55 protein-coding genes (2 of these 55 running past the window's edge) are annotated in these 55558 nt (G+C 66.7%); 36 read left to right on the top strand and 19 right to left on the bottom strand.

The window, feature by feature from the left end; all coding sequences use genetic code 11:
- From nirD to ACO2Q3_RS19235, 4 genes are all read left to right on the top strand, one after another.
- Window positions 1-272: the 3' portion of a nitrite reductase small subunit NirD gene (gene nirD / locus ACO2Q3_RS19250; protein ID WP_423309517.1), read on the top strand. Its footprint begins 85 nt before the window's first position; only the last 272 of its 357 coding nucleotides appear in the window; its start codon lies beyond the left edge, outside the window; the stop codon is at window positions 270-272.
- A 217-nt stretch (window positions 273-489) separates the two neighbouring features.
- Window positions 490-3141, top strand: coding sequence for a molybdopterin-dependent oxidoreductase (locus tag ACO2Q3_RS19245; protein WP_423309515.1), 2652 nt, complete (start codon window positions 490-492; stop codon window positions 3139-3141).
- Between the two features lie 13 nt (window positions 3142-3154).
- The gene (gene cobA, locus ACO2Q3_RS19240) at window positions 3155-3931 is read left to right on the top strand and encodes a uroporphyrinogen-III C-methyltransferase (RefSeq protein WP_423309513.1); all 777 of its coding nucleotides are present in this window, start codon (window positions 3155-3157) and stop codon (window positions 3929-3931) included.
- Window positions 3928-4392 (top strand): nitrate reductase associated protein, encoded by a 465-nt coding sequence (locus ACO2Q3_RS19235; protein WP_423309511.1) that lies wholly within the window; start codon window positions 3928-3930, stop codon window positions 4390-4392. Before cobA ends, ACO2Q3_RS19235 begins: the two co-directional genes overlap by 4 nt.
- Here ACO2Q3_RS19235 and phhA read toward each other — a convergent pair.
- The gene (gene phhA / locus ACO2Q3_RS19230; protein WP_423309509.1) at window positions 4389-5276 is read right to left on the bottom strand and encodes a phenylalanine 4-monooxygenase; all 888 of its coding nucleotides are present in this window, start codon (window positions 5274-5276) and stop codon (window positions 4389-4391) included. The genes ACO2Q3_RS19235 and phhA overlap by 4 nt on opposite strands.
- A gap of 94 nt (window positions 5277-5370) precedes the next feature.
- Between phhA and ACO2Q3_RS19225 the strand changes: the two genes are divergently transcribed.
- Complete coding sequence (locus ACO2Q3_RS19225) at window positions 5371-5844, top strand: Lrp/AsnC family transcriptional regulator (RefSeq protein ID WP_423309507.1); 474 nt, start codon at window positions 5371-5373, stop codon at window positions 5842-5844.
- Between the two features lie 24 nt (window positions 5845-5868).
- On the opposite strand, the gene ACO2Q3_RS19220 is transcribed toward ACO2Q3_RS19225, so the two are convergent.
- Window positions 5869-6687 carry a transglutaminase-like domain-containing protein gene (locus ACO2Q3_RS19220; RefSeq protein ID WP_423309505.1) on the bottom strand — a complete coding sequence of 273 codons (819 nt, stop codon included), beginning with the start codon at window positions 6685-6687 and terminating at the stop codon, window positions 5869-5871.
- Window positions 6688-6724: 37 nt separating this feature from the next.
- A complete protein-coding gene (locus tag ACO2Q3_RS19215) occupies window positions 6725-7636 on the bottom strand; it encodes a transglutaminase family protein (protein WP_423309503.1) in 912 nt (303 codons plus the stop codon).
- A 35-nt stretch (window positions 7637-7671) separates the two neighbouring features.
- Between ACO2Q3_RS19215 and ACO2Q3_RS19210 the strand changes: the two genes are divergently transcribed.
- Window positions 7672-8427 (top strand): N-formylglutamate amidohydrolase, encoded by a 756-nt coding sequence (locus tag ACO2Q3_RS19210; RefSeq protein ID WP_423309501.1) that lies wholly within the window; start codon window positions 7672-7674, stop codon window positions 8425-8427.
- A gap of 147 nt (window positions 8428-8574) precedes the next feature.
- Window positions 8575-11583, top strand: a complete 3009-nt coding sequence (locus ACO2Q3_RS19205) for a TonB-dependent receptor plug domain-containing protein (protein WP_423309499.1) — start codon at window positions 8575-8577, stop codon at window positions 11581-11583.
- Between the two features lie 27 nt (window positions 11584-11610).
- Here the strand turns inward: ACO2Q3_RS19205 and ACO2Q3_RS19200 are convergent, their stop codons facing one another.
- On the bottom strand, window positions 11611-12639 hold the full coding sequence (locus tag ACO2Q3_RS19200) for an SDR family oxidoreductase (RefSeq protein ID WP_423309497.1): 1029 nt from the start codon (window positions 12637-12639) through the stop codon (window positions 11611-11613).
- Window positions 12640-12716: 77 nt separating this feature from the next.
- Between ACO2Q3_RS19200 and ACO2Q3_RS19195 the strand changes: the two genes are divergently transcribed.
- The gene (locus ACO2Q3_RS19195) at window positions 12717-13100 is read left to right on the top strand and encodes a MerR family transcriptional regulator (protein WP_423309495.1); all 384 of its coding nucleotides are present in this window, start codon (window positions 12717-12719) and stop codon (window positions 13098-13100) included.
- Between the two features lie 189 nt (window positions 13101-13289).
- On the opposite strand, the gene ACO2Q3_RS19190 is transcribed toward ACO2Q3_RS19195, so the two are convergent.
- Window positions 13290-13763, bottom strand: coding sequence for a VOC family protein (locus ACO2Q3_RS19190; protein WP_423309493.1), 474 nt, complete (start codon window positions 13761-13763; stop codon window positions 13290-13292).
- A 163-nt stretch (window positions 13764-13926) separates the two neighbouring features.
- Window positions 13927-15147: an MFS transporter gene (locus tag ACO2Q3_RS19185; protein ID WP_423309491.1), complete on the bottom strand. Its 1221-nt coding sequence runs from the start codon at window positions 15145-15147 to the stop codon at window positions 13927-13929.
- A 403-nt stretch (window positions 15148-15550) separates the two neighbouring features.
- On the opposite strand from ACO2Q3_RS19185, the gene ACO2Q3_RS19180 reads away from it, so the two are divergent.
- The 3 genes from ACO2Q3_RS19180 (at window position 15551) to ACO2Q3_RS19170 (ending at window position 17781) form a co-directional block, all read left to right on the top strand.
- On the top strand, window positions 15551-16216 hold the full coding sequence (locus ACO2Q3_RS19180; protein WP_423309490.1) for a TetR/AcrR family transcriptional regulator: 666 nt from the start codon (window positions 15551-15553) through the stop codon (window positions 16214-16216).
- 255 nt (window positions 16217-16471) lie between these two features.
- Entirely contained in the window at window positions 16472-17287 is an 816-nt protein-coding gene (locus ACO2Q3_RS19175) for an SDR family NAD(P)-dependent oxidoreductase (protein WP_423309488.1), read from the top strand.
- Between the two features lie 14 nt (window positions 17288-17301).
- Complete coding sequence (locus ACO2Q3_RS19170; protein WP_423309486.1) at window positions 17302-17781, top strand: RidA family protein; 480 nt, start codon at window positions 17302-17304, stop codon at window positions 17779-17781.
- 56 nt (window positions 17782-17837) lie between these two features.
- Here ACO2Q3_RS19170 and ACO2Q3_RS19165 read toward each other — a convergent pair whose 3' ends face one another.
- Both ACO2Q3_RS19165 and ACO2Q3_RS19160 read right to left on the bottom strand, forming a co-directional pair.
- Window positions 17838-18617, bottom strand: a complete 780-nt coding sequence (locus ACO2Q3_RS19165) for an HpcH/HpaI aldolase family protein (RefSeq protein WP_423309484.1) — start codon at window positions 18615-18617, stop codon at window positions 17838-17840.
- An 82-nt stretch (window positions 18618-18699) separates the two neighbouring features.
- Window positions 18700-20004 (bottom strand): amino acid deaminase, encoded by a 1305-nt coding sequence (locus ACO2Q3_RS19160; protein ID WP_423309483.1) that lies wholly within the window; start codon window positions 20002-20004, stop codon window positions 18700-18702.
- A gap of 251 nt (window positions 20005-20255) precedes the next feature.
- Here ACO2Q3_RS19160 and ACO2Q3_RS19155 point away from each other — a divergent pair, with 251 nt between their 5' ends.
- From ACO2Q3_RS19155 to ACO2Q3_RS19130, 6 genes are all read left to right on the top strand, one after another.
- On the top strand, window positions 20256-21029 hold the full coding sequence (locus ACO2Q3_RS19155; protein ID WP_423309481.1) for a class II aldolase/adducin family protein: 774 nt from the start codon (window positions 20256-20258) through the stop codon (window positions 21027-21029).
- Window positions 21030-21511: 482 nt separating this feature from the next.
- On the top strand, window positions 21512-23746 hold the full coding sequence (locus tag ACO2Q3_RS19150; RefSeq protein WP_423309479.1) for a TonB-dependent receptor: 2235 nt from the start codon (window positions 21512-21514) through the stop codon (window positions 23744-23746).
- A gap of 10 nt (window positions 23747-23756) precedes the next feature.
- A complete protein-coding gene (locus tag ACO2Q3_RS19145) occupies window positions 23757-24986 on the top strand; it encodes an NAD(P)/FAD-dependent oxidoreductase (protein ID WP_423309478.1) in 1230 nt (409 codons plus the stop codon).
- Between the two features lie 34 nt (window positions 24987-25020).
- Entirely contained in the window at window positions 25021-25872 is an 852-nt protein-coding gene (locus ACO2Q3_RS19140) for an SMP-30/gluconolactonase/LRE family protein (protein WP_423309476.1), read from the top strand.
- Window positions 25873-26002: 130 nt separating this feature from the next.
- The gene (locus tag ACO2Q3_RS19135; protein WP_423309474.1) at window positions 26003-27769 is read left to right on the top strand and encodes an N-acyl-D-amino-acid deacylase family protein; all 1767 of its coding nucleotides are present in this window, start codon (window positions 26003-26005) and stop codon (window positions 27767-27769) included.
- Between the two features lie 515 nt (window positions 27770-28284).
- A complete protein-coding gene (locus tag ACO2Q3_RS19130) occupies window positions 28285-28932 on the top strand; it encodes a winged helix-turn-helix domain-containing protein (RefSeq protein ID WP_423309472.1) in 648 nt (215 codons plus the stop codon).
- A 66-nt stretch (window positions 28933-28998) separates the two neighbouring features.
- On the opposite strand, the gene ACO2Q3_RS19125 is transcribed toward ACO2Q3_RS19130, so the two are convergent.
- The gene (locus tag ACO2Q3_RS19125) at window positions 28999-29865 is read right to left on the bottom strand and encodes an alpha/beta fold hydrolase (protein WP_423309470.1); all 867 of its coding nucleotides are present in this window, start codon (window positions 29863-29865) and stop codon (window positions 28999-29001) included.
- 71 nt (window positions 29866-29936) lie between these two features.
- On the opposite strand from ACO2Q3_RS19125, the gene ACO2Q3_RS19120 reads away from it, so the two are divergent.
- Complete coding sequence (locus ACO2Q3_RS19120; RefSeq protein ID WP_423309468.1) at window positions 29937-30527, top strand: TetR/AcrR family transcriptional regulator; 591 nt, start codon at window positions 29937-29939, stop codon at window positions 30525-30527.
- A gap of 162 nt (window positions 30528-30689) precedes the next feature.
- Here the strand turns inward: ACO2Q3_RS19120 and ACO2Q3_RS19115 are convergent, their stop codons facing one another.
- The 4 genes from ACO2Q3_RS19115 to ACO2Q3_RS19100 all read right to left on the bottom strand — a co-directional run bounded on the left by ACO2Q3_RS19115 (window position 30690) and on the right by ACO2Q3_RS19100 (window position 33199).
- Window positions 30690-31472, bottom strand: coding sequence for an HAD family hydrolase (locus tag ACO2Q3_RS19115; protein WP_423309736.1), 783 nt, complete (start codon window positions 31470-31472; stop codon window positions 30690-30692).
- Between the two features lie 194 nt (window positions 31473-31666).
- A complete protein-coding gene (locus ACO2Q3_RS19110; RefSeq protein ID WP_423309466.1) occupies window positions 31667-32338 on the bottom strand; it encodes an HAD family hydrolase in 672 nt (223 codons plus the stop codon).
- 144 nt (window positions 32339-32482) lie between these two features.
- Window positions 32483-32803 (bottom strand): hypothetical protein, encoded by a 321-nt coding sequence (locus ACO2Q3_RS19105; RefSeq protein ID WP_423309464.1) that lies wholly within the window; start codon window positions 32801-32803, stop codon window positions 32483-32485.
- 6 nt (window positions 32804-32809) lie between these two features.
- Entirely contained in the window at window positions 32810-33199 is a 390-nt protein-coding gene (locus ACO2Q3_RS19100; protein WP_423309462.1) for a hypothetical protein, read from the bottom strand.
- A gap of 162 nt (window positions 33200-33361) precedes the next feature.
- On the opposite strand from ACO2Q3_RS19100, the gene ACO2Q3_RS19095 reads away from it, so the two are divergent.
- Genes ACO2Q3_RS19095 through virB11 form a run of 8 tightly spaced genes read left to right on the top strand, consistent with a single transcriptional unit; the run spans window position 33362 to window position 41138 of the window.
- Window positions 33362-33679, top strand: coding sequence for a TrbC/VirB2 family protein (locus tag ACO2Q3_RS19095; protein WP_423309461.1), 318 nt, complete (start codon window positions 33362-33364; stop codon window positions 33677-33679).
- Window positions 33680-33683: 4 nt separating this feature from the next.
- On the top strand, window positions 33684-33968 hold the full coding sequence (locus tag ACO2Q3_RS19090) for a type IV secretion system protein VirB3 (protein WP_423309460.1): 285 nt from the start codon (window positions 33684-33686) through the stop codon (window positions 33966-33968).
- On the top strand, window positions 33947-36355 hold the full coding sequence (locus tag ACO2Q3_RS19085; RefSeq protein WP_423309458.1) for a VirB4 family type IV secretion/conjugal transfer ATPase: 2409 nt from the start codon (window positions 33947-33949) through the stop codon (window positions 36353-36355). Before ACO2Q3_RS19090 ends, ACO2Q3_RS19085 begins: the two co-directional genes overlap by 22 nt.
- The gene (locus ACO2Q3_RS19080) at window positions 36355-37587 is read left to right on the top strand and encodes a type IV secretion system protein (RefSeq protein ID WP_423309456.1); all 1233 of its coding nucleotides are present in this window, start codon (window positions 36355-36357) and stop codon (window positions 37585-37587) included. Before ACO2Q3_RS19085 ends, ACO2Q3_RS19080 begins: the two co-directional genes overlap by 1 nt.
- Entirely contained in the window at window positions 37584-38384 is an 801-nt protein-coding gene (locus ACO2Q3_RS19075; protein ID WP_423309454.1) for a virB8 family protein, read from the top strand. Before ACO2Q3_RS19080 ends, ACO2Q3_RS19075 begins: the two co-directional genes overlap by 4 nt.
- Window positions 38381-39076, top strand: coding sequence for a TrbG/VirB9 family P-type conjugative transfer protein (locus tag ACO2Q3_RS19070; protein ID WP_423309452.1), 696 nt, complete (start codon window positions 38381-38383; stop codon window positions 39074-39076). Before ACO2Q3_RS19075 ends, ACO2Q3_RS19070 begins: the two co-directional genes overlap by 4 nt.
- Entirely contained in the window at window positions 39073-40161 is a 1089-nt protein-coding gene (locus ACO2Q3_RS19065; RefSeq protein ID WP_423309450.1) for a TrbI/VirB10 family protein, read from the top strand. The genes ACO2Q3_RS19070 and ACO2Q3_RS19065 overlap by 4 nt, the downstream gene beginning before the upstream one ends.
- A complete protein-coding gene (gene virB11 / locus ACO2Q3_RS19060; protein WP_423309448.1) occupies window positions 40158-41138 on the top strand; it encodes a P-type DNA transfer ATPase VirB11 in 981 nt (326 codons plus the stop codon). The genes ACO2Q3_RS19065 and virB11 overlap by 4 nt, the downstream gene beginning before the upstream one ends.
- 173 nt (window positions 41139-41311) lie before the next feature.
- On the opposite strand, the gene ACO2Q3_RS19055 is transcribed toward virB11, so the two are convergent.
- Window positions 41312-41686 carry a hypothetical protein gene (locus ACO2Q3_RS19055; RefSeq protein WP_423309446.1) on the bottom strand — a complete coding sequence of 125 codons (375 nt, stop codon included), beginning with the start codon at window positions 41684-41686 and terminating at the stop codon, window positions 41312-41314.
- A gap of 245 nt (window positions 41687-41931) precedes the next feature.
- Here ACO2Q3_RS19055 and ACO2Q3_RS19050 point away from each other — a divergent pair, with 245 nt between their 5' ends.
- The 3 genes from ACO2Q3_RS19050 to ACO2Q3_RS19040 all read left to right on the top strand — a co-directional run bounded on the left by ACO2Q3_RS19050 (window position 41932) and on the right by ACO2Q3_RS19040 (window position 44927).
- Window positions 41932-42465 carry a nitroreductase family protein gene (locus ACO2Q3_RS19050; protein WP_423309444.1) on the top strand — a complete coding sequence of 178 codons (534 nt, stop codon included), beginning with the start codon at window positions 41932-41934 and terminating at the stop codon, window positions 42463-42465.
- 486 nt (window positions 42466-42951) lie between these two features.
- Window positions 42952-44262, top strand: coding sequence for a tyrosine-type recombinase/integrase (locus ACO2Q3_RS19045; protein WP_423309442.1), 1311 nt, complete (start codon window positions 42952-42954; stop codon window positions 44260-44262).
- 209 nt (window positions 44263-44471) lie between these two features.
- Window positions 44472-44927 (top strand): GNAT family acetyltransferase, encoded by a 456-nt coding sequence (locus ACO2Q3_RS19040; protein ID WP_423309440.1) that lies wholly within the window; start codon window positions 44472-44474, stop codon window positions 44925-44927.
- A gap of 108 nt (window positions 44928-45035) precedes the next feature.
- Here ACO2Q3_RS19040 and ACO2Q3_RS19035 read toward each other — a convergent pair whose 3' ends face one another.
- Complete coding sequence (locus ACO2Q3_RS19035; RefSeq protein ID WP_423309735.1) at window positions 45036-45563, bottom strand: MucR family transcriptional regulator; 528 nt, start codon at window positions 45561-45563, stop codon at window positions 45036-45038.
- Window positions 45564-45922: 359 nt separating this feature from the next.
- Between ACO2Q3_RS19035 and ACO2Q3_RS19030 the strand changes: the two genes are divergently transcribed.
- Genes ACO2Q3_RS19030 through ACO2Q3_RS19015 form a run of 4 tightly spaced genes read left to right on the top strand, consistent with a single transcriptional unit; the run spans window position 45923 to window position 50192 of the window.
- Window positions 45923-47164: an efflux RND transporter periplasmic adaptor subunit gene (locus tag ACO2Q3_RS19030; RefSeq protein WP_423309438.1), complete on the top strand. Its 1242-nt coding sequence runs from the start codon at window positions 45923-45925 to the stop codon at window positions 47162-47164.
- An 11-nt stretch (window positions 47165-47175) separates the two neighbouring features.
- On the top strand, window positions 47176-47868 hold the full coding sequence (locus ACO2Q3_RS19025) for an ABC transporter ATP-binding protein (protein ID WP_423309436.1): 693 nt from the start codon (window positions 47176-47178) through the stop codon (window positions 47866-47868).
- Window positions 47865-49013, top strand: a complete 1149-nt coding sequence (locus ACO2Q3_RS19020; protein ID WP_423309434.1) for an ABC transporter permease — start codon at window positions 47865-47867, stop codon at window positions 49011-49013. The genes ACO2Q3_RS19025 and ACO2Q3_RS19020 overlap by 4 nt, the downstream gene beginning before the upstream one ends.
- 9 nt (window positions 49014-49022) lie before the next feature.
- Window positions 49023-50192 (top strand): ABC transporter permease, encoded by a 1170-nt coding sequence (locus ACO2Q3_RS19015; protein WP_423309432.1) that lies wholly within the window; start codon window positions 49023-49025, stop codon window positions 50190-50192.
- Between the two features lie 86 nt (window positions 50193-50278).
- Here ACO2Q3_RS19015 and ACO2Q3_RS19010 read toward each other — a convergent pair whose 3' ends face one another.
- Window positions 50279-50536 (bottom strand): phosphopantetheine-binding protein, encoded by a 258-nt coding sequence (locus ACO2Q3_RS19010; RefSeq protein ID WP_423309430.1) that lies wholly within the window; start codon window positions 50534-50536, stop codon window positions 50279-50281.
- Between the two features lie 124 nt (window positions 50537-50660).
- Between ACO2Q3_RS19010 and ACO2Q3_RS19005 the strand changes: the two genes are divergently transcribed.
- Window positions 50661-52346, top strand: coding sequence for a fatty acyl-AMP ligase (locus ACO2Q3_RS19005; RefSeq protein WP_423309428.1), 1686 nt, complete (start codon window positions 50661-50663; stop codon window positions 52344-52346).
- 68 nt (window positions 52347-52414) lie between these two features.
- Entirely contained in the window at window positions 52415-53530 is a 1116-nt protein-coding gene (locus ACO2Q3_RS19000) for a cytochrome P450 (RefSeq protein WP_423309426.1), read from the top strand.
- Here the strand turns inward: ACO2Q3_RS19000 and ACO2Q3_RS18995 are convergent.
- Window positions 53516-53899, bottom strand: a complete 384-nt coding sequence (locus ACO2Q3_RS18995) for a hypothetical protein (RefSeq protein WP_423309733.1) — start codon at window positions 53897-53899, stop codon at window positions 53516-53518. The genes ACO2Q3_RS19000 and ACO2Q3_RS18995 overlap by 15 nt on opposite strands.
- Window positions 53900-54003: 104 nt before the next feature.
- Window positions 54004-54495, bottom strand: coding sequence for a PaaI family thioesterase (locus ACO2Q3_RS18990; RefSeq protein ID WP_423309731.1), 492 nt, complete (start codon window positions 54493-54495; stop codon window positions 54004-54006).
- Window positions 54496-54562: 67 nt separating this feature from the next.
- On the opposite strand from ACO2Q3_RS18990, the gene ACO2Q3_RS18985 reads away from it, so the two are divergent.
- Window positions 54563-55480, top strand: a complete 918-nt coding sequence (locus ACO2Q3_RS18985) for a hypothetical protein (protein ID WP_423309424.1) — start codon at window positions 54563-54565, stop codon at window positions 55478-55480.
- On the opposite strand, the gene ACO2Q3_RS18980 is transcribed toward ACO2Q3_RS18985, so the two are convergent.
- Window positions 55481-55558, bottom strand: partial view of an aminotransferase class I/II-fold pyridoxal phosphate-dependent enzyme gene (locus ACO2Q3_RS18980; RefSeq protein ID WP_423309422.1) — the 3' portion only. 945 nt of this gene lie beyond the right edge of the window; only the last 78 of its 1023 coding nucleotides appear in the window; the start codon falls outside the window, past its right edge; its stop codon occupies window positions 55481-55483.

Genomic DNA, 55558 nt, shown 5'->3' with positions numbered 1-55558 from the left:
GGGTGGCGACGCCGTTCGGCGACATCGCCGTGTTCCGCACCGGCGACGGGGCGATCTACGCCCTGCGCGACCGCTGCCCGCACAAGCACGGGCCGCTCAGCCAGGGTATCGTGCACGGCCGTGCGGTCACCTGCCCGCTGCACGCCTGGACCATCGACCTGGCCACCGGCCAGCCCACCCGCGCCGACGCCGGCAAGGGCTGCGCCGCCCCCTATGCCGTGCAGGTGGATGGCGGCCGCGTGCTGATCGCCACCCCGGCTGCGGAGGGGTAGGCCATGATACTCGGTTCGGCGACACCCCGGGTCTGCCTTCTCCCCTTGCGGGAGAAGGTGGCTTGCGGAGCAAGCCGGATGAGGGGTCGGAATCCGCTTCCGGTTGGCGCCGCGCCGGCGTCGGCAGACGCGCCCGGTGCATCCCGTCGACCCCTCATCCGACCGCCTGCGGCGGCCACCTTCTTCCGCAAGGGGAGAAGGACGAGAGACTGCCTCGATGGCTGAAGTCGCCACCACCTGCCCGTATTGCGGGGTCGGCTGCGGGATCAGCGCCACCGTCGCCGGCGGGCGCGACATCGCCGTGGCCGGCGCCGCCGACCACCCGGCCAACTTCGGGCGACTGTGCTCCAAGGGGACGGCGCTGGCGGACACGGTCGGGCTGGAGGGGCGACTGCTGCACCCGACCATCGGTGGCCGGCGGGCCAGCTGGGATCGGGCCGCCGGGCTGGTGGCCGGGACCTTCCAGCGCACCATCGCCCGGCATGGTCCCGACAGCGTCGCCTTCTACGTCTCCGGCCAGCTGCTGACCGAGGACTACTACGCCGCCAACAAGCTGATGAAGGGCTTCATCGGCTCGGCCAACATCGACACCAATTCGCGGCTGTGCATGGCCTCGGCCGTGGTGGCCCACAAGCAGGCCTTCGGCGCCGACCTGGTCCCCGGCTGCTACGAGGACCTGGAGCTGGCCGACCTGGTGGTGTTCTGTGGCCACAACGCCGCCTGGACCCATCCGGTGCTGGTGCGCCGCATGGAGGCCGCCCGGGCGCGCGGCCAGCGCTGGGTGTGCATCGATCCGCGCCGCACCGACACCGCCGAGATGAGCGACCTGCACCTGCCGATCGCGCCGCAGACCGACGTGCGGCTGTGGAACGGCCTGATGGCGCATCTGGCCGCGGTGGGCGCCGTCGATCGGGCCTATCTCGCCGCGCACGTGACCGGCTTCGAGGCGGTGCAGGCGGCCCTGGCGAAGGACGACCAGGCGATCGGCGCGGTCGCCGCCGACTGCGGGGTCGAGCCCGAGGCGCTGGCGGCCTTCTACCAGCTGTTCGCCCGCACGCCGCGCACGGTCAGCCTGTTCTCCATGGGCGCCAACCAGTCGGCCCAGGGCGTGGCCAAGGGCTCGGCGATCCTCAATGCCCACCTGGCCACCGGCCGGATCGGCAAGCCGGGCGCCTGCCCGTTCTCGATCACCGGCCAGCCCAACGCCATGGGCGGTCGCGAGAGTGGCGGCATGGCCACGACCCTCGCCGCGCACATGGACTTCGCCGACGCCGACCGGGCGCGCGTGCAGCGCTTCTGGTCCTCGCCCACCATCGCCCCGAGGCCGGGCCTGAAGGCGGTGGACATGTTCGAGGCCGTGCATTCCGGCCAGGTCAAGGCGATCTGGATCATGGCCACCAATCCGGCGGTCTCGATGCCCGACGCCGGCCGGGTGCGCGAGGCGCTGCGGGACTGCCCGTTCGTGGCGGTCTCCGAGGCCATGGCCGACACCGACACCCTGGCCTTCGCCGACGTCGCCCTGCCGGCGCTGACCTGGGGCGAGCGCGACGGCACGGTGACCAATTCCGAACGACGGATCTCGCGCCAGCGGCCGATGTTCGCCGCCCCGGGCGAGGCCCGCGCCGACTGGCGGATCGTCGCCGACGTCGCCGCCCGCATGGGGCATGGCGACGCCTTCAACTGGCGCACCTCCGGCGACGTGTTCCGCGAGTACGCCCGCCTGACGGCGTTCGAGAACGACGGCGCCCGCCTGCTGAACATCGGGCCGCTGGCCGGCGCCGACTACAACGCCCTGGCCCCGGTGCAATGGCCGGTGACCGCCGAAGGCGGCAGGCCGGAGGGTGCGGCGCGCCTGTTCGAGGATGGCCGCTTCCAGACCCCGGACGGCCGTGCGCGGATGGTCCCGGTCCGCCCCGGTCCGCCGGCCGAGCAGACCAGCGGCGGCTTTCCCCTGTCGCTCAATACCGGCCGGGTGCGCGACCAGTGGCACACCATGACCCGCTCGGCCCTGGCGCCGGCGCTGAACCAGCACGCGCCCGAGCCCTATGTGGAGATGCACCCCGACGACGCGGCCGAGGCGGGGCTGAAGGACGGCATGCTGGCGCGCGTGCGCACGCCGCGTGGCGAGGCGGTGGCCGTGGCCAAGGTCTCCGATCGCCAGCGACGCGGCGGCCTGTTCATGCCCATGCACTGGACCGCCGCCTATGCGCCGCAGGGCCGCTCCAACCATCTGATCGCGCCGCACCGCGATCCCGGCTCCGGCCAGCCGGAGTTCAAGCACACCCCCGCGCGGCTCTCGGCCTGGCGCGACACCTGGCGCGGCTTTCTGATGCGCCGCGGCCGCGCCGAGCCGCCGCCTGGCGCGGCCCTGGTCTGGCGGCGCACCCGTCGCGCCGGCTGCCAGGTGCACGAGTTCGCCGGCCGCGGCGACGAGGCCGAGCGCGGGGTGGTGGCCAAAGCCTTCAGCACCGGCGCTGTCGGCGAGCTGCTGAGCCTCGACGACACCGCCATCGGCGCCTTCCGCCGCGCCTGGATCGAGGACGGCCGGCTGCAGCAGGTGCTGTTCATCACTCAAGGGGGCCTGCCGCCGCGCGACTGGCTGGCGGGCCTGTTCGAGGCGCCCGAGCTCTCGCCGACCGACCGTATGGCCCTGCTGGCCGGGCGGCCGCTGGGCCCCGTGGAGGACCCCGGGCCGATCGTCTGCGCCTGCCTGAAGGTCGGGACCAGGGCCATCGGCAAGGCGATCGCCGCCGGCGCCGCCAGCGTCGAGGCGGTGGGCGCCGCCACCGGCGCCGGAACCAACTGCGGCTCCTGCCGCGTCGAGATAGCCCGCCTGCTGTCGCCGAAGGCGCTCGCCGATGCCGCGTGAAGTCATATCATCCGTGTACGGCAAAGTGTTGCTGGTGGGCGCAGGGCCGGGCCCGGCGGACCTGCTGACCCTGCGCGCGGCGCGGGCGATCGGCGCGGCCGACGCCGTGCTCTACGACGCCCTGGTCAGCGCCGAGGCGCTGGCCCTGGCCCCCGAGCGCTGTCTGCGCATCCAGACCGGCAAACGCGCCGGCAAGGCGTCCATGCCGCAGGCGACGATCAACCGGCTGATGCTGCGCCTGGCCCGCCGGGGGCTGGCGGTCGTGCGGCTGAAGGGCGGCGACCCGGCGGTGTTCGGCCGGGTGGGCGAGGAGAAGGCCTTCCTGCAGGCGCATGGCGTCGCCGTGGAGATCGTGCCGGGCGTCACGGCCGCCAGCGCGGCCGCCGCCCAGTTCGGCTTTCCCCTGACCCATCGCGGCGAGGCGCGGCGGCTGCTGATCTCCACGGCCACGGTCACGGATGGGGCGGCCCTGGACCAGGGTTGGGCGGCTGCCGCCGACCCCGAGACCACGCTCGCCCTCTACATGGGGCGCGACCAGATCGCCGGCGTCGCCGATCGTCTGATCGCCCTCGGACGCGCCCCGTCCACCCCGGCCATCGCCATCGAGAACGCCGGCGCGCCACACGCCCGGGCCATCGCCGCGCCCCTCGCCGATCTGCCCGCCGCGCTCGCCGGCGCCGCGCCGACCGGGCCGGTGGTGATCCTGGTCGGCGAGGTTACGACCCAGGCGGAGCTCGTCGCCGCCACCGCAATCCCCACGCCCCGACCGCTCCAGGAAGCCCGCGCATGAACCACGCCCAGCTGTTCGCCTTCGAAGACGACTTCGTCGCGAGCCTGCGCTGCATCCCGATGGCGGTGCGCTTCAAGCTCGATCGCTGCGGGGTGAAGCTGTCGCTGCGTCAGTGGAGCCGATTCACCCGCGACGATCGCCAGTGGCTGCTGGAGGCGCCCTGCGCCACGGACAGGGAGGCGCAGGCCTATCGCCTGGCGCTGGTCGGCCTGGTCGCGCGGCGCGCCGGCGAGGCCGCCAAGCCGCTTGCCGAGCTGCCATCGGCGCTCTGGGCGCCCGCGGACGCGACGCCGGCCGTGATCGCCGAGCACGCCCGCGACAAGGGTCTGCGCCCGCCCAGCGACCGCGAGTGGGCCAGCCTCTCGACCCTGCAGCGCTTCGTGCTGATCAAGCTGACCCGCGACAACCACGACAACGTCAATTTCGTCCCGGCCCTGCGCGAGTTCGGGCTGGCGGCCTAGCCCCCGTTCGGCGCGCCGCGGGCGCGCGACTGCGCCCAGGCCTGCGTGCCGCGGTGGATCACCCGATCGCCCGGCAGCACCGTCTCGGGCGCCAGGTCGCTGAGGCTCGCCAGTTCGCCGTACAGGGGCGCGAAGTCGGTCTCCAGCGTGCGGCGCAGCAGATCCTCGAAGCTGTCGATGACGAAATAGGTCTGCTGGTAGTCGTCGATGCGATAGCGCGTGCGCATCACCCGCATCAGGTCGAAGCCCAGCCGGTTGGGCGAGGCGTCGTCCAGGGCGAAGGCCGACTCGCCGTGGCTGGAGACGATGCCGGCGCCGAACAGCTTCAGCGCTCCGCCCTCGCGGATCAGGCCGAACTCGACCGTGTACCAGTACAGCCGCGCCAGATGGTCCAGGGAGTCGAAGCCCAGCGAGCGCAGGCCGCCCTCGCCGTAGGCCTGCAGGTAGTCGGCGTAGACCGGGTCGGCCAGCAGGGGCACGTGGCCGAACACGTCGTGGAACACGTCCGGCTCTTCCAGGTAGTCCAGCTGGTCGGGCCGGCGGATGAAGCGGCCGGCGACGAAGGTGCGGTTGGCCAGGTGGCGGAAGAACACCTCGTCGGGGACCAGGCCCGGCACGGCCACCACGCGCCAGCCGGTGAGGTCCATCAGCCGTTCGCTGAGCACGTCGAAGTCGGGGATGCCCGGATGGCCCAGGCGCAGCACGTCCAGCCCGCGCAGATAGCCGGCCGCCGCCCGGGTCTGCAGCTGCGCCGCCTGGCGCTCGAACAGCCGGTCCCAGGTGGCGTGCTCCTCGCCGGTATAGCGCGACCAGTCCTGGGGGATGATCCAGTCCGGCGCGGCGCCGGGCGGCGGAGAGGCTGTCGAGACGTCGGCGGGTTGCATGATCCCATCCTGATCGCCCATCGGCGAAAAATCCTTTCAATCACCCGAAAAACCGCGAAATATTCGCGAAGTTCCTGCGACAGACCCTGGAAATATGAAACAGACTGATCAGGTCCTCGAGCCGCTGGATCGCCGCCTGTTGCGCGAGCTGCAGGCCGACGCCAGCCTGTCGCACGCCGCCCTCGCCGAACGCGTCGGTGCTTCGCCGGCCTCGGTGTGGCGCCGCATCCGCGCCCTGGAGCAGGCCGGGGTGCTGGGGCCGACCGTGCGGCTGGTGGACCCGGTCAGCGTCGGCCGCGGGGTGAGCGTGATGCTGCACATCCGCCTGCGCTCTCACGCCACCGACCAGCGCCTGGACTTCGAGGCCTTCATCAAGGCCCGGCCGGAGATCCTGGAGTGCCACTCGATGTCCGGCGAATGGGACTATCTGATGCGCATCGTCGTCTCCGGCGTCGCCGACTACGAGCGCTTCCTGATGCGCGAGGTGCTCAATCACCCGAACGTCGCCACCAGCGCCTCGCACTTCTCCCTGGCGCAGGTCAAGTACACGACGGCCGTGCCGGTGTGAGCGGGCTGATGCCGGCCGGGCAGCCTAGCCGGCGTCGTCGGCCACCTCTTGCGTCAGCACGGTGAACTCGACCAGCTCAGTGCGGCCGAAGCTGGTGGAAATGGCCACGTCGGTGGCGTCGCGGCCGATGGCGATCAGGATGCGGCCGATCCGCGGCCGGTTGTGGCGCGCATCGAAGGTGCGCCAGGCGCCGCCCAGATAGACTTCGAACCAGGCGCTGAAGTCCATCGGCGCATCCACCGGCGGCACGCCGATGTCGCCGAGATAGCCCGTGCAATAGCGCGCCGGGATGTTCATGCAGCGGCAAAGCGTGATGGCCAGGTGGGCGAAGTCGCGGCACACGCCCACCCGCTCCTCGTGCGCCTCCGAGGCGGTGCGCGTGGGGCGGGCGTGGTGGTAGCCGAAGCTGATCCGCTCGTGGGCGTACTGCACGATGGCCTGCACCCGGGCCCAGCCCGGCGGGGTCTGGCCGAACAGGTCCCACGCCGTCTGCATCAGCGCCTGGGTGTCGCAGTAGCGGCTGGCCAGCAGAAACACGAGCGTCTCGTCGGGCAGGTTCTCGATCGGGTGCTGCACGGCGTCCGGCGTCACCGGGTCGGGCAGGCCGCTGTCGCCCATCAGGAAGTCGGCGGAAAAGGTCGTGCGGCCGGGCTGCACGGCCACCCGGGTGCACAGGTTGCCGTAGAGGTCGCTGTACTGGCGGATCGGCCGATAGGGTTCCACCGTCATGATGTCGGGCGTGAGCAGATCCGCATGGCGCTCCCAGCGGCTGCTCAGCATCAGCAGGATGGTGGCGGCTTCCTCGCATTCGAAGGCGATGCGATAGCCGGCGCGGATCTTCATGTGACGTGGGCCCTTGAGGGCCGCAGGCCGACCCCGCCTAGGCTACGCTGAGGTCGCGCTCGGGTTCCATGGACAGGTCCACCACGACCTCCATGCCCAGATAATCGTCAGCCTTGCCGCTCCAGCTGCCCCACAGCGGCGTCGCCTGCCTGGGGTCGCGCACCACCGCCACCCGCACCAGGTCGCTGTTGCCGATCAGCCCGTTGGTCGGGTCGAACTCCACCCAGCCGCAGCTGGGCAGGTAGACTTCCACCCAGGCGTGGGTATGGCCGCCGCCGACGCGCCGCACGCCGTCCCGCCCGGTCACTGGCGGCACATAGAGGTAGCCCGAGACGAAATGAGCGGCGAGGCCCAGGGCGCGGGCGCCCTCCATCATCAGCACCGCGAAGTCGCGACAGGCGCCCGAGCCGAGCGCCAGGGTCTCCGCCGGGCTCTGCACGCCGCCGTGCAGCCGCGTGCGATAGGTGAAGTCCGCGTGGATGGCGCGGGTCATTTCGGTCAGCAGCGGCAGCACCAGGGTCGGGCCGTTCCATTTCAGGAAACGGCGCACCCAGCGCTCGACGGCGCCGTCGGGGTCGGCGAAACCCCGCTCCACCGAGCGCAGCAGGTCGGGCAGGTCGGTGTCGTCGTAGGCGAAGGCCCCGTTCAGGGTGGCGGGGCTGACCGCCTCGTCGCAGTCCGACGCCAGGGGGTGGGGGCGGTGGTCCAGCAACACGCGGCTGTCGAACACCAGTTCGGCGGCCTTGCCGTCGAAGCTGGCGATCGAAACGCAGTTGCCGAACACGTCGTGCACGCGCCGCACGCTGGCGTCGGGGCTGACCGACAGCTCCGCGGAGATCACGTGCTGGTCGTAGCTCTCCCGCGGCCGCATCATCACGCGGTGCTCGCCGAAGGCCACGGGCTTGCGGTAGCGGTAGACGGTCCGGTGCGAAATCTGGAGCCGTGGCATGTGACGATCGCTAGCGCCTGGCGGCGGATGGGGTGATGGGACTTCTTTGCACGGCTGATTCGCAACCGGTTATTGCCGAACGCGCAGGCAGCGAATCCCCTTTCCTGTTCATATGCGACCATGCGGGGCGAGCCGTCCCTGCGGCGCTCGGTCGCCTCGGGCTGCCGGACGCCTGCTTCGACCAGCACATCGCCTGGGACATCGGCGCCGCGGCCGTCACCCGCCAGCTCGCCGCCAAACTCGCCGCGCCCGCGATCCTGCAGCGCTTCAGCCGGCTGGTGATCGACTGCAACCGCGACCCGGCGACGGCGCAGGCCATCCCCGAGGTCTCCGACGGCGTGGTCATCCCCGGCAACCAGGGTCTGGACGGCCAGGCCCGGCAGGCGCGCGTCGAGGCGATCCACGCGCCCTACCACGCCGCCATCGCCGCCGAGCTCGACCGCCGCGCGGCGCGCCGCCTGCCCACGATGCTGGTGTTCGTGCACAGCTTCACCCCGCGCATGGACGGCGTCGATCGGCCCTGGCGGTTCGGCGTGATCCGCGAGCCGGGGAGCCGGTTCTCGCAGGGGGTTCTGGCGCGGCTGCAGGCCGCGGGCGGCTTCGAGGTCGGCGACAACCTGCCCTACGCCATGGATGGCACGGACTATTCCGCCCCCACCCATGCCTTCGCCCGCGGACTGGACTATCTGGAACTGGAGATGCGTCAGGACACCGTCGCCGACGCCGCCGGCCAGGCCGCCACCGTGGCCATTCTGAGCGACGTGCTGACCGAGGCGCTGGCCGCCCTCTAGCCTGCCAGCCCCTCGCCCGCCCAGTGACGCTCCGGGGACAACCATGGCGAGGGTTGCTCACCGGTATTGCCGGATCGCGTGCAAGCTGTCAGGCTGCAATTGCGAACGAGTACCAGTATTCAGAGTTGTTTTTTCAGACAAACAACCATGCTGCGGGGACCGGTGCTCGGGCGGCTCGCGTTTTTACTTGGCCTGATGGTGGCCCTGGCGATGGCCGGGCGAGCCTTCGCGGACGCGCCCGTGCCCATCCGGGTCGCTGCGGGGCCCCTGGGCCACACCCTGCAGGAGATCGCCCGGCAGAGCGAGAGCGAGCTGCTGTTCGATCACCGGGTCGTCGCCGGGCTGCAGGCGCGCAGGATCGAGGGCCGGATGACCGCCCTGGCGGCGGTCCAGGCCGCGCTGGCCGGCGCCAACCTCACCGTCCGCCGCGTCGCCTCCGGCGCCCTGATCATCGACGCCCCGGCCGCCCCGCCCCTGGCGCAGCAGGACGCACCGGTCGCCGAGGTGCTGGTCATCGGCCACCGCACCCAGAACTTCGACATCCGCCGCCAGGAAACCGACATCCAGCCCTATCGCGTGATCACCGGGGAGCAGATCACCGCCGCGCACGTCGACAACCTCGGCGAATACTTCGACGAGCGCGTCCCGGCCAACACCAGCATCCCCACCGGAGGTGGCTACGAACAGGGGAACAACTCGAAGATCGACCTTCGCGGGCTTGGCCAGGACCAGACCCTGGTGCTGATCGACGGGCGCCGCATGCCGGACTTCCCCGGCTACCAGTTCGGCTACGTCCAGCCGGACATCAACGCCCTGCCGCTGCGCGCCATCGACCGGGTGGAGACGCTCACCGGAACCGCCGGCGGCATCTACGGCTTCGGCGCCCTGGGCGGGGTGGTCAATGTGGTGCTGGCGCACGATCGCCCGGGCGCCGAGGCGCATCTCACCTCGGGCCTCAGTTCGCGCGGCGACGCCGGCCGCGTCGCCTTCGAGGGGCGCATCGAATTCTCGCCCGACCACGGCGACACCGACGTCCTGCTGAACCTCGGCGTGTCGCACGCGCAGCCGCTGAAGGTGGGCCAGCGCGACTTCGCGCTGAGAGACACCCTGGCCTTCGCCCGGGTCGACCCCACCGATTTCATCGGCTCCCTGCCGAACGGCAACTCCATCGGCGTCTTCAACCTGTTCGGCGACGAGCCGCTCTCGTTCAAGCCGGAGTATGGCGGCGGCGCGCTGACGGCGTCCTATACCCTGCTGCCGACCGGCTTCGAGGGCGGGCCGCAGGCGCTGGCCGCGGCGCTGGCGAGCCATGCCGGGCAGATCGACTACAGCACCTCGAACGCGGCCGCCGCCTCCGACCTGACCTCAACCGCGACCATGGGATCGGCGCTGATGACCGTGCGCCACCGGTTCGGCGGCGGGATCGAGGCCTATTTCGATGCCATCGCGCTCTGGAACCACACCCGCTATGTCGCCCATGGCGGCAACAGCGTGACCTTCCTGTTTCCGGACTCGCCCGACGACCCCTTCGAACAGTACCTGCTGATCTCGTTTCCCACGCCCTTGACCACCGAGCGGAGCGAGACCGATTTCGACAGCACGCGCTTCACCGCGGGGCTTCTGGCGCCTCTGACGGGCGACTGGCGGGCGACCGCGGAGGTGACCTGGGGCGGGACGAGCGCGCGGCAGTTCGCCACCGAGCAGGTCATCTTCGGCGCCCCCGACGACGCCAATCCGCTCGGCAGCTGGTCTGCCTTCCAGAAGGCGGTGGCGGGCGGGCTCGAGAGCGGCTCCCTGCAATCCGACAGCGAGACCCGCTACGGTGAGCAGTCCCTGAGGCTGGCGGGTCCGTTGTTCCGCCTGCCCGGCGGCCCGGCCACCCTGACGCTGCTGGCCGAGCACTGGCGCGAGACAGCGCCGGGATACCTACAGACCTTCACCGGCGTGCTGGGCAACGGAACCAGCCCGATCGCCGCGCACAGCACCGCCACCGCCTCGCTCTATGCCGAGCTGCGCTCGCGCGTCTTCGCCGAGGCCGCGCCCTCGCCCTGGCTTCGGCAGCTGGAGGTGCAGCTCGCCGTCCGCGCCGAGCGCGAATACGACGACTTCTCCGCCCAGATCACGGACCCGACCTCGCCGCGCCTGCACGCCGAATTCCCGGGGGTCTCCTACACATTCGGCGCCAAGGTCTCCCCCTGGTCCTGGCTGATGCTGCGCGCCAGTGTCGCCACCGGCGAGACGCCCCCCTCGCAGCTGGATCTGGACCGCGAAGACCTCACCAGCAGCTTTCCGCTGGACGACCCCAAGCGCGGCGGTTTCCTGGGCACGGACGACACCCCCTATGTCGAGAAGGTCGGCGGCTCGGCGGCCCTGAAGAGCGTGCACGCCAGCACGGTCTCCGTCGGCGTGGTGCTGACCCCGTTCGGCGCCGACAGCCTTCGGCTCTCGCTCGACTATTCGCGCATCAAGCGGAGCAACGACGTCCTGCACCTGGACGTGGACACTGTGCTCGCCCACGAGGACTTCTGGCCGCAGCGGGTGCAGCGCGGTCCCCTGACCGACGCAGATCGGGCGCTGGGCTACACCGCCGGCCCGATCACCCTGATCGACGTGACCTCGATGAACGGGGCCAGCCGCGAGGTGCGCACGCTGGACATGCGGCTCGACTGGCCGATCGACCTGCCCGTCGGCCAGCTGCGGCTCTACGGCGCGGCGACCTACGCCTTCGACATCGAAACCCGGGGGCTGTTCCAGCCCGATCTCCAGTTCGCCGGCGCCAACGGCGCGCCCCTGACCTGGCGGGCCAACGTCGGCGTCGACTGGACGATTGGCCCCACCATCTTCGGAGCCAACGTGCGGTACTACGGCTCCTATGGGGTGGAAGGTCCGCTCACCCCTGGCGTCGTCAGCGGGCTCGCGACGGCGTACCAGGGCTCGGATCACATTCCGCCCCAGGCCTACCTCGACCTGCGCCTCAGCCGTCGCCTGCCGCTACGCGGCGCGCCCAATGGGCTGAAGATCGATTTCGGCGTCAGCAACGTGCTCGACACCGCCCCGCCCCGGGTCACCGCCGTCGCCGGCGGCATCGGCGGCATCAGCCCCTACGGCGACCCGCGCCGGCGCCGCTTCGAGGTGACCCTGAGCGCGCTATTCTAGGGACCGCCGGCCTCCGTAGCCGCCGCCCTAGCCCAGCAGTCCCAGCGCCTCGAGGCTGGCGGCGGTCGCCAGCACCGACTCCGTCACGCTCCGCGGCGCCCAGCCCAGCATCCGCCGGGCCTTCTCGTTCGAGGCGTTCTTGACCTTGCCGAGTTCCGGCAGCACCCCGCGCACCTGCGGGTCGACAAGGGCGATCAGGCGCAGCAGCCAGCTCGGAAGGGTGCGGTCGGGGACCTTGCGGGCCGCCGGCCCGGCGCCGGCCCTCAGCATCTGAGCGATCTGCCGGGCGCTGACGAAGTCGCCGGCGGCGGCCAGGAAGCGCTCGCCGCGGGCCGCCGGGTCGGTCATCGCGCGCAGGTGCAGGTCGGCGACGTCGCGCACGTCCACCGCGCCGAACCACAGGTCCGGCACGCCGGGCAGCGAGCCGTCCATCAGCCGCTTGATCAGCAGGATCGAGGTCGAATAGTCCGCCGCCAGCACCGGCCCGAACACGCCCACCGGGTTGACCGTGACCAGCTCCAGCGCGCCGCCCTCACGGGCGATGAAGTCCCAGGCGGCGCGTTCGGCGATGGTCTTGGAGCGCTGGTAGGGCTGCACGCCGGGGTCATCCAGGTTGGTCCAGTCCGCTTCCGTGAACGCCCGGCCCGGCGCTCCCAGGCCATAGCCGATGGCGGCGAAGGACGAGGTCAGCACCACCCGCTTCACCCCCGCGTCGCGCGCCGCCGTCAGCACCCGCAGCGCCCCGTCGCGCGCCGGGCCGATCAGTTCGTCGGCGTCGCGCGGCACGGTGTCCGGAAACGGCGAGGCGACGTGCAGGACGTAGTCGCAGCCCGCCACGGCCTCGGCCCAGCCGGCGTCGCCGGTCAGGTCCGCGGCGAACAGCCTCAGCCGCTCGCCGACCTCGCCGGCCCCGCCCTGGCGCAGCATGGCGCGCACCTCGCCCTCCCGGGCCAGGTTGCGCACCGTGGCGCGGGTCTCGTGCCCCGCCGCCAGCAGCTGGATCAGGCAGTGGGCCCCGACGAAGCCGGTGCCGCCGGTGACCAGGACGCGCGCCATATAGTGGTTCTCCCCTTCGCTGACCTCAGGCTACACTTTGAACCTAGGTTCAAGGTCAAGCGGGTTTGGAGGACAGCATGGTCGAGGCGGAGTGCGCGCCGCGCCAGACGGGGTCGATGCGCATCGGGGAACTGTCGCGGCTGACCGGGGTGGCGCCCTCCCGCATCCGCTTCTACGAGCGCAACGGCGTGTTGCCGCCGGCCGGCCGCGGCCTGAACGGCTATCGCGAATATCCGCAAACGGCGGTGAAGCGGCTCGGCCTGATCGACACCTCCCAGCGCCTGGGCTTCTCCCTGGCCGAGATCCGCGCCGCCCTGGCGGAGGCCGCGCCGAACTTCCCCTCGCACGACGCCCTGGCCAGGGCCCTGCGCGCCAAGCTCGCCGCCCTCGACCAGCACCTGAAGGACGTCCGCGCCCGCCGCCGCGAGATCGAGGCGCTGCTGCGGTCGCTGGGGGACTAGCTAGGGCGCCGCCTCCCGGACAGCCGGGCGCGCTCGGATCGCGCAACCCGCCGCTGGTTCCGAAGCGAACGGGTCATCAAGACAACTGGCGGCTCGCGAAATCCTGGCGATCGCACTGAGCCCGTCGTTCGCCCATGAAATGGCGACTTCGTCTGCGCGTCATCTGGAGACGACACGCATCGACATTGCTCACCGATTCCGAAGGCGGATATCCGCCAAGGTTTCGATCCCCTTCGGAAATTCAATCAGCTCGAAGGGGTGTCCGTCTGGATCAAAGGCGAAGAAGAATTTCGCCCCCTTGAACTCGGTTGGGGCTGCCGCATCCACCCAACCCCCGGCCTTCAACCTTGCAAAGACACCCGCGGCGTCGGCCACAGTGAAGGAGAGACAGGGAATGCCGAGGCTGCAAGGGGACCGGCGGTCGGCCGCGCCCTGGCGAGGGGTAGGCGATTGCGCCAGCTCGAAGCCCAGGCCGGCAATGACGCCCTTCACGTTGGGTTGGCCCACGCCCATGCGTGAGTCCTGAAAGATCTCGAAACCCAGGACCGCCTCGTAGAAGGCGATGGACGCCTCAAGGTCGCTCACTTCCAGAGCAACGTGGGAGAGGGCTCGGACGCCAGCCAGTCCCGTAGCGGCTGCGGCGGTCGTCGAAGGTGTGGTCATGGTCGGCGGCGTCCTCCGCGCTAGAGTGTTTCAGCCTGGGCGGTGAGCTTGACGTCCACGTGGGCCTGTACGCCCTCCAGGCTGTCCTCGGTCACCAGGTGAAGGTCTGGATACGTGGGTCATTGGTGGGCGCGGCGCCGGGCCGAGCCCGCGCCGCGGATGCCTAGCCGCGCGCCAGCGCAGCCTCTGCCCGCGCGGCGCGGCGATGGCTCATGTGCAGAACGGTCGACAGGCCAAAGGCGACAAGGAAGCAGACGCCGCAGACCAGCAACGCGCCGTGGGCGTCGGTGTCCGTCACGAACAGGGAGCAGAGGAAGGGGCCGGCGGCGCCGCCGAACAGTTGCGCGCCGGGGAGCACAACCGCGATGCGCCGGGACGGGTCAGCCTCGATGGCCAGGGGCAGCTGGAACGGCAGGAAGAATAGCCAGAAGAAGCCAAACACTCCTGTGGCGGCGATGAACACCACCGCCCCGTGGGGGGCGGCCAGAAGCGCCAGGACAACCACATTGACCACGGCGCAAGCCAGGAAGACCGGGTAGTAGGATATCCGCTTGGCGGCGGCGGCCGCCGCTGTGGACCCGACGATCGAGGTCGCGAGCACACCTGATACGGCGAACCCGAGAACCTTCGGATCCAGGTGCGCCTGCTCGGCAAGCGGGGCCATATAGGCGAACAGGCCGATCGAGAAGGCGGCCACAAGGAACACCGACACCAGGCTTCCCAGGGCCCGGGGCGAAGCGAAGACGGCGCTCACCCCTCGTTGGTCGTTGCCGGGCAGGTCCACAAAGGATGATGGGATGAAGGGCGCCGCGACCAGGGCGAGGGCCGCCGTCCCGGCGAGTACGGCAAAGCCGCCGTTGGCGCCGTAGCGGTCCATGAGGGTGAGGGGCAGGATGGCGGTGAACGCCAGTTGAGCGATGCCTTGCAACGTCAGGAAGATGCCCGACCACCGCGCCGGCGTCGAGGAGCGGGCGATCATGCAGACTGAAAGCCAGACCATCAGGCCTTCACCAAAGCCGCAGAGGCCGCGGTTGATGATGATCGCCGCTCCGGACTGCCCGATGGCCAGCAGGTCTGCCACGAGCACACCGACCGCCGCCAGCGCCGCCAGCAGCTTCAGGCGCTGCGGCTTCAGGAACGCGCCGGCGAGGCTGATGCCCACGCCGAGGGTCAGGAACTCCGCCGTCGTCGCCCAGCCAAGGCCGGCGGCCGTCAGGCGATGCTCGGCCACCAGGGCGCCCAGCAAGACCGGCTGCACGCCAGCGATCTCCATGCCCACGACGCCTGTCGCCAGCAGGGCGGCGATGGCCAGGGGCGAGGGCCGCGCTCCGATCCATCGATCGTCCGACGCCGCCTCGTCCGCGCGATCGAAGGTCAGTTCCATCTACTTTGCTCCCGCACGCCGAGCCCGGACGGCCCGCGCCAGCTGACCTATCTCGGCACGGCCCGTTCTTGACATGCGTATAGTGATTACTATCTAAATTGAGCTGTCAAGCAGGGTCCTTTGAGCCCTTGCCCGGAGATGCGCTCCGGGCCTGAGCTCGGGGGCGGGATCGGAGCGCCATGAGCAAGCCGAATCTTGGCGGCGGCTCGCCACCGCCCGCGGAAGACCAGACCCCGAAGCGGGCCGGGCGCCCTCCGGCCGCCGACGACACCGTCAGAAGCGCAGAGCCGCGCTTGAATGGACGGGCGCCTGTAGCTAGCCTTGCAATATCCACCAACCGATCCCGATCCGCGGGGACATGGCGCAACCAAGTAAGCTCGTGAACCCCGCAAAATCCAAAGCCGTGAAGAAGCGCGCCCGCGCGGCGGCGGCGACCAAGACGTCCAGCGACCGCCGCACGCCCGCCCCCGGCGGCAACCCTGAGACCTATGAAAAGCTGGTGCGTGCGGCCGGGGAGCTGCTCGGTGAAGTCGGCTTCGAGAAGCTGACCACCAATGCGATCAGCGCCAAGGTCGGCATGACGCCGCCGGCCTTCTACCGGTACTTCACGGACAAGTACGAGATCCTGGAGGTTCTGGCGCAACGCCTGTTGAAGAAGCAGAACGACGCCTATGCCGTCTGGCTGTTCGAGGGGGGCACCTGGTCGAACCTCGATCGCCAGGCCGAGTCCCTTGAAGAGTGGTTTCGCATCGCGGCCGGAATCGTCGCCAACGAGCCTGGCGCCCTCTGGACCATGCGGGCGCTGCGCGCTCTGCCGAACCTGGCGCACGTGCGTCTGGAGTCGCAGCGGATGAACACCGACCGGCTGTTCGAGTTCTACAGCCGCGTATTTCCCCAGATGGACCCGCAGCTGCTGTGGTACCGCCTGCGCGTTCGCGCCGAGTTCGGCTGGGTGGTCGATGAGCTGGCCCTCGAAGAGGACCGCCTGCCGCACGACGCGCTCTTCAAGGAGGCGGCCAGGCTGCTAGGCCGCTCCCTCCTGGAAGGAACGGATCTTCCGAACGTATAGCTATTGCTATATGACGATCCGTCGGCCATAGTCGCCCTGTCGGCCCTGGGGCGCCTCGGCAGCGTGCGCGGTATTGATCCTGGTCCTTGTCTATCGACGGCTTGTCGCGCGTGTGCGCGTGCGCCGGCGGTATGCCGCCAGCCCCAGGCCCGCATGGACGCTGGGCCAAAGCCAGCATGTGTACCGATCTCCGCCGACTGGAGATGAATGGATTGGCCGCGCGACGCGGCCGATCGTGATCGCCTGGAGTAAGACGTGACGAAGACGAGATCCAAGACCCTGTTCATCACTGGCGCCGCCAGCGGTATCGGCGCGGCCGCCGCCAAACTCGCCGTCGAACGCGGACACAGGGTCGTGGTGGCCGACATCAATTTCGCTGGCGCCCAGGCCGTTGCGGCGGCGATCGGCGAGGGCGCCTTGCCCATGGCCCTGGACATTACCTCCGAGGCGCAGTGGGACCGCGCGCTGGACGAGACCTGGTCGCGGTTCGGCGGCCTGGATGTTCTGGTGAACAACGCGGCCATCGTGTGCGCCGGCCGGGCCGAGAACGTCGCGATCGCCGACCATCAGCGGACCATGGATGTGAACTTCATGGGCCCGGTGAAAGGGATGCTCAACGCCCTGCCGCGCTTCAAGCGGCAGAAATCCGGCCACTTCGTCACGGTCTGCAGCATGACCGCCTTCCTGCCGTTCCCCGGGATCGCCAGCTACGCCGCGGCCAAGCACGCCCTGCGCGCCTTCCACCATGCCCTGGCGATCGAGGAGCGCGACTCGAAGCTCGCCTTCACGATCATCCACCCCACCTCCACCGAAACGCCGATGCTTGAGGAAGAGGCCCGCAGCGACGAGGTGAACCTGGCCTTCGCCTCGCCCTCGGTGACCGCCGAGTTCGTGGGCGGCGTCGTGCTGGACGCCATGGACAAGAAGGCGCTGGAGGTCTTCATGCCGCCCGAGCGTGGTCGGACCGTGCGGCTCCTGGGCACCAACCCACGCGCCTTGCGCAAGATGGTGGAGCGCGGCGAGGCCGTCGGCTTCGCCAACCTGCAGGCCCGCCGCGCCGCCGGCGCCTGAGGGTCCGGGCGATGATGTCCCCCGATCAGGGCGCGGCTTCGGCCTATGACCGGCTGAAGGCGCTGGGCCTTGTGCTGCCGCCGCCGCCAAGGCCCGTGGCCAACTTCCTGCCTGCTGTTCGGGAGGGAAACCTGGTCTTCCTCTCCGGGCAGGGGCCCGTCGAACCCGGCGGCGTCCGTCATGTGGGAAAGGTCGGTTCAGAGGTCACGCTCGAGGCGGCCTATCAGCACGCGCGCATCACCGGCCTCAACCTCCTGGCGGTCCTGGAAGCCGAGCTGGGCTCCCTCAGCGCCGTGCGCCGCGTCGTGAAGCTCCTGGGGATGGTCAATGCCGACCCCGGCTTCTCGGCCCATCCGCAGGTGATCAACGGCTGCTCGGACCTCATGATCGCCGTGTTTGGCGAGGAGATCGGCCGCCACGCGAGGTCCGCCGTCGGCATGGGATCGCTGCCAGGCCAGATTACCGTCGAAATCGAGATGATCGTCGCCGTCTAGGCGCGGCGGGATGGCGCCTATGGCGACGCCATCCCGTATCTTCGACAGTCCAAGCGTCAGTTCGCGCCCGCGCCGGTGGCCTGGCGGGTCGCCAGGACCGCCTCGCGCGAGGACCGCGCCAGCAGACCCAGGTCGCTGGCCACGGTCACCAGCCCAAACCCCATGTTCGCCATCCGCGCGGCATAGGCCGGCGTGGCGTTCTGGATGCCCGCAACCAATCCCCGCTGGCTGACCCGCTCGATGAGCATCTCGTAGATCTTCAGGATCTGCGGCTCTTCCCGGTCCAGGATCGGCGGGAGGCCAAGAGACAGGCCAAGGTCTCCCGGCCCGACATAGATCCCGCTCAGCCCGGGCGTATCGAGAATGGCGTCGATGTTGTCGACCGCTTCCTGGGTCTCGACCTGAGGAAGGATCAGGACCTCGCCGTTGGCGATCTGCTGGTAGGGGGTCTGGCCGCCGTACGCCGCCGCCCGGATCGGCCCGTTGGATCTCTGTCCGAGCGGTGGGTAGAAGCAGGCCCGCGCAAGGGCCTGGGCGTCCGCCGCATTGTTGACCATCGGGCAGATCAATCCCCACGCGCCGGCGTCGAGCATCTTGCCGATGATCCCAGGCTCATTCCAAGGAACCCGAACGAGCGGCGTCACCGGGTGAGCCTGCATGGCCTGGATGCAGGCGACCGCCGAGGTATAGTCGTGCAGGCCGTGCTGGATGTCGATGGTGACGCTGTCCCAGCCCGCCTGGGCCAGGGCCTCGGCGACGAAGGTGGAGGGCAGCGTCGACCATGCATTCACGCAGGTCTTGCCGGCCATGAGCCGGGCTTTGAGAGGATTGCTCAAGGTCTTTTCCTATTTAAGTACATACTTAAGCGCTGGTGCGAGCTGCCGGGGCCGCGTGGTCCCCGCATGGTCCCGCGTGGGTTCAGAAGTAGGTCCGCACCGCTCCGGTGACGCCGTAGGCGTCATCCACCACGTGGAGCACCCGCCACTTGTCGAAGGTCAGGCAGGGGTGGGAGATGCCGAAGCCGACCATGTCGCCGACCCGCCAGGGCGTGTCCGGCGGCGTGGACAGGTAGGCATGCTGATCGTTCAGTTGGGTGACCCGATGGTCCTGCGGGGCGGGCTCCGGTCCGGCCATCCCCGCGCCCGGCCGAAACCAGGCCAGGGCCACCGGCGGGTCGTCGTAGGAGACGTCGCGCTTGCCCAGCGCCACAATGACTCGCCCGGGCTCGGGCACGGACTGGACATAGGCCCAGACCTCGAGCGCCGGAACGAGGCCGCCGTGGCTGGACGCCAGGGCCTGATCCCGCTGGGCCAGCAACGCGAACAGCTTGGTGTACATCACCGAGTCATGGGTGAGGTAACAGCCGCTGCGCAGGAGCACCATGCTCTCCTGGGCCAGGCGGATGGCGCCGAGCTTGGCGGCCACCAGGTCGAAGAAGGCTGAACCGCCGGCGCTGAACACAACGGTTCCGGGCGCAAACAGGCGCTCCGCCTCGCAGCGGTAGGCGAGGGCGGCCATCTCGTCCAGGAAGGTGGTCACCCGCGCCAAGGTCTCTTCGACGCTCGGTCCCCGGATGATGCCTTCGAAGCCTTCGACGCCAGCCAGGGCCACGAGGCCCGACGTGGCCCTGACGGCCCGCGCGACGACCAGCGCCTCTTCCAAAGACCGGCAACCCGTTCGGCCCCCGTCGAACCCAAGCTCGACGAGGACGCGGACGGGGCGGCCAAGGTCCGCCGCGGCCGCGGCCGCGGCGATCTGGTCGACGTTCTGGACGCTGTCCACAAGGCAGTAGAACTCGAAGCCAGGGTCCCGTTTGAGCTCCGCGACGATGTAGGCGATCCCCGCCCTTCCGATGAGCTGGTTGGCCAGGAATATCCTGGAATGGCCAAAGGCGCGGGCCACCCGCACCTGATGCGGCGTCGACAGGGTGATGCCCCAGGCGCCGTCCTCGATCTGCAGCCGGAACAACTCGGGGCTCATGGTGGTCTTGCCGTGCGGCGCGATCTGCACCCCGGAACCGGCCAGGAACGCCCGCATCCAGCGGCTGTTGTGGCGCAGGGCGCTGTCCTTGAGGATCGCCGCGGGGAGCGGCAGGTCTTCAGCCAGCACGTTCCAGCCCTGGGCTCCGACGTCCCCGAGCGCAACGGTGGCGCCGGAGCCCGGCGCGCCCTTCTCCCACGGCGCGATCGCCGCGCCAGCCGGCTGTGAAAGGAAGAACGTCATGGCCGTCTCCTTGAGGTTCCTGAACGGAAGCCACCATTTCATCGCGAGGAAAAATAGTAAAGACTATACATGAGTGCGCCGCGCGCGGGGCGCCGCGAACGCCGCGCGAGGCTTGCCGGGAAGCCGCGAAGGCCCATCCGTCGCGGTCACGCTATGCCGTCTCGTCCATTCGTTGAACCAGTGCGCTGGTTGTCGCGGTCTAGTTTATGCTATATCGTAGCGCTCGACGCCTTGCATGAAAGACGAGACTGATGATCCCGGCCTTCCCCGCAGCGCCGCCCCCGCGGGCCGGCGCATGCTCAGCAACCGAATGGCAGGCCCGCGTGGACCTCGCGGCCCTCTATCGGCTGGTCGCCCTGCACGGCTGGGACGACATGATCTTCACCCACATCTCCGCACGCATCCCGGGGGCGGACCATCATTTCCTGATCAACCCCTACGGTGTGTTCTTCGAGGAGATGACGGCCTCAGCGCTCGTGAAGATCGACCTGGACGGTCGGGTGATCGAGGGCGACGGGCTCATCAACCCGGCCGGCTTCACCATCCACTCAGCCGTGCATGCCGCGCGGCCGGAAGCGCGGTTCGTGATGCACCTGCACTCTCGCTCCGGCGTCGCCGTGGCCTGCCAGGCCGATGGCCTCCTGCCGCTGAGTCAGCACGCCCTCATCATCCTGCCGAGGCTCGCCTACCACGACTACGAAGGGATCGCCCTGGATCTGAGCGAACGCGAGCGTCTGGTCGCTGACCTTGGGGACAGGGTCGCCATGATCCTGCGCAACCACGGCACGCTCGCCGTGGGCGCCACCGCGGCCGAGTGCTGGTTGAACATGTACTATCTGGAACAAGCCTGCGATCAGCAGGTTCGCGCGCTGTCCGCCGGCCGCGATGGCCTGTTGCTGGCGCCCGACGCAGCCCGCGCGGCGGTGCGGGCGCAGGTCGCCCGTGGGCGCGAGAAGCTGGCCAGCCTGGCCTGGCCCGGCGCGCTTCGGCGCCTGGACCGGCGCCTGCCTGGCTACGACGCCTAGGTCCGCGCGGCTGCGGCCTCCCTGGCGCCGCCGCGTTCAGGCGCGCCCAGGTTCGGCGGCCTCTAGGCGATGGGCGCTCGACTGCCGGCGCCAGGGCCAGGCGCGCGAAAACTCGGATATCGTCGTCGATTATATAGTTCATGCTATACGACACTTGTGGCCGGCGGGGGACGATCCAGCACGCTGTCGCGGGTGCGGCTGTCGCTTGGATGTGGGGTTTTGGCCCGACGTTCCGGCACAACCAGCTGATTTTAGACGGAAAGATGTGCCGTCGCCAGCCGCCGCACCTCCGCCGCCGGCTCCCTGACAATTTGAGGCCGCGTAGCGATTCTGCTGCGGCCTCCCGATCCTCACTTTTACCATTGCGACGCATATAGTTTTTGCTATTGTCACGTCTGCGATGAAGAATGAGGGGGCGCGCAATGACCTTGGTCACACGTCTGAAGGTTTCGGTCTGCGTTACGAGTCTTGGGGCGGCCCTCATGGCGGCGACCGCTGTTCGGGCGGAGGAGGCGGGGGCCACGCCGGTCCTCGGCGAGCTGGTCGTCACCGCACAGCACCGCAGTGAAAACATTCAGAAGGTGCCGATCTCGATCAACGCCTTCTCCGCACGGGACATTCGAAAGCTCGGCATCCAGACCAGCACCGATATCGGTCTCGTCACGCCGAACGTGAACATCGCCCTGTCCCAGGGCGCCGGCAACCAGCCGATCATCACCATCCGCGGCATCGGCATCAACGACGAGAACACCAACAACGCCGGGCCGATCGCCGTCTATGTGGACGACGTCTACCTGAGTTCACCGGCCGCACAGACGTTCTCGACCTTCGACCTCGAACGGGTCGAGGTGCTCAAGGGGCCGCAGGGCACCCTGTACGGGCGCAACACCAGCGGCGGCGCGATCAACTATGTCAGCGTCAAGCCCAGCGACACCTTCAGCGCCATGGGTCACTTCAGCTACAGTTCGTTCAACACCTTCAACATCGAGGCGGCCGTTGGCGGGCCCATTGCCCCCGGTCTCGACGGACGCATCTCGTTCCTGAAGGACAATTCGGACGGCTACGCCTTCAACACCCTCACCGGCCAGCACGAGAACGGCGCCAACGACTGGGCGCTCCGTGGCCAGTTGCTTTGGAAGCCGCGCGACGACCTGAAGTTCCTCTTCAACGTCAATGGCGGCCAGATCGACACCCGTCCCGCCCAGTACGGCCACTATGGGGATTTCGTCCCCGGAACCCAGGGCCTGGCGAGTCCCGTTCTTTGCTCTGTGGCCGACACCATGGCCGACAAGTGTGTCGACCTCTTTGGCTACACCCAGCCCAAGAGCTACTACTCCGGCGGTTTCAACAAGCAGGCCCACCTGAAGGTCAACAGCATCAACGCCAGCGCGCGGATCGACTGGTTGCCGGGCTACCTGACCGTGACCTCGATCACCGCCTTCGAGCACAACGACAAGATCGAGCCGGAGGATACCGACTCGTCTCCCTATCGCGAGCTGGAGATCAACTGGGGCGTGAAGAACAACACGGTCACCCAGGAGTTCCGGGTGGCGCACACCGAAGCGAAGTACAACTGGACCGGCGGCCTATACTACCTGCACGAGGACCTGCGGCAAAACCAGCCGCTGGAATTCCTTCTGGACTACGACCTGTTCTACGGGCCGGGCTCAGGCGACGGGTTCGTCAACCGCCAGACCGACACCAGTCACCAGGTCACCGACGCCATCGCCGCATTCGGCCAGGGCGAATACAACGTCACCGACAAGCTGAAGTTCATCCTCGGCGGACGCTTCACCCACGAACACCGGACCTTCGAGTACGCCGGGACCATCCAGGTCCAGGAAGGCGGCATGGATCACTTCGGTCCGGCCGTGTCGCTGCTGCCGCCCGGCGCCGTCATTCCGGCGCTCAACAACTCCAACTTCTCCTGGCGGGTCGCCGCGGACTACAGTCTCACCAGCGACGTCCTGGCCTACGCCAGCATCGCCACGGGCTTCAAGAGCGGCGACTTCAACGGCGGCTTTCTCAGCACCGACCCGGTCCAGGCGCTGTTCCAGCTCAAGCCCATCGGCCCCGAGACGGACGTGGCCTATGAGATCGGGCTGAAGACCAGCTGGTTCGACCATCGCCTGGTGGCCAATGCGTCGGTCTTCTACACCGACTACAGCAACCTGCAGGTCTTCTCCCTGGTCCAGAGTCCCAACGGACCGCTGAACTCCCTCACCAGCGCGCAGAAGGCTCACAACGTCGGCGCGGACTTCCAGCTGACGGCCAAGCCGATCCCGGCCCTGACCCTCACGGCCAACCTCGGCCTGCTGGACGCCAAGATCGATCGGTTCGTCGTGCCCGGCGTGGGGGTGTCGTCTCTGCAGGGGCTGCAACTGGCGTTCTCGCCGCACGTGTCGGCCTTCCTGATGGCCGACTACAAGGTCCCGGTGGGTCCTGGAACCGTCGATTTCCAATTCAGCGCCAGCTACAAGGGTCACCAGTTCTACGACAGCACCAACGACCCTTACCTCGCCCAGAACGCCTACTGGCTTGAGAATATCAGGGTTGGCTACGAGGTCGGGCGCTGGGAAGTCGCTGGCTCGATCAAGAACCTGTCGAACCTGAAGTATACCAACGACGCCTTCGACTCGACCGGCCCCTTTGGCTACATCCAGCCGGTCTGGGGTACGCCGCGCTGGTACGCGATCGAACTGAACTACCGTTACTAGGGTCCGGCCCATGCAACGGTTCGATGTCGTCGTGATCGGGTCGGGGGCGCTGGGGTCCAGCGCCGCCTTCCACCTGGCGCGGCGCGGGCAGTCGGTGGCCCTCGTCGACCAGGCGGCGATCGGCTCCCAGACCTCGCCTCGCGCGGCTGGCCTGAGCGGTCAAGTGCGGCGCAACCCGGTGATGGCGGCCCTGGCCCGGCGCTCGGTGGAGAAGATCCAGCGCTTCACCGCCGAGACCGGCCAGCCCATGACCTACCACCAGCCGGGCAGCATGAACGTGGCGCGCACCGAGCGCCACAAAGTTCAGCTCGAGAAGACGGCGGCCTACGGTCGGTCCCTGGGCTTCGATATCGACCTCATCTCGCCAGGCGAGGCGCATGAGCGGATGCCATTTCTGCAGACGAGCGGCGTCCTGGCGGTCACGCACATGCGCACGGACGTCTTCCTCGAGCCGTGGCAGATTCCGACGGGCTATGCGCGGGCCAGCCAGGCCCTGGGCGCCGTGACCATGCCGGACACCCAGGTGCTGAGCCTGGTGGTGGAAGACGGTGCGGTGGCGCGGGTGGTCACCGACAAGGGTGAACTCGCCGCCGACGCCGTGGTCGACGCCGCCGGCGGATGGACCCGCCTGGTCGCCGCAATGGCCGGCGCCGTGACGCCGATGGTCCCAATGCGTCACCAGCTCATGGTGACCGAGCCGATCCCAGGTGTGTCCAACAACCAGCCGATCGTCCGGATCATCGACACCAATGTCTATGTGCGGCCTGATCGCGGCGGCCTGATGCTGGGGGGCTATGAGCGGGATCCGACGCCGGTCGATCTCACCAAGGCAGGTCCGGGCTTCCGCATTGAGAACCTGGCCCTGGACCTGGATGTTCTTCGGCGCCTGGCCGCCGATGTCGAAGCGCAATTCCCGATATTCCAGACCGCCCCCTTGCGCGAACATCGTGGCGGACTTCCGACCATGACCCCCGACGGCGAGCACATCGTCGGACCCGCACCGGGGGTGAAGGGCCTCTACATCCTGGGTGGCTGCAACGTCGGCGGCCTGTCGATCTCGCCGGCGCTTGGCGAGGAGTTGGCGAGGTGGATCGTCACCGGCGCGCCCAGCGTCGATCTTTCCAGGATGTCGCCGGCACGCTTCACCACCGAGCTCTCCGCCTCGGACCTCTTTGAGGCCTGCAAGGCCCGATACGCCAACTACTACAGCCCGCCAGCGACGGTCGGTGCGGCCTACTAGCCCTTCCTCATTCCTCCTGTCACCGAGCTTTGCGATGGACCACACGCTCCAAACCCTGGCTGAGGGCCTGGCCTTCGGCGAAGCGCCCCGCTGGCGGGAGGGCAGCCTCTACTTCTCCGACATCCACGCCAATCGCGTGATGGCCCTGCGCCCGGACGGAGCCTGCGAAACCATCGCCACCTTCGCAGGGCCAGTGTCGGGCCTTGGCTGGCTGCCCGACGGGCGCATGCTGGTGGTTTCCATGCACGACAAGCAGGTGCTGAGGCGCGAGCCGGACGGTCGGTTTGTTTCGCACGCCGACCTGAGCGCTGTCGCCACGGGCTATGCCAACGACATGGTGGTGGACGACAGGGGCAATGCGTACGTCGGCAACTTTGGCTTTTCGCTCCATCCGCCCAGTGAGGTCCGGGCCGCGGCGATTGCCCTGGTGAGTCCCGGCGGCGCCGTAACCGTCGCGGCCGACGACCTGCTGTTTCCGAACGGCATGGTGATCTCGCCTGATGGCAAGACTCTCGTCGTCGCCGAAAGCCGCGGACGTTGTCTGACGGCGTTTGACGTCGCGGCCGGCGGCGCGCTCTGCAATCGCCGCCTCTGGGCCGCCGTGCCGGAGGGGACTTTCCCGGACGGGATCTGCCTGGATGCGGAGGGCGCCATCTGGATCGCGTCGCCTGCTTCCAACGAAGTGGTGCGGTTGCGGGAGGGCGGGGAGGTGGTCGAACGGATCGCCACGAGACAGCGGGCGATCGCCTGCATGCTGGGCGGCCTCGATCGGCGGACGCTCTATGTCCTCACGGCGGAGAGCACCGACCCGGCCTTTTGCACTGAGAACCATACCGCCCGGATCGAGGCGACGCGCGTGGAGACCCCCGGGGCCGGACGGCCCTGAGGAGCGTGGGCCGCCGGCGATGTCGACGCCAGCGGGCTGGAGCGGCTGACGGTTACAACGCGCTGGCGAAGCGACGAAGCCGCAAGAGCTCCGTCTGTGGCGGCGGAGCTGAACAATGGGAGGCGTCCGGATGCCGGACTTCGATTTGATCGTCAGGGGTGGAGAGATCCATGACGGCTTGGGCGGCGATCCCAAGGTGGCCGATCTTGCGATCCGTGATGGACGTATTGCGGCGATCGGCGTGATCCCCGGCACAGGCCGCAGCGAGCTTGACGCCCGCGGCAAGATCGTCACGCCGGGGTTCATCGACGTTCACACCCACTACGACGGCCAGGCGACCTGGGAAACGCAGATGGCCCCCTCGTCCAACCACGGGGTCACCTCTGTGGTTATCGGCAATTGTGGCGTCGGCTTCGCGCCCTGCCGTCCAGACGAGCGCGACATGCTCGTGAAGCTGATGGAGGGCGTCGAGGACGTTCCTGAAGTCGTGATGAACGAGGGCCTGCCTTGGAACTGGGAGACTTTCCCGGAATATCTCGATGCGCTCGAGCGGCGTGAGTTCGATGTCGACGTGGCCGCCCAGCTGCCCCATTCGGCGCTCCGCGTCTTCGTGATGGGCGCGCGCGGCGCGCGTCGCGAGCCGCCGACGGCCGCTGATCTGGCCTCCATGCGCCAGCTCACGGCCGAAGCCGTAAGGGCAGGCGCCATCGGGGTTTCAACCTCGCGCAACATCTTGCACCGGACCCGGGCCGGCGAACTGGCGCCAAGCCTCCATTCAGAGGAAGCCGAGTTGGCGGCCCTCGCCGCCGGTCTGCGCGATGCGGGGGCCGGCGTGTACCAGCTCATTCCCCAGGTCTTCGAAGACGCGGAGCAGGAGTTCGAACTGATGCGCCGCCTGGCCGAGACCGCCCAGCGTCCGCTTTCATTCTCCCTGCTCCAGATGGCGACCGGAGACCCGGACGCTTGGCGCAAGACGCTGGCGCTGTTGAAGAGGGCGAACGACGAAGGCGTCTCGATGACGGCTCAGGTCTTCCCGCGACCTGTCGGCTTCCTCTTCGGGCTGGACCTATCCTTCCACCCGTTCTCGCTTCACCCTAGCTTTCGCCCCCTCGCGGAGCTTCCGTTGGCGGAAAAAGTGCGCGCCATGCGCGACCCGCAGGTTCGTGCGCGCTTGCTGTCCGAGCATCCGGAAGACGCAAATCCGGTCTTCCTCGCGACGGTGGAAAATTTCCGCTTCGCCGTACCGATGGGCGATCCCCCGAACTACGAGCCCGATCTCGAAGATCAAATGCAGCGCAAGGCCAAGAAACGCGGCTTGAGCGTTGCGGAATACGCCTACGACCTGCTGCTCGAGAATGAGGGAAGGTCGATTTTCTTCATGCCCGCGGCCAACTACCGCGATGGCAATCTCGACGCCGTCCGCGAAATGGCGGCGAGCCCCTACACCGTGCTTGGACTGGGTGACGGCGGTGCTCACTATGGGCTGATCTGCGACGCCAGCTATCCGACCTTCATTCTCCAAGACTGGGTCCGCGACGCGCGGCCGGAACGGAAGATCGCCTTGCCGGTAGCGATCCGCGCACTGACGTCGGAACCCGCGCAACTGGTCGGTCTCAATGATCGCGGCCGTCTCGCGGTCGGCTACAAGGGCGATGTCAACGTCATTGACCTGGATCGGCTGCAACTGCACGCACCCACTGTCGTCCGTGATCTCCCGGCTGGCGGGCGGCGCTTGCGGCAACGGGCCGACGGATACGCTGCGACGATCGTCGCCGGCCAGGTGACCTATCGGGACGGCATCCACACGGGCGCCTTGCCCGGCAGGCTTGTCCGCGGCGCCAGGACCGAGCCGGAGCGCCTCGCGGCCGAAGCGTCGGCGCATGATCGGGCGTCTTGAAGGCTGGTCGCGGTCGTACGAAAGCAAGCGTGTGACTACTGGGCCCGCGCCTGCCGAGCCCGAGCTCGCCGATTCCCTTCAATGGCGTCGTCCTGAGCGCCCGGCGATGATTTCCACCGTACCGCCAAGTCTTAGACCCTGACGGGGCAATTCACCGCCGGGAAGGGCCTCGTCTTGGCCTGATCAGCGTCCACGGGCGACGAACATGGGGACGACAGAAGGATCGCGCCTCGACCTCGTCCGGCCAAAGCGGCGCGTCCTGACGACGCCCCGCGCGCAACGCTCTTCCGTGCAAGCCCCCAGGTCATGATTTAAGTCATTGATTTCGCTGGCGCGCCGAACCGGTAGCTTCCGAGAACTATTCCTACGCTATGGCGCTATAACGCTCGATTTCCCGCATCTGCTCGGGCTTTGAACGCGGATTAGGCTTTGGAAGGTCTGGCTGGCGTTCGCTAGCCCCGAAAACGCTTTCCCCGTGACGGGACACAGCAGACCTTTCATCTTAGCATTGTCACATGGGCGCCGACGCCAACCAGCGGCCGTTCACCTTTGGGGACTGGGAGGTCCATCCCTCGCGCGGCCTGCTTACAGGCTGCGAAGGCGAAAGCGTGCGGCTGGAACCACGGCTTATGGACCTGCTACTCCTGTTTGCAGGCTCTGGCGGACGCGTGCTTGCCAAGGACGAAATCGCAGCCGCCACCTGGGGCGACCGCGCCATCGGCGACGACACCCTGGCCGCCGCCCTCAGCGGTCTGCGCCGCGCCCTCCGCGCCACGCCGGAGCAACGCTACATCGAGACCATCGCAAAGCGCGGCTATCGCGCCGTCGCCGGGCAGGCGTCGCTGGAGCCGGCTTTGCCCAGCGCTGCCGAGGGACCAGCACAAGCCGCCGCACTGGTGGCGCGGGGCCGACAGGCGCTGGCCTCGCCAACGCTAGCCAGCTTGGTTCAGGCGCGTCTTTGCTTCGAGGCGGCGATGGAGAAGGCCCCTGGCTGGTCGCCCGCTCACCAGCTGAACTGCAGCTGTCCCTCACCTTCCGACATCCCAACATCGCTGGCGTGCACTTGGCGGCTCCGTCGCAGCCCCGCAAGCCACGTCGCGCTTTGGCGTAGGTCGGCCGAACCGGTCTCTTCTGAGAACTATTCCTACGACATGGTCCTCTAGAGTGCGGAAATCAGCCAGTCGCAAGCATGCAGCCAAGCGGCGCGAGCGGGGAACTCGCACCGGACTTCAAGCATGAGGTCCCCCGTCTACAGGCAGTCGAAGCAAGATCACGTCCCATGCAAGGGCGCCAAGTTCTCGGTCGGCGCCAGGTGTGCCGCCCCAGGCGCGTTCTGGCGGCGCCGGGCGCTGGGTCTCGCCCGGGAAGACCGGGCTGTGGCCGGCGTCCGGGTGCTCGACCAGGGTGGCGGTTCGTCCGTGCAACTCCAGCCTCTCTATGATCCGGCGCGCCGCAGTGTCGGAGGGCCAGAGTGCGTCGGCCTTTCCGGCCACCAGGATGATCTCGGCCCGGACATCCTCCACCGGGATAGCGGCCGCTGGCAGATCGTCCGCAAAGGTCCGAAGGCTGAGCTCGTACATCGGCCGAAAGATTGGATCGCGCGTGCCGAACGGCGGCCAGGCACGGGGATCCCAGGTCACGAATGGCAACGGCGTGCCGGCCCAGGTGAAGGACGAACGGGGCGGCCACGCGGAACCGTCTAGCCCTGGCCCGTTATTTTGCCACACCTCGGCCGACGGACTGATCGCGATCACCTGTCCCACGCGTGGGTCTCGAACCGCGGCCAGCAGAGCGGCCGTGGCGCCGAATGATGTGCCGAGAAGCACGATACGGTCGCAACCTTCGGCTTGTAGGCGGTCGACACCGCGAACAAAGGTCTCCAGCGGCACAAGGTTGATGCCAGGCGGCTGCCCCTCACCGCCCCACCAGCGGAGTGCGAGCGTCGTGGCGCCCAGCGCGGAAAATCGCTCCGCCCGCTCTAGATCGACCCTGCCGCTAGAGCCGGTGAGCACCATGACGCCCAAGCCGTTGGGCGTATCCGGACGCACCAAGGCGCCCTGCACGTCGCCGCTCGCTAGCCGTTCGATTGAAGACATTTTGAGGATCCCCGTTCGCCCAAAGGATAATATGCACTGTGTATAAAATGCATGCCGTGTATTTTTTCGCAATGACCGAAAGCGAAGGCACAGGACGGCGTCGGCGAGGCGGAAAGCGCGACCGGACGCGGTCGGCACTTATCACCGCCGCCGGCGACTTGATCCGCGATCACGGGTACGAGGCGGCGACGTTGGAAGCTATCGCCGCCCGGGCCGGCATGACCCGCGGCGCGATCTACGGAAACTTCACCAATCGCGACGACCTGTTCGCCGAGGTCGTGCTCGAACGCTGGACGCCGGTGACGCCCGAGTACCTGCCCGGATCCAGCTTTCGAGAACACATGGCGCGGCTGGCGCGCGCCTATTTCGCCGCGGCGCGCGAGCGGGCGCCGGCTGTTCATGCTGCGTCCTTCCAGCTGCAGGTCCGCCGTCACGAGGCTCTAAGGCGCCGGTTGGCCATTCAGGGCCGCGAGATTATCGAGAGCACGGCTCGGGAATTGCTCAGCCTCTACCCAGCGGCAGAGCTGCCAGTGCCCGCGGTCCCGCTGATCAAGGCGCTGGCGGCGTTGGGCGAGGGCCTGATGGCCGCTTATTTCGCCGATCCCGAATACTATCCGGAAGAAGTCTTCGTGATGGCATTTGAAGCGCTCGCTGGGAGATGAAGCTACCGGGGGCCAATCAGGTGCGGGCGAGCGGTCGCGTCGCGAATTCGGCTACCGGCGCGCAGTTTGGCGTAGGTGTGCCGAACCGGTCACTTCCGAGAACTATTCCTACGCTTCGGCGCTCTAAAGTGCAGGAATGGATCAGGAAGCCAGGAAGCGGACCTAGGCAAGCAGTCGTTCAATCACCACTGCCACACCGTCCTCATCATTCGACGAGGTGATCTCGCTCACAGTGGCGAGGACCTCGGGATGGGCGTTCGCCACACCCACGGAGTGACCGGCAAAGGCCAACATTTCGAGGTCGTTGGGCATGTCGCCGAAGGCCACGACATGGCTCGCGCAGATTCCGAGGCTCGTGCAGAGCGCCTCCAATCCGCTGGCTTTGGTAACGCCTGCCGGAGCGAGTTCGACAATCGGCAGGCCGGAGTGGCTCAGGTGGGCTCTACCGTCAACGTGCGTCGCGACCAGAGCCGCGAGGCGTTCGGCGTCGTGCGAGGGGTGGTGCGCGATAATCTTCGTGACCGGTTCTTCAACCAGGGCCAGGGCGCACGGGACCCGCGTCACCGGCCCGGCGTACCATTCGTCCCAATACGGCGGGAAGTGGTGCTCCTGGGAAAAGTCGCCCAAGTTCTGAACGGCAAAGGCGAGGCCGGGTATCCGCTCGCGAAGCTCCGTGATCAGCGTGTGACCGAACCGCGCGGGGAAGGTGCGATGTTCCCGGACGCGGCGCAGCGCGAGATCGTAGATCACTGCGCCATTGCAGCAGACCGCGACGCCCGGCAGCTCCATTTGGTCGGACAACGTCACAACGCTCTCTGGGGGCCGGGCGGTGACGAAGGCGATCGCTACGCCGGCCTCGTGCGCCACCTTCAAGGCCGCTCTGGTCCTCCCTGACACGCTTCCGTCAGATCGGAGCAGGGTCCCGTCTAAGTCTGTGGCAATCATTTCAGGTCGCATAGGATCTCCGAAGACGCCAATCCCAGCTTGAGTGCACATTCGTCGACTGCAACCGCGCCGGTCAACGGCAGCGACGGTTTGAACCGATCAATCGCGCGATGTCCGAAACCCGCAGTCCGGAAAGGACCGCAGAGCGATCTCCGTGATGAAGCCCTGTGGCGAAGCGCAGGTCAGACCGGAGCCTAAGTAAGTTGTCTGAGGCCGCTCAGCGTGGTCAGAAACGACGTGTCCGGCCACGGCTTGAAATCTACCCGCGTCGCATGGCCGGTCAATACAGCGGCGAAGGGCATTTCGGCTCCCGCCGCGGCCTCCGCGTCAATGGGGTGATCTCCGACGTAGAGACTATCGGGAGCGGAGGCGTGTAACCGGCCAAGGGCCGTCAGCAATCCCTCCGGATGAGGCTTTTGATTTGTCACGTCCTCATAGCCGACGATTGCGTCGATGCCTTCGAGCAATCCGTCCCGCGCGAGGATCGCCTCGATCCTGTACCGAAATTTGGTCGAGACAATCGCGGTCGTGACGCCTGCTGATTTGAGCGCGCGCACCGTTTCGGCCGTGTCAGGGAATAGCGTTGTCAGTTCGACCATCTTCGCGTCCGCTCGCGCTACAAAGTGGTCAGAGAACGCCCGGATCAGTGACGCGTCGGTCAGGCTGGTAAGCATGGCGAGCGTCGTTGAGAGGCTTTGGCCGATCGTCGCCCGGATCGCAGCTGAACCGGCCATCGGCAGCGCCATCTGATCAAGTGCATAGTTCACGCACTCGATTGTGCCCAAGCTTGATTCCGCGAGCGTGAGATCGAAGTCAAATATGACTGTCTTGGGGATGGTCAGCCTCGCATTCTCATGGACGTTCATCCGGGGAGCTCCGAGGAAGTGGGTGTGTCGCAACCCCAGCTTCGTTCAGACGGCCCCCGGGTGGACAACCTTCGTAGCTTCGACAGCTAGACGCCTGAGGCCTCGGTCTTCAATCGGCCGCCCGCCCGCAACCAACAAGGCGGGTTAGCGGTCGGAGCCCCGCTCGGCGCGAAGTTTCATCTTTGCCCCCTTAAGAAGATCAAAAATGAACAGGAAGACGTAGGCCAGCAACGAAGCGAACGCGAGCACCTCGACAACCGGCTCTTGCTTCCAGACCAACGCGTCTGCGGCAATCGCCCCGACGAACGCGATCGCGAAGACCACGCGACGCGGGCGGCCGGCGCGGACAGCTTGGTAGTATTCCTCGCGCGTGGATGAAAAGGCCCTCGCCCCATAGAGATGGAAATAGAACGGGAAAGCCCATTCGCATATCGCGATGAGCGCCGCGGCAACACCAACGCTCAACACGGCTTAATACCCACACATCGAATCTACGCCTTTGCCCAACACGAAACTTAAGCCCTTGCGGGAAAGATTCACCGCCCCAGGAAGGACTTTCGAGGCGACACCCGATCCTTGACCAATCGCGATCCCGATCGCGCCAAGGGTCGCGTGCTGAGGGCGGCCAGCCAGGAGATTAGCCCCCACCGAGACAGCAGACGATCCCAAGTTCACGAGCTCGGCGACGCCGGCCACGGCCACCACCGGAACATCGAACGGACCGGTGGGCGCTCCGGCCAGGGCAAGGGCCCCAGCGCCCATCGCGGTCAGATCAGCGCCCGTGCTGACCTTGTCGGCCGTGTCGGCGATGGCCGCCCAGGCCTTGCCCCAGCGCATAGTCGGGTGTCGGATGAAGCCCACCGTGACTATCCTTCATGAGCCGAATCCGAAGTCGAGACCCTTGTACCGCTCGGGAAAGACGCTACCGTTGAAAGTGGATGATCCGCCTTTCAACCGTCAACTGCATTGAGTAATCCTGGGCGCTGGCGGTCGCGCGGACGCAGGGGATCTGGGAGTAAGGCGGTGAAGCGTAACAATCATTCCATCGCGGCCCTGGCCGCCGCACTCACCGCGACCGCCGCCTCGGCCCACGCCCAGACCTATGCCGACCCCGCCGGCTCCGGCGCCATCGTCGGCGCCCTGCGCTGGATCCAGGGAACGCTGCTGGGCACCGCAGCGACGGTGGTGGCGGTGATCGCCGTGGCGGTAGTGGGGTATATGATGCTGACCGGGCGGATGAACTGGCGGTATGGGGCGACGGTGATCCTTGGCTGCTTCATCCTGTTCGGCGCCGCCAGCATCGTCGGCGGCATCCAGGCGGCCGCCCAGACGGGCTACTGACCCCGTGAGCCACCTGGATCGCGACACCCTGTTCGTGGGCCTGACCCGCCCGCAGATGCTGGCGGGGGTGACCTACAGCTTCGTGATTATCAACGCGGTGGTCACCACCGAGCTCTTCCTGATGCTCAAGACCCCCTGGGTGCTGGCCGGCGCGCTGGCGCTGCACGGGGTCGGCTGGCTGGCCTGCCTGCGCGAGCCCAGGATCTTCGACATCTGGCTGATCAAGATGTCGCGCTGCGGCCGCGTACGAACCTGGTCGATCTGGCGATGCAACTCCTACCGGGCCTGAACCTGGCGCACCCGACCCTCTCGCCGCTGAGCGCCGATCCGGAGGCGTGGCGGCGCGAGCCGACGGTGGGGAGCAAGCTGCCCTACAGGGCCCAGGTCGACGACCACACCATCCTGCTGGCCGATGGCCGGCTGATGCAGACCCTACACCTGGAAGGCCTGCTGTTCGAGACCGCCGACACCGACGAACTGAACTATCGCAAGGACCTGCGCGACGCGACGCTCAGGGCGCTGGGCTCCTCCCGGTTCGCCCTCTACCACCATGTGGTCCGCCGGCGGGTCAGCCTGGGCGGGGAGGACGACTTTCCCGATCCGTTCAGCCGCCAACTGGACGCCGCCTGGACCGCCCGGCTGCAGGCCAAGGAGCTGTTCCGCAACGATCTGTTCCTGACCATCGTCCGCCGGCCGCTGCAGGGCCGGGCTGGCCTGGCGGAGGCCGTGCTGAAGCTGCTGGAGCCCCGGCGCCAGGATGCGGCGGGCCTGGCGGCCGAGCTGCGCGCGCTGGATGCGGCCCGTGACGTGGTGCTGGCGGCGCTGGGGCCTTACGGCGCACGGCTGCTGGGCGTCTACGAGGGGCGCGGCGGCCTCTGCTCGGAGCCGTTGGAGTTCCTCAGCTCTCTCTACAACGGCGAGCTTCGCCCCCGGAAGCTGCCCGAGGCAGACCTCGCCGAGCACGTCGCCTACCGCAGGATCAGCTTCGGCCAGCAGACCATCGAGATGGCGCCGGGCGGCGAACAGGGCCGCGGGTTTACCGGGATCATCTCGATCAAGGACTATCCGGGGCAGTCGACGCCCGGAATGCTGGACGACCTGCTGCGCCTGCCGGTGGAGATGGTGATCAGCCAGAGCTTCGCCTTCGTCGACCGGGCCGCGGCCCTGGGCCGGGTGAACCTGGCGCTCCGCCGGATGCGCGCGGCCGACGACGAGGCCATCAGCCTGCGCCAGGAAATGGGCGACGCGCGCGACGACCTGGCCGCCGGCCGCGCCGCCTTCGGCGAACACCACCTGACCGTCGCCGTGCGCGGCCCCAGAACGGAGCGGGTGAACGAGGGCATTGCCGAGGTGCAGGCCGCGCTGACCGACCTGGGCATGGTCGCGGTGCGCGAGGACCTGGGGCTGGAGCCGGCGTTCTGGGCGCAGTTCCCGGGCAACAACCACTTCATTACCCGCCGCGCCCTGGTGGCCAGCCGCAACTTCGCCAGCATGGCCTCGTGCCACAATTTCGCTCTCGGGCGACCGGACGGCGCCCACTGGGGCCGGGCCGTCGCGGTGCTGGAGACCACCGCTGCGGGCCCCTATTTCTTCAACTTCCACCAGGGCGACCTCGGCAATTTCACCGTCATCGGCCCTTCGGGCTCGGGCAAGACGGTGGTGCTGAACTTCCTGCTGGCGCAGTCCCGCCGCTTCGACCCGCGCATCGTCTTCTTCGACAAGGACCGCGGGGCGGAGCTGTTCCTGCGCGCGATCGGCGGGCGCTACGACGTGCTGCGCCCGGGCGAGCCCTCCGGCCTCAACCCGCTGGCGCTGCCCGACACCCCGGCCAACCGCCGTTTCCTGATCGACTGGGTCTCCACCCTCGCCTCGCCGGGCCGGCCGCTCGACCCGGAGGACGCCGCCCAGGTCGAGGACGCCGTCCATGCCAACTTCACCGCCCCGGCGGCCCTGCGCCGGATGAGCGCCTTCGTCGACCTGTTCCGGGGCGCGCGGCGGCCGTCAGCCGACGATCTCTACGCACGGCTGCGGCCGTGGTGGGGCAGCGGCGAACACGCCTGGCTGTTCGACAACGCCGAAGATCTGGTGGACCCGTCGGCCCAGGTGGTCGGCTTCGACATGACCCGGCTGCTGGACGACCCGGTGATGCGCACGCCGGCGATGATGTACCTGTTCCACCGGGTGGAGGAGCGCCTGGACGGGACCCCGGCCATCATCGTCGTCGACGAGGGCTGGAAGGCGCTGGACGACGCCGTGTTCGTCGAGCGGCTGAAGGATTGGGAAAAGACCATCCGTAAGCGCAACGGCCTGGTGGGCTTCGTCACCCAGAGCGCCGAGGACGCCCTGCAGAGCAAGATCGCCTCGGCGGTGGTCGAGCAGGCCGCCACCCAGATCTTCATGGCCAATCCCAAGGCCCAGGCCGCCGACTATGTGGACGGCTTCGGCCTCACGCCCCACGAATTCGACATCGTCCGCACCCTGCCCGACAGCGAGCATTGCTTCCTGATCAAGCATGGGCGCGACAGCGTCGTCGCCCGGCTGAACCTGCGGGGCGAGACCGACCTGTTGACCATCCTCTCCGGGCGCGAGCGCACCGTGCGGCTGCTGGACGAGATCCGCGCCCGCACAGGCGATGCGCCGGAGGCCTGGATGCCCGCCCTGCTCGAGGTGGCCTGATGGCCCTGGGCTGCAGCGCCGCCGGCACGGAGTCCTCGCTGCTGGCCGACCTTGCCGGCTATGCGGACTGCTCCGCCCACGCCCTCGGCCAGTCCGGGTTCGGCGGCGGCCTGCCGACCGGCCTGCTGACCGCCTGCCTGACCATCTATGTCGCCCTGTTGGGCTACCGGATGCTGCTGGGCGAGGCGTTCGGCGCCCGGGCCATCGTGACCGCGGCCGTCCGCGTGGGGGTGGTGGTCACGTTCTGCCTCAGCTGGTCCACCTTCGAGCAGGTGATCTACCGGGTGGTGATCGACGGCCCCGCCGAAATTGCCGCCGGCGCGCTGAACGGGGCCAGCCCGAGCCTGCAGGAGATCGGCGCTCGCGCTCAGCGCGACTATGAGACGGTGCAGTTCGACCGTGGCAACGGCGCCGCGCCGCTTGCCGCCCCGAACGGCGCGCCTGGTCAGCCGCCGCTCCCGCCCGGCGCCCAGCCGCCGCCGGGGCTGGGCCAGCCCCCCGCCACGCCCGGCCCGCAGACCCTCGGACCAAGGCCCGTCACGGCGGCCGGCGCGGTGTTCCTGGCCTCCGCCGCCGGCGGGCTGATCGCCGTGCGCCTGGCGGCCGGCCTGCTGCTGGCCATCGGCCCGCTGATCATCGCCTTGGGCCTGTTCGACAGCGGCCTGGGCCTGGTCGAAGGCTGGCTGCGCGCCCTGGCGGGGGCGACCCTGGCGTCGGCCGGCCTGCTGGTGACCTCGCTGCTGGAGCTGGATTTCGTCGACGCACGCGTGGCCGTGCCGCCCACCGACATGCTGTCGCCCCAGGGGCTGATGACGATCGGCATCGTGTTCTCGGCGGTGAGCCTGGTGATGATCGCCGCCACCGGCGCGGCCGCCCGCGGCGTGCGCCTTCCTCTGCGGATCGGCGTGGACCATAGGGGCGCCAGCGCCTTCGCGGCCGATGGGCCGGCGTCGATCCCCACGACGGCCAGGCCCTCGGCGGTCGCCGCCGCGCCGGAGCCGGCGTCGCGGGCCCAGTCCATCGCCGACGCCATCGCCGCCCAGTCCCGCCGCGAGCGGATGGCGAGCGTCGGCGCGCCGGAGGGCGGACCTCGCCGAACCGGCCTTTCCAGGCCCGGCCAGGGCGGAAGCGAGACGGACGCCGTCCGGCCGGCTCCGCTGGGCCAGAGCCTGCGCCGCGCGCCCCGCGCGCGCCGTTCCGCCAGCGTCACCCGTAGAGAGAGCCGCCAGTGAGCGACGAACGCGAGGCCTACTACGCCAAGGCCGCCACCTGGGCGTTCGACGAACAGGCCGGCGCCCGCCGGATGCTGCGCCAGACGCGGGTGTTCGCGGCCGTCGCGGCCGTGGTGGCGATCCTGGAGGCCTTAGCCATCCTGATGCTGACGCCGCTGAAGTCTGTGACGGCGGTGCCGATCCTGGTGGACCGGCAGACCGGCTTCGTCGAGGTGCTCAAGCCCGACGGCCGCAAGGAGCTGACCCCCAACGCCGCCCTGACGGAATCCTTCCTGGCCCAGTACGTCATCGCCCGGGAAAGTTTCGATATCGCCAGCATCGCCCGCGACTACCACAAGGTGGCGCTGTGGTCCGGCGGCGGGGCGCGGGACGACTACCTGGCGGCGACGGTGGCGTCCAATCCGCAGAGCCCGTTGAAGCTTTACCCGCGCAGCACCGTGGTCGAGACCCGGGTGAAGAGCATCTCGCCGATCGGCGCCACCACCGCCCTGGTGCGTTTCGAGACGCGCCGCCACGACCAGGACGGCCGCCAGGCGCCGCCGCAGGCCTGGGCGGCGGTGGTCGGCTATCGCTACGTCGATGGGCCGATGTCGGTGGAGGACCGCTTCGTCAACCCGCTGGGCTTCCAGGTGGTCCGCTATCACCGCGACCCCGAGGCCCTGGAGCCCGAGACGCCGGCCGCGCCGGCCGCCGAAGCCCCGGCGCAGACCGCCGCCACCGCTGCGCCCGCGGCCGGCGCCACCGCCGCGCCGGCAGGCCCGTTCGGCGCCGGCTCGGCGCCGAGGCCCCACCCATGAGGCGCCGGACCCTGCTGGCCGCCGCACTCGCCGCCGCGCCCGCCCTGGCGCTGGCGGCGGTCAGCCCGCGCCCGGGCCCGGAGGACCCCCGCATCCAGGTGGTGGAGTACGACCCGCAGCAGGTGGTCACCCTGAAGGTGGCGTTCGGCTATGCCCTGACCTTGGAGTTCGCCCCCGACGAGCGGATCGAGAACGTGGCGGTGGGCGCGAGCAGCGTCTGGCAGATCACCCCCAACAAGAGCGCTGACCACCTGTTCATCAAGGCGCTGCAGGGGGCGGCGGTGACCAACATGACGGTGATCACCGGCGAGCGGAGCTACAACTTCGAACTGATGCCGCTGGTGAACGTCGACCCGTCGGCGCCGTTCGTGGTGCGCTTCATCTATCCGGCCGGGCCCGGCACGCCCGAGCACCTCCCGCCCGCCCCGCCGGCCACCTACCGGTTGAGCGGCGCCAAGGCGCTGCGGCCGACGGACATCAGCGACGACGGCCGCTTCACCACCCTCGCCTGGGCGCCGGGCGCGCCGATCCCGGCGGTCTACGCCCGCGGCCCCGGCGGCCAGGAGGTGCTGGTCAACGGCGCCTTCCGCGACGGCCGCTATGTGATCAGCCAGGTGGCCGACACCCTGATCTTCCGGCTGGGGAACCAGGAGGCCCGCGCCAGCCGCCGCCTGGTCAAGCCGAAGAAATGACCGGCTTTCCTCCCCGTCCCGGGCGGCGCGGGCCGCCGCCGCCGCCCGCGCCGGACGCCGTGGCGCCCGCCGCCGCCGCGGGCGACGCCGTCCGGCCCAACGTCGAGCTGCCCCCGGCCGGCGTGCCGCTGCCGCTGGTGCTGCTGATCTTCGCCGTGCTGGGCGTGGGCCTGTTCGTGGTGCTGAACGGCCATCGCCGCCAGCTGCAGGCCGACGCCGGCCGCCCCGCCCGCCCCTCGCCCGCCGGACAGTTGGCCCAGGCGGAGCCGATCCCGCCGCTGGCGGTGCCGCCGGCCCCGCCGCCGCCCACGCCCGCGCCGCCCCGGCCCCCGGCGCCGCCCAGGATCCAATACGTGATCCGCCCCGGCCCCGCCCCGCCCCCCGTTATCCAGTACGTCGAGCGTCCGTCGCCGGCGCCCCCGCCGCAGCCGCCCGGCCGGGCCGCCGACCCGGCGCTGGTGCTGGACCTCGGCGGCGGCGGACCGACGCCCGCGGCCGACGACACCGCCGCCACGGCCACCGTGCTGCGCAACCGCACCACCCTGGTGCCGGAGGGCACGCTGATCCCGGCGGTGCTGGAGACGCCGATCGATTCCACCCGGCCGGGCCCGGTGCGCGCCCTGACCACCGGCGACACCTGGGGATTTGACGGCTCGCGGGTGCTGATTCCGCGCGGCAGCCGGCTGCTCGGCGACTTCCGCTCCGACCAGCAGGCGGGACAAAAGCGGGTGCTGGTCAGCTGGAACCGACTGGTGCGGCCCGACGGCGTCGCCATCCGGCTGACCTCGCCCTCGGCCGATCCGTTGGGCGGCATCGGCGTGGCCGGCGACGTCAACAACCACATCCTGGCCCGGGCGACCAGCGCCGTGCTGCAGACCGCGCTGGTGGTGGGGACCAACCTGGCGGCCCGCCCAGGCGCCGGCGGGGTGGTGGTCAGCATCCCCAGCCAGACCATCGCCACCGCGGCCCAGCCGCTGATCCCCACCCCGGACACCAAGCCGACCATCAAGGTCCGCGAGGGCGCCGCCATCACCGTGTTCGTCGCCCGCGACCTCGATTTCAGCGGCACGGTCAATCGGCCATGAGCCGGGTCGAGACGGCGAGCTACCTCGACCACTACCTGGGCCCGATCGCGGCCAGCCTGGCCCGCCCGGACGTCACCGACATCTACATCAACCGCCCGGGCGAGCTGTGGCTGGAGACCCTGGGCGGACGCATCGAGCGGGTGCTGGAGCCGGCGCTCAGCGAGGCCTGGCTGTGGCGCCTGGCGCGGCAGATCGCCAGCCACGCGCACCAGGGGATCAGCCGCCGCCACCCGCTGCTGGCCGCCAGCCTGCCGGACGGCTCACGGGTGCAGGTCGCCGCCCCGCCGGCCACCCGCGGCGCCATGGCCTTCGCCTTCCGCCGGCACCTGGCCGCCAGCGTGCCGCTCGAGGCGTACGCCCCCGCCGGCCGGGACGGCGCGCGCCAGGACCCCCTCCGCCAGGGCAGCGGCGGCCGCGAAGACCTGCGCGAGCTGCTCGACCGCGGCGACCACGCCGCCTTTCTGGCCGAGGCCGTGCGCCGGCGGCTGAACATCGTCATCTCCGGCGGCACCTCCGCAGGCAAGACCACCCTGCTCAACAGCCTGCTGGCCGAGATCGCGCCGCACGAGCGGCTGATCTTCATCGAGGACACCCCGGAGCTGCGCCTGCAGCACGCCAACAGCGTCGGCCTGGTGGCCGTGCGCGGGGCGGAGGGCGAGGCGGCGGTCACGCCGGAAGACCTGCTGCAGGCCGCCCTGCGCATGCGCCCCGACCGCATCATGCTGGGCGAGCTGCGCGGCGGCGAGGCCTTCACCTTCCTGCGCGCCATCAACACCGGCCACCCCGGCTCGATCACCACCCTGCACGCCGACAGCCCCGACAAAGCCCTCACCCAGCTGGCGATGATGGCCCTGCAGGCCGGCCTCGGCATCGCCTTCACCGACGTGCGCGAACTGGTGCGCAACATGGTCGACGTGGTGGTGCAAGTCGAGCGGCGCGACGGACGACGGGTGATCGGCGATATACGCCTAGGCTAACCGGCGTTGATTGCGCTCACGCCAAAGTTACAATTGATTCAAGAAGACGTTTCTAGCGCCGGAATTCTCAAGAAACGCACGCGCGCGAGATTTATCCACAAATGCAGTTGTAGAAGGCGGGAGCCGGAAGGCGTCACCGACAAACGTAACCTTAGAATCGTGCCACTCAAGAACTAGCTAGTTGCGTCCACGAGAAGGACCGCCGACGCGACAGAAGAACTATTGCGGGCCTGCCTCACCGTATCGAGCCGCTCGCGGTGGACGTCCGACAGTTGCCCCGCGGGCGAGAGCGCCTCGACCATCACGGACGCGGTAAAGTCCCGGCCGTTCAGCTTCTTGGGACGGTCCTTCTTGATCGCCGTCGGTCCGCCCTTGGCCGCGGACGCCGCCTCGCAGTAGCGCCGCCATCGCCGCGCGAGGATGGCTTCCGACACGGACCACCCCACGACCAGGGCCGCGGCGAACTGGTGGCTGTTGTAGTGGGCGATGCAGTCCTGCAGCAGCGGCAGGAGCTGGAAGGTTTCCTTGCCGAAGCTGGCGACGATCAACGCGAACGTCTGAGCCGAGTTCCGTAGGGCGTTGGCGGGCAAGTAGATCTGGGCGGGGTATCCCAGGATAGCCGGCGCCCACGGTCCGGTTAACTGCATCGCCACAAAACCGAATGCAAACACATTGGTTGCGAGGCCACGCAACCGTGCGCAGGACGTGTCTGGCCTGCAATCCGAGGATGGCGCCAAGAAAGTCTCGGCCTAGAGTGACCGCCGTCACTGCGATTTCAGGGAGTGGGCCTCAGATGGACGTCGTTGAAGCGATCCACACGCGGCGGTCGATCCGAGACTATGCGGCGCGCGCGCTGGACCGCCCGTTGATCGAAGCCCTGATATGGGATGCGGCGCAGGCCCCGCCGCCCTTTGCTGGTCAAGTGCCCTGGACCTTCAACGCGGTGTGCGGCGCAGAGCGCATAGCACGGTACGGGTCGCAGGCTAGGCAGTACGCGCTCGATCACCGCCCTGACGGCGAGGGCCCTTTCTGGGCCGACCGCGAAGAGTTCAAGGTGTTCTGGGATGCTCCGGCCCTCGTGATCATCTCGGGGCGGGTCGAGGACTGCTGTCGGGCGGGACAGTTGCTGGTGCTGTCGGCTCACGCCCGAGGCCTTGGAGCCTGCTGGGTCGGCTCACCGATGCAGTGGCTGCGGACGCCCGAGGCCAAGAGCGAGATCGGCATTCCCGAAGAGGCCGAGCCCGTTTCAGCCATCTGCCTCGGTTACCCCGCCTCCACGCCACCACCACTAGAACGCGGCCGTCCGGCCATCTTCTGGCGGGAGTAGCCGACTATGACTATCGCCCGGGCGCCACGCGCCGGGGGAACGAGCTGTCTGAGACTGCGAGTCTGACGCTCCGCTGTGACATCGCCTTGCTTGCGGACGGTCTGCCGCAGCAGGGACGAATACGGCGGAACGTATGGGCGGTCTTCGCCCATCTCATGCAGCGCTGAGACGAAAAACGCCCCATCCCGCGAATCTATTTTTCCGTATGTTTTCCGTACAAGCTAGCGAATCATCGCTTAACTCTTTGATTTCGCTGGCGCACCCGACACGATTCGAACGTGTGACCTTTGCCTTCGGAGCGTGGCCAGTCGGTATTTTCGATCCTTCGCCAGAGCTCGCGATTCCGCGACAACCTCTTGAATCTAATCAACTTGCCCGTAGCTTCGTTCCGAAGGGAGCACGCCGCGATATCCCGCGACTTGCCCCCAGATGCTTCCGTGGTGCTTCCGCGGAAACGAAGGCAATGGTCGCTGCGGGTAGGCAAAAGTGCGGATTTCCAAACGGTCGATTGATGCGCTGAAGAAGCAGGAAGCGGACTATTTCGTCTGGGACGAAGACCTCCCAGGCTTCGGTGTGCGCGTCTTCGCCTCCGGTCGAAAGAGCTATCTGGTCCAGTACCGAAACCTGCGTCGGACACGCCGCATCACCCTCGGCCTGCACGGCGCGCTGACGCCTGAAGACGCCCGCAAGCTCGCGAAGGCGCACCTGGGTGACATCGCGAAGGGGGGAGATCCCGCCGAGGTGCGTAAGCTCGACCGCGAGGGGATGACGGTCGCCGAACTCTGCGATCGTTACCTGGCCGATGCTGAACTCGGGCTCGTGCCCGGCAAGCGACGGATGCCCAAGAAGGCCTCTACCCTTGCCACCGATCGCAGCCGCATCGACGCCCACATAAAGCCGCTCCTGGGCACGCGCCTCGTGAAGGAAGTGGGGCGGGCGGAAGTCTACGGCTTCCTGCGCGATGTCGCCGCCGGCAAAGCACGCCGCGATCGACGCACGAAGCCGCGCGGCCGATCTATCGTGCGAGGTGGCTTGCCGACTGCCGGACGCACGCTTGGTCTCCTGGGCGGCATCTTCACCTATGCCGTCCGCAACGGGATCGTGGAGACCAATCCGGTCCGGGGCGTGCCCAAGCCGGCGAGCAATGTTCGCCAGCGCCGTCTTACGTCAGAGGAGTACCGCCAACTCGGAAAGATGCTGCGCAAGGCGGAGGCGGACGGTCATAACCCGCTGGCGATCGACATCATCCGCGTTCTCGCCCTCACCGGTTGCCGTCGCGGGGAGATCGAGAAGCTCAAGTGGTCTGAGGTCGATGAGGGGCACGGTTGCCTGCGCCTCGCAGACACTAAGGAAGGGCGCTCGATCCGGCCCGCGGGTCTCGTCGTGTTCGCGCTGCTGAAAGCCCGGAAGCCAGCGAAGCCGCGGGGCTATGTGTTTCCGAGCTCGACGGGCGATGGCCGGTTCGAAGGGCTCTCAAAGGTCTGGGAGAAGGTGGTGAAGCCCAATTTGCCAGACGTGACGCCTCATGTGCTGCGCCATAGCTTCGCCAGCGCCGCGAACGAACTTGGCTACACCGAAGCGACCATCGCCGCGATGCTGGGGCATGCGGCCGGCACGACCACCAGCCGCTATGTTCACGCCCTGGACGGCGCTCTGACGGCTGCCGCGGACCGAGTTTCGCTTCACATCGACGGCCTATTGGGCGCACGAACGGCTGACACGCAGCGTCTCAGCGACATGTTCGCGGCCTGGGCCGAAGCCACAGACAAGTGGTCCTCCGCAGCATCAACGGTCTAGGAAGGATTTCGAGGCGCCGCTGACGACTTCGTCGCGCGCCGGAGTGTTTCGCGTGGCGAGCCGTGCTCGCTGAGCACGCCTCCGACGCACACAAAATCGTACCAGGTATCCCGCTCCGCCATTCTGAGAGGCGGCCGTCTTGACGCGAGTTGCTGGAGCGGTCGGCCCGCCGACGTTAAGGTCGAGTCGGCGATAAAGGAGTTAAAGATATGCCGGCGCTGGACGGTCTCGCGAAGTCCAAGTTTCAAATTCGAGAAATGTGTGACGCCGATTTGACTCAGGTTGTCCCGCTCTGGGAAGAGGCCGGTGTCTCCCGGCCTTGGAACGATCCAGGCACCGATATCGCGTTTGCGAGAAAAAGCCCGCACTCCACCATTCTCGTAGGCGTGGTTGACGACTCCGTAGTCGCGACGGCGATGGTCGGGGAGGATGGCCACAGAGGATGGGTATACTACGTCGCGACATCTCCTCAGCTTCAGAACGCGGGGATAGGGCGCTCCATGATGGTATCAGCGGAGGCGTGGCTTGTTCAACGCGGCATCTGGAAGCTACAGTTGTTAGTGAGGGCTGACAACGAACGTGCCAAGGGTTTTTACGAACGCCTCGGTTACAAAGACACCGGATCGATATGTTTCCAGAAAGTCATCGGAGACGCTGCAAGCTAGGCAGACCGGCGTTTTTTCTCGGCTGAACTTTGAGCCGTGGGTGCACCATTAAGTCTTCCCAATACCGTCGTGGTGCGCGCGGCGCACCCGACTCTTTTGATGATGCTTTTACGTTGTTGGACGGCGGCCACGCCCCTTCAAGGGGCTCGTGCCGAGTCCGCTCCGAAGGGCAACGGCTGACCTTTCGGCCGCGTAGTTCGGAGCGACCATGGGATAGTCTGCCGGTAGACTCCACTTCGACCGATACTGCTCCGGCGTCATTCCGTGCTTTGCCATCAGGTGTCGTCGCAAGGAGCGAAACCGCTGCCCGTCCTCCAGGCAAACAAGGTAGTCTGGCGTCAACGTATCTTCCACCGAGAGCGGAATCGTCGGAAGCGCCGCCGCGGTCGGGGGAGGCGAATCTTGGGACTCTTGGTCGGGCGGGGAGGATGCGGGTGGGGCGACATGCAGCCCGGCCTCTATGTGCGCAGCCGCCTCCTCTGACGGTGAGGACCTTTCGTCACCGTCCAGAGCCGCTCGCACCTCACGCACTAGTCGAGGCAAATCGGCCACCTCGACAGCCCGGCTGTTTAGAAAGGCCACGACGATTTCGGTTGCTTTGCTGGCGGCTAAGTCTGGATCCGTGCGGTGGCCCATATCGATCTCCGAGATCGCTAGAAGCACTTACGTATCATCATCAAGACTTCAGGTCTATCACCCGAGAGTTGCGCGCTGTGGGGGGTTAAATTTGCCCTAGAAGCTTCGCCGACCGACGTTGTCGGAGGTGGCGAGGGTGAAGCTTTTGTGACAACTTCATCGTGTATACTTGAGGCCGGGAATTATCAGCCAGCGGATTGTTCCGCTCCGCGGGACGGCCTGGCCGACGCGTCAATGGATACGGGTTGACGAACGGGTTAGATTTGGAGTTGAAATCTAGCCTCCTCGTCGCGAGAATGGATAACTAGTCTACCGCGTCGTGGTTCCAACTCGCGGGCGGAAACAGGTTGGGGGTGGTTGTGAGCCGTGAGCTCCTGATTGAGCGCTTGAGTATCAACCGTGACGGGCACCCGCAGCCGGAAGTGCGGCCTCGTCGCGCACGCTGGTATCTCTCGACAGTTGTTGCGCTTGGTGTTTTGGCAGCCGGCGGTTGGTTGGGGTGGCGCTCGATGGCCGCGACAACGGTATCCGTCGAAGAAGTGCAGCCGGCGCAAAGCGGAGCGCAGGTCGACTCCGCCAGTGTCCTGGACGCATCAGGATACGTCGTTGCGCAGCGCCAAGCGACGGTTGCGAGCAAGACAATTGGTCGGATTACGGAGCTCTTGATCGAGGAAGGACAGCACGTTCGGGCCGGTCAAGTCATTGCGAGGCTCGATTCAAGCAACACGGAAGCTGCTTTGGCGCAGGCGTCCGCACAAGCGTCGGCGGCCGCCTCGGCGCGCGAGGTGGCGTTAGTCCGAGCGAGCAGCTCGAGCCGGCGCCTTGAGCGCAATCAGAAACTCTACAACCAGGGTTATTTGAGTGATCAGGCGCTGGACGACGCGAAAGCTGAGGCTGATGAAGCTGACAAGTCGGTCGTTGCAGCGGATCGCGCCGCGCAGGCAGCGGCCGGTGGAGCGCGCGTCGCCCGCCAGGCCGTTGATGACGATGTCATCCGGGCCCCATTTTCGGGGGTGGTTACTGTGAAAGCGGCGCAGCCGGGTGAGATTGTCTCTCCAACCTCTTCTGGTGGCTTCACGCGCACTGGCATTTGCACGATCGTCGACATGGATTCCTTGGAAGTTGACGTCGACATCGCGGAAAATGTGATCAATCGCATCGAGCCGGGCATGGCAGCGACGGTGACGCTCAACGCATATCCTGATTGGCGGATTCAGGGTGCAGTCATCGCTGTTGTTCCGACCGCTGACCGCTCGAAGGCTACGGTTTCGGTCCGTGTGAGCTTGCCGGAAAAGGACGCCAGAATCGTTCCAGAGATGGGGGCAAGGGTCGCCTTTCACCGCGCGGAGACGACGGCGCGGCCCACCGCGCCTGCATTGACTGTGCCAGCGGCAGCCGTTCACAGCGACGGGCCTCAAGATATCGTATTCGTGGTCAAGGAAGGTCGAGCGGTGCGGCGTGCTGTGCGCGTAGGCGCCCGTAGCGGCGAACGGCAGTTGATCCTGTCAGGGCTTACACTTGGCGAGCAGGTTGCCGTCGTGTCCAGCAAACCTCTGACAGATGGCAAGAGAGTTCATGTTGAGGCTTCCAGCCTCAAATAGGAAAATCGTCAATGAGCATGATTGAACTCCAAAGCGTTGCGAAATCTTACCGAAAGGGGAGTCAGGCGGTTTCCGTATTGAGAGAGGTAAATCTCCAGGTTGAAGCGGGAGAATTTCTCGCGCTGGTTGGTCCCTCAGGTTCCGGAAAGAGTACGCTTCTTAATATTATTGGCGGATTGGACCACGCGACGTCTGGCGAAGTGCTCGTCGCGGGGGCACGCCTTGATCGTCTTTCCGGCGGAGCGCTTACCCAGTGGCGTGCAAAGCACGTGGGGTTTGTATTCCAATTCTACAATCTAATGCCGACTCTATCGGCGGAACAGAACGTTGAACTACCCCTACTGCTCTCCTCCGGAACTGCGAGGGATCGGCGCGCTCGAGTTGACGCTGCGCTTGAACTTGTAGGACTTGCGGACCGCCGGCGCCACAAGCCCAATGAACTCTCAGGCGGTCAGCAACAACGAGTGGCAATCGCGCGGGCTATCGTCACCGACCCGGCGGTATTGATCTGTGACGAGCCGACTGGCGATCTTGACCGAGATGCTGCCGACCAAATTCTTGAACTTCTCGACGCGCTGCGGAGATTGAGGGGAACCACCATCGTTATGGTGACCCACGATCTAAAGGCCGCTGAAGCCGCGGGTCGGACCGTCCGGCTAGAAAAGGGCGAACTCATAGAACCCCCGGTCGCGGAGGCAGCGTGAACCGCTTTTCAATCGTCTGGGCCGGAATCTGGCGAAAGCCACTGCGCACGGCATTGATGCTGGTGTGCATCACGAATGCGTTCCTTCTATTCGGACTTCTGCAAGGGTTTTCCTCAGGGCTCCAGGGCGCTGCCGCCGACGCTCACGCCGATATTCTTATTACGGCGAGCCGTGTCAGCATGTTGGAAACGCTGCCGTATTCGTACGCTCAGCAGATTCGTGGCCAAGCCGGCGTGCGGGCGGTATCTTCGCTTGTAAGTCTTGAAGCGAACTACCAGCAGGACACCAACAGCATAAACGCCTTCGCGGTTGAACCTAGTCAAATACCTGAGACGACACCAGCGCTCAGAATTGAAAAAGCCGCGATGAACTTGTTTAAGGAAACAAGAGATGGAGCTATCGTAAGCGGCAAGCTGGCTGCCAGATACGGATGGCACGTGGGCGATCGCGTCCCGCTCAAATCGACCATTTGGACCAACCACGACGGCACGCAAGTTTGGCCGGTGCGGATTGTTGGCATCTTCGCTGCGGATGGAAGCGCCTTGTTGGAAGACGCAATTCTGCTGCGATACGACTTTCTCGACGAGGGCCGCGTTGAGGGGAAGGGTACCGCGAATGTCTTCCTCACGAGGATCGCCGATCCTTCTCAATCGGATTCGATTGCGCAGGCTATAGATTCACAGTTCGCAAACTCCGGCAATGAGACCAAGACCTCGAGCGAGCAGGTGATTGCTCGCGATACTGTTAAGAGTATCGGTGACATCGGCGCGATTGCGAATGCTGTCGTCGGCGCTGTGTTATTTGCGCTCTTGCTCTCAGTGGGTGCGGTCATGACGCAAGCCGTCCGCGAGCGGCGGATAGAAATCGGAGTTTTAAAGGCGATCGGGTTCTCCGACCAACTCGTCTTGGGTTTGTTTTTGGCCGAAGCGCTCATTGCGTGCGTGCTGGCCGCTGGGATTGGCCTGGCCCTCTCGGCCTGGGTCCTCCCGAGCCTAGGTCAAGTAACGAAGCTCAACGTCTCTTCTAACTATCTGACGTTACTCTGGGGCGTGATGTTCGCCTGTATCCTCGCGCTTATGGCGGGAGGGCCACCCGCCATCGCAGCGCTACGCTTACGCGTGGTCGACGCTCTTTCCGGTCGATAGGAGGCATCAATGCGCCTGCTCCGGCAAACTCTAGCCATTACGATCTTGAACATTCGCTCGATTCCGGGGCGCCTTGGAAGTGCATTGGTTACAGCGGTCAGCGTGTCCAGCGTTGTGGCCGTGCTTGTTGGTCTACTAGGCCTGCAGGCGGGCGCGAAGCACATGGCTACTCAGAACGTCGCCCCAAACAGGGCCATCGTGATGCCCATCCGCGCCACCGCGGAATATATGGGCACGCTCACCCCTTCGCAGGTGGCAGCGTTAGGTGATCTGCCGACAGTAGCTAGAGACGCGTCCGGAGCGCCTCAGGTTGCGCCGATGGTTGTTGTAATGCTTGAGGCTGAGAAAAAGGGCGATGGGGCGGCTAGCAACATTGTCGTCCGCGGGCTTTCGCCGGCGCATTTTGCAATGTTGCAGCCCACTCGAATTGCCGAGGGAAGGGGCTACACCGCGGGTGTCCGCGAGCTAGTGGTCGGCAGTGCGGTCAGGCAGCGGTATAGGGGCTTCGAGCTGGGTAATAAGGTTCGTCTACGGGGAGGGGAGTGGACCGTCGTCGGCATCGCTTCCAGCGGGGGCGGTATGGACGACAACACCATCTTTGCTGACGACGCGGCTCTGATGTCCCTCCTCAATCGCACCACATATCAGAGCGTTCTAGTCGACCTTAAGACGGCTCAGGACTACCGAGCATTTGAGGATGCTGTTTCGACAGACCCACGCTTGGCTGCTCGCGCGATGCTCTACAAAGATTTTCTAGCTGCGCAGGTCCGTAAAATTTCCGCGCTCCTCACATTCCTGGCCTACTTTATCGGTGCAGTGATGGGCGTTGGCGCAACATTCGCCGCTATCAACGCTATGTTTGCGGCCATTGACGCTCGCCGCAAGGAGATCGCTACGCTTCGAGCAATCGGCTTTCCCGCCGGCGCGATCCTGGGATCAATTGTCGCCGAGTCTCTGTGCCTATGTCTCCCCGCCGGTCTAGTCGGGATCCTGTTGGCCTGGGTGGCCCTAAACGGCCAGGGCGCGGCTGCGAGTCACATGAGCTTCCATATAGCCATCACACTATCTCTCGGCGAAGCTGCCCTCGCCTGGGCCCTCATAATTGGGCTGCTCGGGGGGGCTGCGCCGGCAATCGTGGCGGCCAGGCTTCCTGTTGCAACCGCTCTGCGCACTCTGTAGGTGCGCTGCATTGGCTCACGTCAAGAAGGCAAATGTCCGCGCGAATCTGCAGCGCGCAAAGCGCTCGCAGCGGTTAAACGTCAAATCTAAACCGGAACGCCATTTAGCGCCTTACAGACTGCACTAGCGATCCCATCAATAGTATGCTCATCCCACAGCAGCGCCATGTCGTACTCGGCTTCCAACCAGAGCTCGAGCTCAAGCGCTAGTTCAACAAATTCTGACGAATCTAGTGCGTAGGAAGACAGATCTTCCCCCGATTTGACGCTCTCGGCCGGCACCTGGGCCCTTCGCGCCACGTCCTGTATCAGCCAAGCGCGGATATCTTCCTCGGACCTCGTCATGGTAGCGCCTCAAAAGCAAATGTATCGTCAGGGGAGACTAATGGCGCCAAAATCAAACTTTGAAAATGGGCGGTTTGATTTAAAAGTGTCGCCAAATCGAAGCGCCGCTTAGGGAGCCTGACGAGTGAGAGAGATCACCGTCCTAACCGAAATCATCGATCGCTACGCGTCCGATCAGCCAACAGCCGACGCGTTGATCTTCCTCAAAAACGGAGAGGAGGTCTCGGAACGGGTGTCTTACCAAGATCTACGTGACCGCGCGCTTCGTGTAGCCGCGGCGCTTGCCAAGCGCACTGCAAAGGGAGACCGGGTTCTTCTGCTCTATCCCCCAGGCGTTGAGTTTGTGGTCACTTTCTTCGCGGCCCTCTACGCGGGCGTAGTCGCGGTCCCACTAGCCCCTCCCCGCCGTGATTCCGACCGCGTCGCCAACGTTGTAGCCGACTGTCAGCCTGTCGGTGCGATCGGGCCTGGTGCAGTTGTTGAGCGGAGCCGGCGATACCTTTCCGCCCAGTCCCTTGGCTTTGTACTAAACTACGAGGATGCGCTCAATGGAACGATGGGCGGTCTTCGGCCAAGTCGGCTGAATGAAGTCGCCATGTTGCAGTACACATCTGGTTCCACTGGGGCGCCAAAAGGTGTAACGCTATCGCATTTAAACATTGTAGAAAATCAATACCTGATCGCAAATCGGTTCTCACATCCAGAGCGCTTTACTTGCGTCAGTTGGCTGCCAATATATCACGACATGGGCCTTATTGGCGGAATATTGCAACCACTATTCATGGGGGGGACGGCAGTGATGATGTCTCCCTTCTCCTTCCTCCAAAAGCCCTCCCGCTGGCTCGCAGCGATCGCTCGCTTCCGTGCGCACTCCTCGGGCGCACCAAATTTTGCTTACGATCTTTGCGTGGACCGTATCCAGGATGGTCAACTGGAGTTCGACCTGACGGCTTGGCGCGTTGCCTTCGTTGGCGCTGAGCCGATAAGAGCCGACACCCTTGAACGGTTCGCAACTCGCTTTTCCCAATGTGGGTTTCGACGCGAAGCCTTCTACCCATGTTACGGAATGGCAGAAGCGACGCTGCTCGTGACCGGGGCGGACGCGGGGGTGGGACCAGTCGCCTATAGTGCTCAAGCTTCAGGTAACCGCCCTCCTCACGTTTACATTAGCTCTGGTCGGATCGCCGGTACGGCCACCGTGCAGATCCTTAGGCCGGGTGGGGAAGAGCAGATCGCTCCAGGCGGAGAGGGCGAGATCGTCGTCGGCGGACCCTCAGTTTCTGTCGGTTACTGGGGGCGGACGGCTCACAGAACGGACGAGGCCGGCCTTCCGCAGCTTCGCACCGGCGACCTCGGCTTTATTCAATGTGACCAACTCTACGTGACGGGACGCCTCGACGACCGTCTCGTTATCCAAGGGCGGAATTACCATCCGAATGATTTGGAGGGGGCCCTGCGGTCGTGGGCGAGCGTCATCGAACCGAGCCGGTGTGCGGCATTCGGCATCCAGACGGCTAGAGGCGAGGTGGCGGTGGTCGCGACGGAGCTCACGGCCCGCAGACATGTAGAGGCGGAATCCTGGACCGACTTTTTCGCCGATGTGCGCCGCGCCCTCGCTGAGGACTTCGACTTGGCAGTTGCTGCAGTCGTCGTCGTCCGCGAGGGCCAAATTCCGGTTACCACCAGCGGCAAAGTCAGACGCTCCGAAGCGCGCCGCCTGTTCGCGTCTGGAGCTTGGTCGTATGTCGCCGAATGGCGTGGGGCCGCGCTGTCTGGCGACCTTAGCTCCGAGATGGTGGGAGCGGTCTAGTGCTCTTTGATCGCCGTTTCTTGGAAGATCCTTACCCCGAGTACGCCCAGCTGCGGCGGACGGCTCCGGTGAGCAAACTGAACTCGCTCACTGGGCGGATTTGGGTCTTGGTTCGTCATGCGGACGTCCGATCGGTGCTTCTTAGCGATGACTTTGTGGAGTACGACCTCCCAGCGATCGTGGCTGGGAAACGCAACGGAGATGGTGGAGACTTCTCGACAGTCGGCAAACGTCTAGAAGACTGGCTTTTTTTCATTGGAGGTTCCCAACACCAAGTTTTGCGCCGTGCATTGCTACCAATTTATAGCCCGAAAGCGGTAGAGCGGCTGAGGGAGCGGGTTACGGAATTCGTCAGGGCTGCGTTCCGTACGACCGAAAAGTTCGATTTCGTTGCCCACGTCGCCTGGCCGCTGCCCGCTGTCGCCACGGCAGCCCTGTTGGATTTGCCAATAGATCCAACCGAAGTCACGGATTGTTCGTCCTCTGTATTGAAAGTCTTCGAGCCCCTACAGCGCCTAGCGATCTATCAGGGTATTGAAGATGGTTTCGGCCAGCTTGATCGACTATTTGACGCGCTTCCGGAAGCGACTATCGCGCTCACCCGACTAGGTGCCATGTTGGGAGCCGCGTTGCCCAACTTGACGCCCGCGCAGCAGCGCGCCATTGCAGTCATGCTGTTTGCTGCAGGGCAAGATACTGTCGCTTCGGCCCTCACGAACATGATTACGGTCGTATTTGGAGATCCGGGCCGAGTGGGTTGGCTCCGGGAGCGGCCAAGCCTCATCGCGAGCGCGGTGAAGGAGGTTCTTCGGTTTGAGCCGCCAGTGCAAATGGTTGCACGAGTAGCGCGTGTCGATAGCTGCTTCGAAGGGGTTCGCATCGCCGCTGGCGAGCGTCTATGCTTGGCATTGGGGGCTGCCAATAGAGATGAACTGGAATTCGCCAATCCAAATGATGTCGATTTCGAGCGCACGACCGGAACCAACTTGGCTTTTGGGGCGGGCCAGCACTATTGTATTGGAACGCATCTAACGTCGATGGTGCTGCAGGCCACAATGGCCGCGCTAATGGACCTTCCAGCTTTTAGTCTCGAAGAACGACAGAGGCGGCCATCTTTTGTCTTTCGCGGCTATTCTGAATTGCAGATCAAGCCGTCCAACATCCCACAATCAATCAGTACCTAAGTGGGTGGCGGAAAACCTTCCACTTGCGATCATTGCGCCGTTCACGGTCGCGACGCCGGAAAACATTAGCAAGTGTCGGCGGCGCTTTAAAAGTCGTACCCTTAGCCGAAGCATGTCTCCCCTACGCGGTGCCGCTCGGAATCGACAGTGTTCAATGCCGGTGATGACCGGAAGGCTCTGGCCGGGCGGATGTCCGGCCGACTTGGCGACCAGGATCGCTGCAGTTTGAGCAAGGCCTTCCAACGCTAACCAGCCCGGCGCTACGTCGCACGCCGGCTTGCTATGTGGCAAATCGGCTTCCCGTATGTGTCTCCAGCCCACCAAGGCCTGAAACGGCAGAAACCCTTCCGCGCTATCCACGAAGAGCATTGGTGGTCGATGAGGAATTAGCCTCAAGATATCGGCCACAGTGATTTCAACGGCCCCCGAGGCTTCCGGCTTTGTGGGCGGTCCTTCCGGCAGCTCGAGGTTCGCTAGCCCGCCGATGACAAGGCGATTGTCGACATGCACTTTGCGGCCACTGCTCCCTCACTGGTCAGGACCTGACCCTCCAGAAACAAAATGGAAGGGGTCCGATGGGAAACCCAGGCCTCGACGACAGCAGCGCCCGGCTTTAGCGGGCGAAAGTAACTTGTCTTTGTTTCAATTGTTGACTTAAACTTCTCGCCCACGTGGATAAAGCTGGCGATGCCCACTGCCTCATCCAATATAAGACTGATTATTCCACCGTGGATCTTTCCGCTGTAGTTACAATGTAGCGGGCCCAACTCGACTCCAATTCGGACAAATCCGCGATCGCCATCCAGCTCTTCGAAGGCTTCATTTAGCTGGGCCGACAAGGGCTGTTTACGGAAGAAGGAATCCGGTCGAGTTTTGAACCACTCCACGAATTGTGCACCGTCCCAGCCCATCGTGCCCTCAATCAAATCTGTCAAATCCGGCGATAAAATTGGCCGAAATTGCACTTGCAATCAAGCCTATCCGGACCGGTGGTGGTGCGATAGAAGGCGATAGATTTAATGGAGCGCGCAGATGTATCTGGCCGAGCCGGGCTTTGAGTTGGGTGAGCTGCGTGATGTCGACGAGTTGAAGCAGTACGGCCGCGCAGCGGTGCTCGACGAGTTGATCGCGGACGGTGTCAAGTCTTTTCGCAAGTCGGAAATCAGCCGTGGTGAGCTCGCCGCGCGGGCCTTTGCGAATGCCCTGCAGTCGTGGGGAGGCGATCCCCGAACCATTGACCTCATTATTCTCGCCTCGGAGTCAATCTTACCGGGAGAGAACGCAGGTTCCGAGTTCTACGACTTTTGCTCCAGCAGGGGGCTAGGGAAAGTACCTGTGATGGGGGTGGCTTTGGGAGAGTGTGCGAACCTGGCCGCGGCTCTCCGAATTGCCAGGAGCATCCTCGTTCATGAGCCAATCAGGCATATCGCGCTCGTTACCGTTGACGTTGCCCACGATCACGAGCGGATAGCGCAGCTCGAAATAGGCGTGCTTAGTGATGCTGCGGCGGCTTGCATTGTGGGGGCGTCGCCGGCTGGCGCAAAGTATCGGCTTTGTGGATTGTCGCAGACGGCGAACAACTCGCTCCTGAGGGTGATCTCGGACGAAGGCGGGAAGGCAATGCTGCTCACCGCTGCCGGTGTTAGGGGCGCTGTTCGTGCTGCTCTGAAGGAAGCGGGTGCCGCGGCGCCCGAACTGGGGGGGCTCGTATGTACGACGCTGCGAACGAGTGCGTTGCGGTTCTATGCCCAAGTCTGCGGGCTAGATTTGGCATCGACGTTTGCGGAAACCGTCCCATCGATCGGGCACGCCTTTGCGTCCGATATGCTTATAAACTTGCGCGAGTCGTCTGAGTGGCGGCGGTCTCGAGGCATCAAAGCCGGCACTCCGCTCCTGTCCCTCATTTTGGGGCCTCACACGTGGGGGGCGGCGGTCATCGAGGTGCTTTGATCATTGAATCTGACTTAGCGCTGCGGTGAGGCGGTCAAGATCTCGTAGGGGCGGAGCTGTAATGCGTATTCCCGAGAC

It is taken from the genome of Caulobacter sp. KR2-114 (assembly GCF_049446115.1).
Lineage (GTDB): Bacteria > Pseudomonadota > Alphaproteobacteria > Caulobacterales > Caulobacteraceae > Acaudatibacter.
The sequence above is the reverse complement of the archived record's forward strand: the minus strand, read 5'-3'. Positions and strand labels throughout refer to the sequence as shown.

Excerpts from the sequence above, each read along its gene's own strand:
- ACO2Q3_RS19200 (WP_423309497.1), bottom strand. The coding sequence starts at position 12,639 with ATGGCGCGCGTCCTGGTCACCGGCGGCACCGGCTTCGTCGGGGCCCAC.
- ACO2Q3_RS19010 (WP_423309430.1), bottom strand. The coding sequence starts at position 50,536 with ATGACGAGGTCCGAGGAAGATATCCGCGCTTGGCTGATACAGGACGTG.
- ACO2Q3_RS19015 (WP_423309432.1), top strand. The coding sequence starts at position 49,023 with ATGCGCCTGCTCCGGCAAACTCTAGCCATTACGATCTTGAACATTCGC.
- ACO2Q3_RS19190 (WP_423309493.1), bottom strand. The coding sequence starts at position 13,763 with ATGACCACACCTTCGACGACCGCCGCAGCCGCTACGGGACTGGCTGGC.
- virB11 (WP_423309448.1), top strand. The coding sequence starts at position 40,158 with ATGAGCCGGGTCGAGACGGCGAGCTACCTCGACCACTACCTGGGCCCG.
- ACO2Q3_RS19110 (WP_423309466.1), bottom strand. The coding sequence starts at position 32,338 with ATGAACGTCCATGAGAATGCGAGGCTGACCATCCCCAAGACAGTCATA.
- ACO2Q3_RS19035 (WP_423309735.1), bottom strand. The coding sequence starts at position 45,563 with ATGGGCCACCGCACGGATCCAGACTTAGCCGCCAGCAAAGCAACCGAA.
- ACO2Q3_RS19160 (WP_423309483.1), bottom strand. The coding sequence starts at position 20,004 with ATGACGTTCTTCCTTTCACAGCCGGCTGGCGCGGCGATCGCGCCGTGG.
- ACO2Q3_RS19185 (WP_423309491.1), bottom strand. The coding sequence starts at position 15,147 with ATGGAACTGACCTTCGATCGCGCGGACGAGGCGGCGTCGGACGATCGA.
- ACO2Q3_RS19135 (WP_423309474.1), top strand. The coding sequence starts at position 26,003 with ATGCCGGACTTCGATTTGATCGTCAGGGGTGGAGAGATCCATGACGGC.
- ACO2Q3_RS19070 (WP_423309452.1), top strand. The coding sequence starts at position 38,381 with ATGAGGCGCCGGACCCTGCTGGCCGCCGCACTCGCCGCCGCGCCCGCC.
- ACO2Q3_RS19225 (WP_423309507.1), top strand. The coding sequence starts at position 5,371 with ATGAAACAGACTGATCAGGTCCTCGAGCCGCTGGATCGCCGCCTGTTG.
- ACO2Q3_RS19215 (WP_423309503.1), bottom strand. The coding sequence starts at position 7,636 with ATGCCACGGCTCCAGATTTCGCACCGGACCGTCTACCGCTACCGCAAG.
- ACO2Q3_RS19040 (WP_423309440.1), top strand. The coding sequence starts at position 44,472 with ATGCCGGCGCTGGACGGTCTCGCGAAGTCCAAGTTTCAAATTCGAGAA.
- ACO2Q3_RS19220 (WP_423309505.1), bottom strand. The coding sequence starts at position 6,687 with ATGAAGATCCGCGCCGGCTATCGCATCGCCTTCGAATGCGAGGAAGCC.
- ACO2Q3_RS18985 (WP_423309424.1), top strand. The coding sequence starts at position 54,563 with ATGTATCTGGCCGAGCCGGGCTTTGAGTTGGGTGAGCTGCGTGATGTC.
- ACO2Q3_RS19245 (WP_423309515.1), top strand. The coding sequence starts at position 490 with ATGGCTGAAGTCGCCACCACCTGCCCGTATTGCGGGGTCGGCTGCGGG.
- ACO2Q3_RS19120 (WP_423309468.1), top strand. The coding sequence starts at position 29,937 with ATGACCGAAAGCGAAGGCACAGGACGGCGTCGGCGAGGCGGAAAGCGC.
- ACO2Q3_RS19080 (WP_423309456.1), top strand. The coding sequence starts at position 36,355 with ATGGCCCTGGGCTGCAGCGCCGCCGGCACGGAGTCCTCGCTGCTGGCC.
- ACO2Q3_RS19065 (WP_423309450.1), top strand. The coding sequence starts at position 39,073 with ATGACCGGCTTTCCTCCCCGTCCCGGGCGGCGCGGGCCGCCGCCGCCG.
- ACO2Q3_RS19205 (WP_423309499.1), top strand. The coding sequence starts at position 8,575 with ATGCTGCGGGGACCGGTGCTCGGGCGGCTCGCGTTTTTACTTGGCCTG.
- ACO2Q3_RS19155 (WP_423309481.1), top strand. The coding sequence starts at position 20,256 with ATGATCCCGGCCTTCCCCGCAGCGCCGCCCCCGCGGGCCGGCGCATGC.
- phhA (WP_423309509.1), bottom strand. The coding sequence starts at position 5,276 with ATGCAACCCGCCGACGTCTCGACAGCCTCTCCGCCGCCCGGCGCCGCG.
- ACO2Q3_RS19195 (WP_423309495.1), top strand. The coding sequence starts at position 12,717 with ATGGTCGAGGCGGAGTGCGCGCCGCGCCAGACGGGGTCGATGCGCATC.
- ACO2Q3_RS19085 (WP_423309458.1), top strand. The coding sequence starts at position 33,947 with ATGCAACTCCTACCGGGCCTGAACCTGGCGCACCCGACCCTCTCGCCG.
- ACO2Q3_RS19170 (WP_423309486.1), top strand. The coding sequence starts at position 17,302 with ATGTCCCCCGATCAGGGCGCGGCTTCGGCCTATGACCGGCTGAAGGCG.
- ACO2Q3_RS19235 (WP_423309511.1), top strand. The coding sequence starts at position 3,928 with ATGAACCACGCCCAGCTGTTCGCCTTCGAAGACGACTTCGTCGCGAGC.
- ACO2Q3_RS19140 (WP_423309476.1), top strand. The coding sequence starts at position 25,021 with ATGGACCACACGCTCCAAACCCTGGCTGAGGGCCTGGCCTTCGGCGAA.
- ACO2Q3_RS19145 (WP_423309478.1), top strand. The coding sequence starts at position 23,757 with ATGCAACGGTTCGATGTCGTCGTGATCGGGTCGGGGGCGCTGGGGTCC.
- ACO2Q3_RS19125 (WP_423309470.1), bottom strand. The coding sequence starts at position 29,865 with ATGTCTTCAATCGAACGGCTAGCGAGCGGCGACGTGCAGGGCGCCTTG.
- ACO2Q3_RS19150 (WP_423309479.1), top strand. The coding sequence starts at position 21,512 with ATGGCGGCGACCGCTGTTCGGGCGGAGGAGGCGGGGGCCACGCCGGTC.
- ACO2Q3_RS19050 (WP_423309444.1), top strand. The coding sequence starts at position 41,932 with ATGGACGTCGTTGAAGCGATCCACACGCGGCGGTCGATCCGAGACTAT.
- ACO2Q3_RS18995 (WP_423309733.1), bottom strand. The coding sequence starts at position 53,899 with ATGCTCTTCGTGGATAGCGCGGAAGGGTTTCTGCCGTTTCAGGCCTTG.
- ACO2Q3_RS19130 (WP_423309472.1), top strand. The coding sequence starts at position 28,285 with ATGGGCGCCGACGCCAACCAGCGGCCGTTCACCTTTGGGGACTGGGAG.
- ACO2Q3_RS19115 (WP_423309736.1), bottom strand. The coding sequence starts at position 31,472 with ATGATTGCCACAGACTTAGACGGGACCCTGCTCCGATCTGACGGAAGC.
- ACO2Q3_RS19025 (WP_423309436.1), top strand. The coding sequence starts at position 47,176 with ATGAGCATGATTGAACTCCAAAGCGTTGCGAAATCTTACCGAAAGGGG.
- ACO2Q3_RS19210 (WP_423309501.1), top strand. The coding sequence starts at position 7,672 with ATGGGACTTCTTTGCACGGCTGATTCGCAACCGGTTATTGCCGAACGC.